Origin of the sequence: Candidatus Nitrosopumilus sp., from assembly GCF_029882185.1 — an archaeon.
GTDB lineage: Archaea > Thermoproteota > Nitrososphaeria > Nitrososphaerales > Nitrosopumilaceae > Nitrosopumilus.
Genome location: NZ_JAOULD010000013.1, coordinates 1 through 42518 on the forward strand (window position 1 = coordinate 1; position 42518 = coordinate 42518).

Sequence of the window (42518 nt, forward strand, 5' to 3'; positions counted from 1 at the left end):
GTGCCATCAGAATTAGAATATGCTGAAGGGTATAGAGCAAGAATGGATGTTCTTGAAAGTAAAATGAAACCAATGGAAGAAACCTCATCTGGGGAAAAGAAAGAAAACTATGAAGATCCGGATTAGTGATTTCAAATATTGCGAATCATAAGAAATAGTTAAATCAAAAAACTACATAGTAAAGACATAATCATGAATGCTTTTCAAAAGATTTTTGATTGGAAGACGTATATTTTTACAGCACTAGCAGTCATATCTTTTTCAAATTTTGTGGCAGTATTATTTGGACAGACAATTCCAGGAATCATTTTAACATTTTTTAAAATTGCTGGAGAATATGTAATTTTGGGAGCAGTGTTTATTTTTGCACTAGCATGGCTCTTAAAGGCAAAACCACATAATCGTCCAAAGAAATATGTAATAATCCCATTTGATGTGTTTGGAAAAAAGAGTACCATAGAAGGTATTAGAACAGAATTTACAACACATGATGTAGCATGGAGTTTTATGAAGCAATACAAAGAATCATACCCATTTTACAACTTTGCACTAGTTTCAGATCTTCCAAAGTCAGACAAACCAACAATCTTCAGATACATCTAATTCAGACTTTTATTCAAGATTACATAGAGAAAGGAAATGGAGTTTGCAGTTCTATCTGAATCGTTTAACAAGATGGAATCTACGACAAAAAGATTGGAATTAACACAAATCCTAGTAGAATTATTTAAAAAAACACCTCACGAAATAATTTCAAAAATAGTATATCTGATTCAGGGGAAGTTAAGACCAGACTTTGAAGGAATAGAATTAGGTGTTGCAGAAAAACTTGCAATAAGGGCCATTTCAAAATCATCAGGCATTCCAATAAAAAAAATTGAAGACGAGTATAGAAAGGGAGGAGACTTGGGGCATGCATCTTCAATAATTTTAGAACAAAAAACTCAAACTACATTTCTTGTAGAAGACATTACAGTAGAAAGGGTTTACGAAACACTATTCAAAATTGCAAAGTTGGGAGGTTCTAGATCTCAAGACATGAAAATGAAATACATTTCTAGTTTGTTAAACGATGCAACACCTCTAGAAGCAAGTTTCATTTTAAAAATTTTGCTGGGAACACTTAGACTAGGAATTGCAGAAAACACAGTAATGGATGCTTTAGCAGTAGCATTTTCAGGCAATAAAGAGAACAGGAAAAAACTACAACATGCATACAATGTTTCAAGTGATTTAGGCAAAGTTGCAGAAACAATTGCAACAAAAGGACTAGAAGGAATTGAAAAATTTGAAATTATTTTATTCAACCCAATTAGACCAATGCTAGCTGACAGAGTTAGAAGTGAAGAAGAAGCAATTGAAAAAATGGGGGATGAGTTTGCAGCAGAATACAAGCTAGATGGGGAAAGAGTTCAACTACATATTGAAGGAGACAGAGTAGAATTATTTTCTAGAAGTCTAGAAAGAATTGAAAGGTATTATCCAGACATAATAGAAAAAATTCCCAAGAACATTCAAGCAGACAACATTATTTTGGAAGCAGAAGCAGTAGCAATCAATGAGAACACAGGAGAATTTCTACCATTCCAAGAACTAATGCACAGACGAAGAAAATACAAAATAGAAAAAGCTGTAACAGAGTATCCAATCACAGTAAACTTTTTTGATATTTTATATTGTAATGGGAAAAGTTGTGTAGAATTAAGTTACAAAGAAAGAAGAGAAAAGCTTGAAAAACATGTCAAAGAAGACGAATTTGCAAAATATATCCCAATGAAGATAGTGAAAAACCAGAATGAAATAGAAGACTTCATGGAAAACAGCATCAATGCAGGTAGTGAAGGGTTGATGTTAAAGATGCTAGACAAACCATATCAAGCAGGATCTAGAGGGAGTCACTGGTTAAAACTAAAACGAGAATACAGAAACGAATTAGGAGACAGTTTAGATCTTGTAGTAATAGGAGGATTTTTTGGTAAAGGTAGAAGAACAGGAAATTATGGAACGTTGCTTTTAGCAACTTATGATGAAGATGAAGACACATTTCCAAGCATTTGTAAAGTCGGAACAGGATTTTCGGATGAATCTCTAGATCAACTGTATCAAATATTACATCCAAATGTTTCAATTAAAAAAAATCCTCGGATCATTAGTGAAATGGAAGCAGACGTATGGTTTGAACCAGAGTTGGTTATCGAGGTTGTTGCATCAGAAATTACACTTAGTCCAATTCACAAAGCAGCATTCAATACAATTCGAAAAGGCTCAGGTCTAGCTTTGAGATTTCCAAAATTTACAGGAAAGATCAGAGTTGAAAAAGCAGTTGAAGATGCATCGACTAATGAAGAAGTCATCACATTATACAAAGGGCAGAAAAAAGTAGCACATGATAAAAGTTTGATGTAATCCGTGCTCAAAAAATATTAAAAACCATAGAGGATTTAAATTACCTCGTAGTTTTTTCATTTATGTTATGTATAGCGGAGAGCTTGAAGTTCAAGCAAAAAGAAAGGCTATAGCAGTTTTACAAGACGAAATCAACAGAATTCTAAATGCATCCAGAGAGCTTGCAACACTTCCTGAATTGATGATGAAAAAAGACAAATCTGGAATCAAAAACACACTAGAACAAATTTCAACAATTGAAGAAGAAGTGGAGAACTTGAGAAGGAAAATCACACGTGAAGTTGCAGATGTTGGAGGATTGATCATGAACAGAGAAAATCTTCTAAATACAGCATATACTATGGATGAAATTGCAGGTTACATCACAGGCATTTCATTCAAACTATCAAATGTGAAAATCACTACCCTGAAAAGTGCAAAGCTGGACCAAGACATTACAAAATTGATCGAATTGGTTGTAGATGAAGTTTACAAACTAAATGAAATCATTCGTAGTCTTAATACTAACACTGCTAATGCAATCGAGTTAGCTCAAGAAACTCAAACAATTGAAAGAGAAATAGATATCAAATACAGAGCAGCCACAATTAAACTTCTCAATGAAGTAACAAACACAAAAGAACTGTTATTGATCAAAGATGTAATAGAAGGAATTGAAGAAATGTCAGACAAATGTCAAAGAGTGTCAGATTCTTTTATTCTATTAGCATTAAGCCTATAATCAACCAAATTCTCACACTTTTACTTTATTTTAGTTTCTAAAAATACCTCATCTTATTAGAGAATTCATATACAGAGAATTACATCCAATAATAATGAAATGTGAATTAATTGAAAATAGAATCATAGTATGGGATATTGAAAATTCACGAAAACTTTTCAGCCAAGGATATTATGGAAAACCAATTGGAATTCCAAAACCAAAAATTGAAGAAATAGATGCACCGCTAATTTTAGATCTTATAGAAGGACTGTATCTATTGGAAAATAAAAAAATCACAATTACAAAATCAAAACAAAAAATTTCAACAGAACAACTAGTTGAAATTTGTAAAAGCGAAGTTCATGAATTTGATAAAAAATATCTAGTATACAAAAATTTCAGAGACAAAGGGTACATCATAAATCCGGGAATCAAATTTGGATGTGATTTTGCAGTTTATGAGAAAGGGCCAGGAATTGATCATGCGCCATTTTTAATTCAAGTGTATACACGAAACGAATCAATTACTTCTACAGGGATTGTTTTGGCAGGAAGATTGGCATCATCAGTAAAAAAACAATTCATTCTGGCAATTCCAAAAGGCAAAGATAAAGTAGATTTCTTAGCGTTAGACTGGTGGAAAGCTTAGACAGACTTGATGTGGCCTGCTATTTTATCATAAATTTCAAAAAGTTCTTTTGTAATTCCAAAAGCAATATGATTGTCCCATTTACTTCTAATTCTAACTGCTTTTACAGTAGGTTCAACATAGATAGTGGCATCTTTAACAGATTGTTTTGCTATCATTTCATTTAGTTCCATATCAGCATTTAGTTTTGATGCCAGACTACCAGAGCCAACCCATTCAACCTTTGCCACAGATTTTGAGGCAAAGTGACCTTTTGTGGTAAGTTTAGTTTTTGCAACATAATTATTATAATTACGGCCAGTTTCTTTTTTTACAATGAATTGAGCTTGAAATCTATCTAAAGCGCCCCATGGTAGTGGATTTAGATCTTGCATGACTATCCCTTTTGAATTATTTGTACAACATCAATATTTGAATTCTTGATATCAATACATCCACGATTGGTTATCATTCTAGGTGTTTGAGCAAAATATCTACTATAGTAATCATCTTTTTCAACTTCATCAGTTCCAATTTCTTTGGATTCAGAATCAACTCCGATCTCTTTTAACATATCAGCAAATTTTTCAGGCCATGATTGATAGACAAATGTGTCTGACTCTGTATCATGCATTATTTATCATCAATCATACCCACAAATAAAGATATCAAGAAAAACTACAGAGATCAATCAAATTAAATATCACAGAAGTTTTGGTATGTTATCCAATGTTAAAATTTCAAAATAAAATTGCTCTAGTTACGGGAAGCGGCACTGGAATAGGTAAAGCCATTGCCACAAAATTCATTGAGGAGGGGGCCAGCGTAATTATTCTTGGAAGAAGAAAAGAACCACTAGAAGAAGCAGCAAAAGAACTAGAGGAAAAAATTCCCCAAAACAGCAATGCTTCAGTTAGAATTTTTGCAGGAGTAGATGTTGCAGATGAAGCAGCAATGAATAGTATGTTTGATACATTAAAAAATGAAAATACAACAATAGATTACATAATTAATAATGCAGGAGTTTCAGGTCCTGTCACATGTTTTTCAAATGCTTCACTAGAAGAATTCAAAAGTACGATAGGCATTCATCTTACAGGAACATTCTGGGGTTCTGTACAAGCATTAAAAGTCATGAAAACAGGGGGCAAAATTATTACTATCTCTACATTTTTCACAGAAGAAAAACCATTAGAACAAAGACCATATAGATTTAGAAGTCCATATACGGCATCACAAGGTGCAAAAAATAGATTAGCAGAGTTGATGTCTTGGGAATTAACAGATAAAGGAATCATTTCAATCGCAACAAATCCAGGACCAGTTCATTCAGATAGAATTTACAAAACAGTATATCCAAAAGCAGCAGCAGAGTTTATGAGAGTAAGTGGATTTGAAGACCTAATTCCAACTGAAGTAGATGAAGCAAATAAAGAATTACTTCCGTTATTAGGTGAAGATGAAAAGATCATTAAAGAAGGAATTGCCGCAGCTGTTGTAAAACTTGCAAATGGCAAAGATGTTTCAAAACTTACAGAGACATTTACTAATTTATTAAATAAAATACAAATCATTGCAGAGAAAGTTCAAAATAATACATCACATATGATTGCAAATAAAGAATTTCTATCACAAGGACAAGTGGCAGAAACTGTTCTCAATTTATGTGATGATGAAATTGCAAAAATAATTAACGGTAAAGTAATTCCAGGAGATAGAGTATTTTATCCAGTTAAACCACATATTGGTACTGCAACACCAGGAGTTCATCAACCAGACTTTACAGGAAAAGCAGTTGTTTTTACAATTGATGCGACGGACAAGACAGATGCAGAACGAGTAGAATTTTTGGCACAACATGTAGAGAAGAATGGAGGAAAAGTAGCTTGTTTCATTTCACAAACAACATCATCAGAACTCCAAGAATACATCAGTAGTAAATTCCATTCCCACATAGTAGATTTGAAAAACCCAGAAGAAGTTGCCAGATGGCTAAACACCGCAAAAACCAACATAGGAGATATTTTAGGTGTAATTCATGTTACTGGAAACCTTCCAAACATACCAAAATTAACAGAAGTGTCAAGGGCAGAATGGGAATCATTAACTGAGAAATTCATTTCGACACCAGCAACTGTTGCACAAAGAGCATTAGAGCAATTTGTCCCAGGAGGAAGTAAAGATCCTCGTCTTTACAAAGATGCAAAAGGAGCAATCATGATAATTGGTCCAGATTTACCCATAGGTAAGAAAGTTACAGGAACACAAAGAGCACAAGTAGAAGTTTTCAGAGGAGCACTAAGACCATTCACAACTACGGTCAATCAAGAACTAAGTGATGTTCTAAAATCAAAAATCAGAATGTTTACAATTTTCCCAGGAACAGTGGACGGCTCAGAACCAAACAATCAAAAAATTGTGGATGCATTTAATTTCCTAGTATCAGATAATGCATTATCATCAGCAGAAATTATCTTTTGTGTTGATGAATCAAGATAAGAATGAAAAAATTTTCTGAATTCAGAGCAGGTGATTCATTTTATTCTACATGTAGTATTTCAGATAAAGAGTTAGAAGAGTATCTAAAATTTTCAAGAGTAAAAAATGCATTTTTGGAAGAAAAACGAAAAGGGGAACAACATCTAGTTTCTGGAAGAGCAGCACTGTCAAGAATGGAAGGAGAATTTACAAGATTAAGTCAGATTTATGGGAATGATATTATTTTAATCGGAACAAATGGAGATCCTGAATGGGAAAATAGGAGTACACGGTTTCTTAAACCACTATACACAGATGAAGTATTAAAATTAAAATTTACAGTATCTGAAAAAGAAGACATTGATAAGGAGTATGGTAAAATTTTTGTTGATTATGAAGGAACAAATCAGAATGATGAAACTGTTTTGATTTCAAAGAAAAATATTTATAGAATCAAAAAAGATCCACCAAGATAAAATTCAAAGAAACACAATTGTCGGCCATTCCATCTGCATTCTATCTCCACGTAGTCACAATTAGAAGGGAATTCCAGATAAAGAGTCAAAGAATAATTTTGCAGATGCAATTAGAATTACAAGTGAAACAAGAATTTGAAGATAACGTTCCTTGATATCAAGTGATAGTCTTGCTCCAACCAAACCTCCAATAAAAGAACCAAACGCAAGTAACCCAGATTGAAGAAAGTCAGGATGACCTAACAAGCTGTGTACAACAACACCAGAGAGAGATGCAAACAAGAGAATCATTTGAGATGTAGGAGCAGCTTTTTTCATAGCCATTCCCATACCTGCCACCATTAAAGGAACAAAGATTATCCCACCACCTATGCCAAAAAATGAAGAAATAATTCCTGCAAAAAAGCTTGCACCAATAGCAAAAATCATTAATTGTTTAGATGTTTTTTTCTCTTTGCTTTCAATTTTTTTTCTCAAAAATATGTATGTAGCAGATGCAATCAATACAAATCCAAACAATATTTTAAAAACATCGGGGGCGACATTAGTAGAAAACAATGCACCCAAAATAGTTCCAGGAATGGACAACAATCCAAGTTTAAGACCTAAAGAATATTCTATCCGTCTTTGTTTTGAATAGGAAATTGTAGATGCAATTGAATTACTTAATGCAGCAAATAGACTGTTGCTTGCAGCAACAGTTGGAGGAAATCCTAGAAATGTCAAAACAGGAACAACAATTATCCCACCACCAAGACCAATCATGGAACCTAAAACTCCAGCAGCAAATCCCAAAGGAATTAACCACAGTTGATCAATCATGATAATATCAATCAGAGAATTGCATCATATAATTAAACTACTTTAAGACGACCAATGTCTGTAAAACAGAATTTTCCTTAGAAGTTATTTCCAAGATTATTTCATAGCCATTCAAATTATCAATTTTTGATTTGATGTTTCGTCCATCAGAATCAGAATAAAACTTCTGAGCAGATTCCAACCATGCAGTAATTGACGGATAATCTGCAGATTTTTCTTCCCAGCAATCACAAACAAGATTTTTAATCATAGTCTCAAATATTGCAGAAATTTCATCAGGATTAGAATTCAAGGTTTTGGTTTCAATATTAGCTACTGCCATAATGGGTGATTGTATGTCACCTCCAAGGTTGATATTGCCAAGAGGAATCCCTTCAGAATCCAATACCGCAGTAGTGGTGCAATATTCAACAGTGTGTGGAAGCCCATTTTCAAAAAATGTACAGTACTGACCAATGGTATGATCGGTGATGGGGGCAGGTGCAGATACAAAAATATTTTGTTTTGTCAAAGAATCTTGAATTTTTTCAATATCATAATATGTAAACCCAGAATCATAGATGGGTTTTGGTTCAGGGGGTGTGTCATATACAAGCAATGAAGATATAATTACAACTACAGACACGATAAAAATAGGAATTATGATTAACTTGTTCATAGTTTGTAAATTTTTTATTCAAAGATAAGGTTTTGCAACATTAAATTGAAATTATTGTCAACTTGGAATCTTTGGTAATATTATTTTGATCAATAAATCCAGAGGTTACTTCAAGAACATATAATGCTTCATTATCAGGGACGACGCTTTGACATGCAGTTATTTCTAATGCAGTTTTACAAGGAGGAACATTTTTTTCAATATGTACAATGTTTCCATTATGATCAAACCAAATCATATCTAAAGGGAATTGCATGTTTAACATCCAAAGAGAATACAGTCCGGGTTCATCAAATACAAATATCATTCCTTGATCATAAGGCAGTTGATCTTGGAACATCAATCCACGAACACGTCTTGGTTCAGAGTCTGCAATTTGTACTTCAAGTGCAATATCACCTATCAATATAGTACCTCTTGGAAATTCAACAGATTCTAATTTACTATCACTAGGAAGAGTAAGCATTCCAATGACTCCAATTATCACAGCAGCTATGGTTATTGGAATTAATGCCTGAGCACGTGTAGTCATAGACAGTCTATTCTAATCCTTTTAAAATATGTTAGAGTATGTAATATTTCACCATCATTCAAACGTCAATAGTAATACTGGAAGATTCTCACTATATCAGACAATTTAAGAACTCTAACGGTATAGATTTTGTGTTGGTCCATTATTTTATTAGTAAAATTAAGCACACAGCACAAAAACCAGCTTGTTGTATTAGTTGCCAAAAAACAGACCTTAAAGATGATGCAGTTTTAGCTACAACCGGACCATCTGAGAAATATGCAGACTATGTTCCATCAACTTTATGTCTATCTTGTGAAACTTTGATGATAATCACATCACATCCAGGTGCAGTAATAGGAGTGAATCACACAACAGGAAATCAGGTCACCGTACGAAACTGACAATACAAATTTTAGAAATTTCTACCAAATTATTTTATAGCACAGATCAGTTATATCGGTAAAACGTGTAATGAGATCATGAGTATGCATTGTGAATGCGGTATTTGTGGAAACAGAATTGAAAAAGAGTGCAATGCAGATGTTGTACTAATTTTCATGTACGTTCAGGATAGAAAATTTGTTGGTTAATGACGGGAATTATTTTAACAGTATTTTTATTTCCTATTTTGAACATATGTTAGATTAATCAGAATCAAGACTGCAATATCATAATCTTCTTTTCCATTTCCAAATCTTTGAGTAATAATTTTTACACGATGTTTTTTCCCTTTTTGAATATCTTGAGTTAATGTTGTAGGTTTACCATTATCAAAAAATTTTGCAACAATCATTTTTCGTGAAGTATAGAAATTTTTTACCCCATCAAACTCTTCTTCAGTTTCAATATTGACCTGAATTATGGTTTCTTTTCCAACTTTTTTCTCAACATTTTCAACTTTTACTATAGTGAAAACTCCTTTGTCATCTAGTTTTGAGAGTGAAAATTCAGTCATATCTTCTCATCATCTTCCCATCGGTGTCAATATTATCGCATTCAGGCATAGACATCGAAGTCTGATCCTGTTTTATTAAACAAACCAACAGATTCATAACAACTTTCAATTCTTCCTACTGATAATTATTTTGCTTTGAATTAAGAGACCAAGATTTAAAGAAACAAAATTAAATAAATTAGAATCAAATACTACAATATCATCTTCTAATATTATATTACTGAATTCTTAAAATCACTAATCGAAGACATTGTATTTTTCGTCTGATGCCCAATGTCATGAATAGTAGCGCCATTGTATTTTTTGTCAAGATACCGTCCTGCAATAATCATCGGTCCTCCAATAGCACAAGTAACTCCAGTGGGTTCAGGTATCCATAACATCAAAAATCCAATTTTCTGTAATTTTTTACCAGGGGCAGGAGCTTTTTGAAGAGAACCTAATGAACGAGCAGTATGCTTGTCATCCATATTAGTCACCTCTGCATACAAATTTGCTCTTCGTTTTGCAGAATCTGAGAATTTTTTTAATTTATCTAGACGTTCCTTTAAGGGGTCAACCATTCCAACCTTGATTTAGAAAAAAATAGTTAAGAAACAAAGATCAACTACGGTCACACTCAAGTCAACAAAGAGTAACTAAATTCTACTCAAAAAGACACTCAATTATACTAGATTTTATTTAGATACAAAGACCACATGAAATCTAAAAATTCCAAAAGGTTGGATTCAATCAAAGCAGCACACCAGTCAGAAAGAACACGTTCTAGTACAAGAATGGAAGATTATTTGGAAATAATTTCAGAATTAGTTGAATTGAAAGGATATGCCACAACATTAGATATTTCAAGATACATGCATGTCAGTGCGCCAAGTGTTACCAAAATGCTTCAGAGATTAGATGAGAATGGATTTCTAGAATATGAAAAATATCATGGGATTAATCTAACAGAAAAAGGAATAGAGATTGCAGAAGGAATAAGGCAAAAACACGGCATATTGTTGGAATTTTTTGAAATTTTAGGAGTAGGATATGATACAGCAAATCAGGATACCGAAGGACTTGAGCATCACCTAAATCCCAAGACAATCAAACAGTTAAGAAAATTCATCACATTTTTGAAAGCAAATCCAAAGATCATTGAAAATTTTAAAAATCTTTAAGGTAAATTTTGATATCGTTTTGTGATCTTGTAAAATCCATTAAAGCGCGTGCAACATCAGAACGTTTTGGTATTTTGATTTGTCCTTTTTTCCCAATTCTTACAGATGCAATAAATTTCTCATTTGTGTAAATATCAGCATGCATTGAACTGAAATTTCTATTGACAGTCAACAGTAATGCAGTTTTTGATTCTGAAAAGTTAAAGGGTAAATCATTAGAAATTAACGAGATCTCATCAGATGATTTTTGAACTACGTCAATATGGACTCGAAGCAATTTTTCAATTTCATTAATGTTTGAGCCACCTCTACCAATTATTGCAGGAATATATTGTTCATCAACCATGACTTTGACTCTATTATCAGATAAAATTTCAACTTCCACACGTGGATCATATCGTTTGAATGTTTCTTTGATTTTATCTTCAGCTAGTTTTTCAATTCCAACTTTATCTACCTTTTTTCCTACAGGAACAATGACATTTTCTTCACCAAATGTGTAAATTTCATGTTCCAAAACATTATCTTCAAAATTCCTAATTTCAATTACAGGTCTTGCTAAATCAGATTCAGTCATTCCAGTTGGGACTTTGACCTTTAATTTCAAATCATATACTTTTTGAATTCCACCGTCTTTTACAAAAACTACAGTATCCAAAACATTTGGGATAATTCCAAGTTCGATTTTTCCAATAAAACGTTGAATTGCATCTAATGGAGAATTTGCATGAATTACACCCACCATGCCAACTCCAGTCAATCTTAAATCAGCAAAAGTTCTAAAGTCTTCTTTTCTTCTTACTTCATCAAAAATTGTATAGTCAGGTCTTACAAGTAGTAAAATGTCTGCAGAGTTATCAAAACTTCCATCAAGTTTACTATATTGAGTAATCCCAGGATCAACTTGCAAATCACGTGGAGATTCAAATGTTTTTACAATTTTTCCTTTGTTATGATAAAAATTTGCAAGGCCAGAAGCAAGTGTACTTTTTCCAGACCCAGGAGCACCTGAAATCACAATACCTTCTGCACTATCAGAGAATCGTTTCATTAATTTTTCAGAAATAGTATAATCATCAAGAGATAATTTTACAATAGGATGAACGATTGTAATCTCAAAAGATTCTGAGAAAGGAGGATATGTTATTGCAATTCTATAATCGCCATGTTGGACTACCGAGGCACCATTTTTAGAAATCTCCAACGTACTAGAATCATGTACATTAACTACATCCAAAATCTGAGAGGAAATCATTTCCAAATAGTCTTTTGAAAGAATCTCATCATTTATCTTCGTCAACACAAATTCTCCAGGCTTGCCTTTTTTCCCCAATGGGTACTGATTTTCTTTAAGATGAATACTCATAGTGTCGAAATCAAAAAATTTTAAAAATTCCAAAGATTCATTTTTAACTTCTGGTTTTAAAAATACCGTTTCAACACCTTCTGCACGGGCAACTAAATGTTGGACATTGTCAGATGTGTACAATACAGCATCATTCTGTTTGGCCATATCTACAATCAAGGAATCAATCCTGCCACTACTGGCAAGTTTTATGTCATCAGAGGAAGGATGAGAACCACTAACAACAACACTTAATCCATGACTTCCAGATAAAGATTTGAGTTTGTGAATTCTTTCTAATCCAATGAACCCTTGTTCTTTATTTTTTGATGCTTGGGATTGAAGTTCATCAAAAACAGATTGAGGTATTAAAATTTCAGAATTTCTAATACTTCCAGATTCAATTTGTGCAATTAATTGACCATTAATTATTACACTAGTATCAAATACAATTTTTGGCAAGATCTTATCAGTTAGAATTATTATAATGCCCTAAATTACTTTGCTAAAACATCGGCAATTGCTTTTAAGATAAGTATGAAATCAGAAGGTTTTGAAATATAAGATGACGCACCATTAGTCAAACATTCCTGGATAATTTTTTGATCATGTCATTTGTAAAGAGATTGTGGAAAAATATTATGAAAAAATATGGGCGAAGTATTCCTAATCAAAGAGACACATTCTCAATTCCAAAAGAGGCATCTATTGGAAATCAAACACCACCACAATCTACTTAAAGAAAACATACTTTCAGAACTAAAATCACTCACACTCTTAACAAAATGGATATTTTGAGAATCAAAGCATGGAAGAAATCAAGGCTAAAAACAAAGAGTTTTATGATAATTGTACCAAATATTTTGAATTTTTACGTAAAAAAGGCACTACAGACTATGATTTTGAAGACGAATACTATTTCACCATGCCTGCAATTTCAAGTCATTAAGTAGCAGAAGATTTACGAACCACATCGAATTTTAGATAATATGAATTCAAGATTACAAGATTTTGCAGACAAGGCAGTCAAATATTCAGAAAAATTAGGAATTCAATATTGCGACGCCAGGGCAGAGCAACAAGAACAGAAATCAGTGTTAATAGAAAATAATGAAATAGAATACGTTAGAACAAATGATGATAGAGGAATAGGAATAAGAATTATCAAAGATGGAACTTGGAGATTTTTTTCAATTACTAACCCAGAGTCGTTTGAACAAATCAAAGAAAAGATAGAAAAATCAGTCAAAGATACATACAATAGTGCAAAAAACAATATTGATCTTTATCCGAATATTTCAAATAAAACAAAAATTGATTATCCAGTTTTAAAAAAGCCTACACTAGAAAACATAATTAATTTAGGACTAGAAAGTAGTAAAATTATTTTAGATACCACAAAGATTATCAAGTCTATTGTTAATCCACAATACACAATCAATTCAAAATATTTTGTAAACACAGAAGGAGCAGAAATTGAACAAAATTTTACAGATACGATAGTAGAGATGGTTGCAGTAGCTCGTGAATCAGGAATTACACAGTCAATTAACATAACAGAAGGAGGAAGAGGAGGTATAGAACAAATAACTAGCAAAAACAAAATCCAATGCAGTGCAAAAGAGATTTCAATAAAAGCGGCGCAATTGATAAATGCACAACTAGTAAAAGAAGAAAAAGCAACTCTAGTAATGAATCCAGATTTTGTTTCATTACTCACACATGAAATACTTGGACACCCATCAGAAGCAGACAGAGTTTTGGGAAAAGAGATGGCATGGGCAGGAGGAACATGGTGGAAAAACAAACTGGGAGACAGAATAGCATCAGAAAACCTGAATGTCTTTGAGGACCCAACTATCAAAGAAAGTTTGGGATGGTACTATTTTGATGACGAAGGGGTGGAAACTAAAAGAACGACCCTAGTGGAAAAAGGAATTTTAAAAAACCATATGCAAAATAGAGAAACATCAAAAATATTCAATTCCAACCCGACAGGTAATATGAGAGCTACAAATTATCGATTCATGCCTCTGATTCGCATGGCATGTACATGCATAGATAACGGGGATTGGGACGTAAATGAAATGATCAAAGGAGTCAATCACGGATATTTGATTTCAAATATGAAAATTCCTTCAATCGACATGAAGCGATACAATTGGAGCATATCATGCCAGTATGCACAAAAAATCGAGAATGGTGAAATCACAGACATGTTAAGAGACGTCATAGTTATGGGTACAGCGCCAGAATTTTTTGAATCAATTGATGCATGTGGTAATGATTTTACAATCAGGCCAATTACTAATTGTGGGAAAGGAGATCCAATGCAATCAATGATAATGGGTAATGGAGGTCCAACAATTAGAGGAACTGCAACAGTAAAGAGTGTCAATTAAAAATGAACCAAAAATTACAATCTATCAAACAAAATGTGATTGAATGTATAAAATGCGATCTATGTAAAACTAGAACAAATTCAGTTCCAGGTAAAGGGAATTTTAAGTCAAGTGTAATTTTTGTAGGTGAAGCACCTGGAAAAAATGAAGATAAAAACGGAGAGCCATTCATAGGAGTTGCAGGAAAAAAATTATCAGCAGCACTAGAATCTGCAGGGGTTTCAAGAGAAGATGTATACATTACAAACATTGTAAAATGCAGACCTCCAAAAAACAGAATTCCAACTTCAACAGAAAGAGAAACATGTCAAGATTATTTGAAACAAGAAATCTCCATCATAAAGCCCAAAATCATTTGTATTTTGGGGAATACAGCATTTAATTCACTCTTAGGAGGATCAGAGATTACAAAATTCAGAGGAAAAATTGTTCTAAAAGACAATCAATTGTATTTTTTAACTGTTCATCCAGCAGCTACAATTTACAATCAAGAATTAATCAAAGTGTTAAATAAAGATATTTTAAAATTATTTGATTTAATCACAGAGTTAAAAAATAACAAAGAAATTCAGATAGACATTGACTATACTACCTAGAGAATTTTATTCAAAAGACACAGTTTCTGTAGCAAAGAATCTTTTAGGAAAAAAAATTATCAGAAAAATTGGAAGTAATGAAATTTCAGGAATAATTATAGAAACTGAAGCATATAGACATAAAGATGATCCTGCAAGTCATGCATTCACAAAAATTACAAACAGGAACAAAGTGATGTTTGGAGAGGTTGGAATCGCATATGTGTATTTTACATATGGAATGTATTTTTGTTTCAATGTGGTAGCCAGAGCACCAAAAACAAAGGCAGGAGCAGTGCTTATTCGTGCAATTGAACCTGAAAAAGGGGTGAACATTATGCAAAAAAATAGAAAAAATGCAAATTTAAAAAATCTTACAAATGGTCCAGGAAAGCTAGCACAAGCTCTTGCAATAACTAAAGAAGATTATGGTGCAGATTTGACAAAAAAATCAAAGTTATACATTACCGAAGGAACAGTACCAAAGGAGATCACCACCTCACCAAGAATTGGAATTAGCAAAGCAGTTGACAATCTATGGAACTTTAAAATGAAAACCTAGTCTTTGTTGTTTTCATCCAAAGTCCAAGGAGCAAACTTTCCAAGAATTTTTGCCCAATCTAATCTTAAAAGTAATATTATCACAGACGTCATCATGATACCAAAAACAATTATGCCAATGTAAACAGGTGTTGCATCATCAACATTTTCAAGGAATGGTTCTACCAAAGATAACCCCAAATTATGTGAGATAAACACAATAGCGTAACTTAGAACAATTTTTCCAGTTAATGTTGCAATAAAGAATCTCCTAGGACTGTATTTGGCTAATCCAAGAGGCACGTAGACTAGATCATCAGGGATTGGAGTTGCAGCAGCAAAAAATGCTGCGCCTGCACCATATCTTTTGATCAATCTTTCAAAGGGGCGCATTCTCTTTCGAGTTTTTTCATTGATTATTTTTCGTCCACCGTAACTGACATAGAAAATTATTTGCTTTGCAACAGTCGCGGTAATTGCAGACACTAATGCCAAGATATGCAGATCATATTGATTGCCAACAGACATTGTTGCAAGAAGTAAAAATCCAGGCAGAGGCACAAAAGGGATCAAAGAACCAAAGAAATTGACTAGAGCTAAAAGTGAGTAACCGACATCAGGTGCAAAAGAGAACAAGTCAACAAAATCCACAAATCAGACTATTTTCAGGCTTTATTTAATTAAATCTAGAAGAGAGTCATACAATTCATTAAAATATCATCTGTTCAGAACATTATCAAATGTCAAAGAAAGATTTTGAAAAAATCTGTGATACAATAGCAGGAATAAGTCCATACATTCGATTTGTAGGCGTAATTGGAGAAAGTGGAGAGTTATTAGCATACAAAAGAAGACCAGATTTACTTCCACTTTTAAATGAAAAAGACACACAGTATCAATTCTCACATATTGCCATTAAGACAGATTTGGAAGGATTCTTTGATAAAAACTTGGGAGAAATTGAATTTGTTTGGGAAGAAAGGAAGAAAGTTCAAACCATTTCCTTTGCAATTAAAAAATCAAGAGTATGGATTTCAATTGATAAAAAAGTGATTAGATCTGAAATGCTAAGAATCATTGATTCATGTTTACCAATTGTGAAAAAATTCTCAAAATAAATTGAAATGTCCTTATTGTGAAATTGATTTGGATTCATTAAGCATGACAGACGGATTAAAACACATACTTGAGCATAAAAAGAAAATACAAAATTAACATATTTGAGTAAGTCTAACTAAAAGCATGGAAGAATCAGACGAGATTCAAAAATTAATCAATGAAACAAATTTTAAAAAAACAAATTCAAAGAATTATGAAAAAATGAATGCAAAAGAAATCAGTAAAGAATTAAGGACTATTATGAAATTTGAACAAGAAGCACATAAAAAAATCGAAGAGTTTGGAAAAACTCATGAAAATCAAGATCTGGTAGAATATGCTAAAATGATTTCTAGAAATACCACCGCAAGAGAAATTACAGAATTACAAGAGACATATTTAAAAAAAATTGATGAAGAATATCTAAAATAAGTTATGTTACTTCTTCATATAACCAACATCTAACATAGCCAGTTTTAGTTTTAAATTTAGGTGGGAGTTCTTTGCATTTTTCAATAGATAGTGGGCATCTTTCCAGAAATCTGCACTGTGTTGGAAGGTCAAGCAAACTTGGAGGGATCCCTTTAATGTATTTTGGAGTGTTGTCGCTTAATGTGGGAATAGATTCCAAAAGACCTTGAGTGTAAGGGTGTTTTGGGTTTTTGTAAATTTGTTCTGAAGATCCAAATTCAACCATTTGTCCTCCGTACATAATACCAATTTTATCAGCAATTTCAGATAAAACTGCCAAATCGTGCGTAATTAGCATTAAAGACATGCCATCTTTTTTTAGAGATTTTAACAAATTGATTATCTGAGCTTGGATTAAAACATCTAATGCAGTAGTAGGTTCATCGGCAATTACAAATTTTGGTTTTAAAAGCAAAGCCATTGCAATAACCACTCTTTGTTTCATTCCACCGCTTAATTCGTGAGGATATTTTTTTAAAACATGCTCTTCAAGAGAAACGGAATTCATTGCCTCCAAAATAATTTTCTTTGAATCACCATCAAATTTGTGCTGTTTGAGGATTTCCATGAATTGTTCATTTATTGTAAATACAGGATCCAAGGAATTCATAGCACCTTGAAATACCATAGAAATTTTCTTCCATCTTATTTCATCATTAAATTTAGATTCATCCATCTCCAAAATAGAATTGTCATCAAAGATAATTTTTCCACTAGTACTATCTGAAAGCATTCGAATTAAGGACAAGCCTAATGTACTTTTTCCACATGCACTTTCACCAGCAATTCCAATTGATTCTCCGGAATTTAACTCAAAATCAACATCATCTACAGCATAAACTGGTCCTTTTGATGATGAATATGTAGATGATAATCCATCGACTTTTAGAAGTGTCATAATATTCTTAGATCCAATCCTGAATTTTTATTTTGCACTAAGGGATATAAACAACATTATCGGAATGAAAAAGTCGATTCGAATGAAATTACCAATTTGTGGCTTTGATGCAAAAAACGCAATTCTTTGTCCTCAGTGTGAAAACAAGGTAGAATCAGGAAAATTAACCAAAGCAGATGTAGATGCATCAATGAATCTTGCAAATATTGCAAAATCAAATAAAGAAATTGAAAATTTTACATTATATTCATGCAAAGAATTTGATGGGAATTTTGTATTATCATTAGCAAAAAATGACATCATGATCATCAGACAAAGTCGTACATTATATCGAATATTACAGGAGCAATTCAAAGGGAAAATTTGGCTTGTGGAGGCAGATGAGACAGACAAGCGATTTATAGAAGATTTGTTCTTTCCAACTAAAATTTTATCAATAAATGAAGTATGGGCGCCAGGAGGAGTTCAAAAAACAAAGGCAGTAGTTTCAGGCAAATGGACTCCTAAATTTCCAATAGATACTGAAAAAGTCGTTCACATAGTCAAGAATGCCCGAAACCTTGACATTGAGATAGAATTCGAGGATAAAAGATAGAAATGGTTTTTGTAAAAACTCACGATATTTCAGAATTAAACCAAGATTTGATCGGCAAACAAGTTGTTTTGGGAGGATGGATTGAGGATTTAAGGAAATTGGGAAAAATGTCATTTATTACACTACGTGATGTATCAGGGATTTCACAAATTATTGTCAAAGGGGAGCTAAATGACAATCTAGGGGAAATTAATCGTCAAAGTGTTGTAAGTATCAAAGGAATTGTACAAGAAACCAAAGCCCGAGATTTTGCATTTGAGATAAAGGCAGAAGAGATTGAAGTTTTAGGAAAAGCTATTCATCCATTGCCAGTAGATCCAATAGGAAGAATAGAAAGTAATATCGATACAAGATTAAATCATCGCGCATTAGATATGAGAAATCAGAAGACAGCGTCAATTTTCAAATTACGTCATCATGTTTTACAATCATTACGAAAAACTCTGGTAGGAAAAAAATTCATAGAGATTACAACACCAAAAATAATAGGAAGTGCTAGTGAGGGAGGAGCAGATTTATTTTCATTAGATTACTTTGGAAAAACAGCATATCTTGCTCAAAGCCCACAATTATACAAAGAACAAATGACAATTGGATTAGAAAGAGTGTTTGAGATTTCAAATTTCTATAGAGCAGAAAATTCCCACACAGGAAGACATTTGACAGAATTTACTAGTATTGACATTGAAGCTGCGTTTATGGACTATGAAGATGTCATGAATGTTTTAGAATCACTTGTACTTGCAGTTTACAAAGATGTTTCAGAAAAATGTAAAACAGAACAAGAGGCAATTGAGCATGAAATTAAAGTTCCATCATCACCATTTGAGCGAATTACATATTCTCAGTGTATTGAAGAATTGAAAAAAAAAGGTGAAAAAGTAGAATTTGGTGATGATTTGCTTGACTCTCATCTTAGAATCATAGGAAGAAACCATCCAGGATTTTACTTTTTGACAGACTGGCCAATGAAATTAAAACCATTTTACATCAGAGAAAAAGATGAAGATGCAACACTTTCGCGTTCATTTGATTTACAGTACGGATTTTTAGAATTATCATCAGGAGGAACAAGACTTCACAATCCCGAGATGTTGAAAGAGAGATTGAAAGAGCAAGGTTTAGACCCAACACAATTTGCAGACCATCTTAAAACATTCGATTGGGGAATGCCACCACATTCAGGATGGGGAATGGGTTTAGACAGATTAATGACCACAATTATCGGAATAGACAATGTTCGAGAAGTTGTGTTATACCCAAGAGATCCGGATAGATTGAGTCCATAAACATCTCAAAATAACAATATCAAACAAATCCAGAGGATTTTTAAATTTCAACAACATGAATTGTGGAAATGAATCTAACATTTATCCCCACAGCCAAAATCATTTTTTTGGTTTGCCAACATTAATTGCCACAATTCTTGGTCAGTAAATCCTGCTTTTTTCTTTGCACAATCAAGGCAATAGCGTTCTTTAGGAAATAATGGATTTTCAATAAAATTCTCCTCTCCCAATACACATACTTTACAACCATCACCTGAACAAGTATACTGTTCTAAATGATTTTCACAATTACATGTCATTTTATCTGTTCTTTGTGGTATTGTTTACATATTTTTTATTTTCTAAATCATATTGATTATTTGAACTCAAGATAAATGATATAATTTCCAATACGCTTAAGTTCATTATTATTCAATAAAATTCATGATTGAACAAATCGATGCAAAAAAAGTCGTAGAAGTCATTGGAAACAATCTCATCGGAGTGTCTCACGATTCAAGCAGTTTTGCAAAATTGCCTGATTCATTTTGGGGATACTTTGCAAGAGGTCACGACAAAAAAGGAACATTTGGAGTAATTGTGACTTATTCTGAAGAAGGTAAAGATGTAGATGAAATAATCAAAATGTATGAAGAATGGGCTGTAAAAAACAAGACCAAAAGTTCAGGATAATTATTTTGTTTCTTTGAGTAATTTACGATATCCATGGCACTCTTTACAGATAGGCTTTCCTTTGTATTTTGGATTTCCATCAGAAATTTTTAGTGTGCCGGGTACTGCTTTACAAATACAACAAACAACCATAGCATTATATTGAAAAATCCAATTAATAAAAATTGATATTTTCTGAAAATAAATAAATTCAAAGAAAAGAATTCAGGATAGTGTACAAATGTGATTATTGTGGATCATATTTTGGGGATAGAATATGCTACTTTTGTGAAAAAAGTTGTTGCACAAATTGTATGACTGATGATAGAACACGTTGTAAGAACTGCTACATTCAAAAACGAAAATTAAGTCCAAGACAAATAATCAAGAAAAACAAATCTCTTTTGATTTTTGTAGTATTGTTGTGGCTGTATGCTGTGTTTCCAGGCCCATTCATTCCAGGACTAGATCCTAGCTTTTACATGATTTCCGTGGTTGCTGCAGTGTTAATTATGATTCCAGTTGGATTTGCAATGTTTTTTTGGTCACTGAATCCCCCTAAATCAGACATAAAAAAAAGAAAAGATTAGCAAAAAATCAAATTTATTACACTTTTTGATGATTAACAAAAAAATAGAATCAATTTTCATGAATCTAAATTATGAAGTGTTTTTGCGGATGGTCCAAAACCAGAAAAAATACATGAATACATTCAGAAAATATCTGATCCTAAATATTCTTGCCACTAGGTGGGAATTAAGATCAATCTTAAATATGATTTTGACTTAATAGTTATGACGAGAAACTGTTGTTCTGCGTAGTAGGATGATAAGTCTGGAAAACACATCATGTTAGGAAATACGTCCTTGAATCAAACGTGTTTTCCACGTATCTCGTTGTTTTATAATTCAATTAAAAATAACTTCTAGATACTAAACAGAAATTCATCTGAAATTAATTTAGAGCAGATGAGTTTGTGTGAAGTAATTTAATTTGTATTTGAGCAAGTTGCGTAGGATTAAGATGGCATTCTGCACACTCTAGACTACAATAATCACTTACTCTATTCTCAAATACTTTACCACAAAATAGACACTTTTTTTCCATTAGATAATTAGTACACTTTTCATTATTAAAATATTGAATTTTTATCATATTTGAGAAGGAATTTAGTATCTAAGAATAACTATTACAACCATCTTCCAATCAAAATATGGAGAAAGAGTCCGTTCTCTGGAAATTGTCTGCAACATCTACAAAGTATTTCCATATGACTTGACAATCTCTGCAAATAGAACATCCTGTTTTCTTATAAGCAAATCATCCATCCATTCAGAAATCATTGGGTCAGAGGTTATCTCGTGATGTTTGTTGAATTCTCTAAACTCGCAGTCTGGAAAAGAGAAATGATCCGAAGGGAGTCTAACTACATCACCTCATTTTGAGAGTTTTTTGATGTAATTGTATACCGTATGTCTGTAGACTCTAATTGATTGTACGATCTCTGTAGATCTTAGCTGATATGGCCTATTCCCCTTTGCAAATAATCGGTTAATCTCCTCTAGGATGTCATCGGGAGTTGCTCTTTTTTCAGAGGGTCAGACGGCGGCGAGCCATGTCTCATTCAAGCGTTGAAAAAATTTGGAAAAATACTGGAAATTATAAAAATAATGAAATGCTCACAAATCTACAAATTTAGTGTTTTAAAAATAAGAAAAAGATAGACTGGTTTAAGAAAACAAAGATGAAATCTTAAAATAAAAAACTTGTTGCCTATGCTGTTTTTTTGACTTGTTGTGCTGCTGGTCCTTTTTGACCTTCGCCTACTACAAACTCGACTTTATCGCCTTCGTTGATGAATCCGTCAACATCTGATTTGTGAACAAACAGATCGTCTCCACCTTCTCTTTCAATAAAACCAAAGCCTTTAGTACGGTTAAACCACTTTACGGTGCCTTGTTCCATTTGATTCTAAAACAACTAACTCACTATATTAACTAAGATATCAAAATGAAATTAAACTGAAGACTAGAAATCCTTTGGAATGTGATTATTTTCTTTAAGCCATTCAACTTGAGGCAAAGTAAATCTCCAAACAATATCACCACGTTCAGCATCTTTGAAATCCCAAGGAGCAATAATTACAATATCGTTATCTCTGATCCAAACTCTTCTCTTTAGTTTACCACGAATTCTTCCACGTCTAGTAATACCATCATCACATTTGATCATGACATTTTCTCCTCCAAGCATTTTCAATACACGCCCAAAGAGTTCTCCTTCTTCAGGCAATCTAATTTCCTTTAATGCACTTTCATTTTTTACTTGGCGCTTACCCATGATGTTTATCATCATGATGAGCATATAACTGATAGGGTTTTCAGGAAGAAAACCAACAAAACCATGCATAAGAGATTTTTAGTCAAGATATAGAAATTAAATGTGGAATTTCATTGTATAGAAGATTGTGCTCAATGCTGTATTGAAAGAGAGTACTATCCAAGTAAAAAATTTGGCAAAATAGGAGTGTTGATTCTTCCAGAGGAAAAAGATAGAATTGAACAACTTGCAATCAAAAACAAATTAGAAATCAAAATTTTGCCAAGAGTGGGAATTTCTGAAAGAAATGATTCTAGCCCAAGTAAAGTTTTGGCATATCAATTAATGGGTTCTGAAAAAAATGGTAATACATGTCCGTTTTTAGATACAACCAGTGGAAAAAAATCACCGCATGGTGGATATCCATGTAAAATTTACAACAAAAGACCATTAGCATGTACAGCATACCCTTTGATTGAATCAGAGCCAATAACACTGGATCAAAAATGTAAATTCTGCAAAGAGCATGGAAATGCACATGCCAATCTAAATTCAGAAATAGAATCTCTTTTAAAAATTAAAGAAAAAATGATTCCCGAATTTCCAGTAATTTGGAGGTACGCCACAAACATTGGCGAGATTGAAGATCAAGAAGTGATGGATTCAGGATGGATTTTAGAAAAATAACATAGTACAATAAAGGAAATAAAGTAAATTTAACCAAAAATACAAAAGGCATTAAGATTTTGTATAATCATGAGGGAGGATGTAGGATCCAACCTATATAAAGTAGATCAAAAAATCATAGAAATTCTAAACGACAATGCAAGAACACCCTCAAAAGAAATTGCAGCAGAATTAAAAAAATCAGGGCATGATGTGTCAAATAGAACAATCAGAAAAAGGATAGAAAGACTAGAGGAAAATGGAATCATCAAAGGATACAAAGATGTTCTAACAGATGTATCAGGGATAAATGAATATCAAGCAGTGTTGATGAAGATAAAACATTCAGAATCACTAGAATCGGTGAAAGAGTCTCAAAGAATTCATCACAAAATTAGATAAATATCTTCTAGTATCAGACATGGAAGGAGAATTGAAATATTTGTTTTGTTACAAGTAAACTCTGAAAAATCAAACATAACTCAAAAAAGGGTAGAAAATTTTCAGATGAATTAATAGATTACAGGATAAATGAAATAGACATTAAAGATGTGAATATTTTAAACATGTCCTTGTTTTTATTGTAATATAGAATATTCAGACTCTGCAACAGCAATTGATTTTTTCACTTCATCAATCGTGAATGGTTTTTAGATAAATACAGAAACTTCAGTACTCAAAATATTGTGAATACATGCAGTATTTTTTCATCAGCTGTGATAACAATGATTTACAAATCAATTTTTTCTTTGAGTAATTTTGTACCAACAACATCACCTTCAAGATCAGGCAATCCTATATCAAGAAGCATTATAGGTTTCTTTGTTTTTAGAAATAATTCACCAGATTCTTTAATTTTATTTTTAGATGTTTTTCCTTGACGAGTTTTACATTCACCTGCCAACATATACAATAAAGCAGATTTTAGTAATCCAGATTTTTTTAATGATTCAGATTGTTCTAAAAGTAAGGTGTGAGATGTAATAAATTGTTTATTTTTAAGATGGGTTAGTGTAACTTCACAACTTGTTTTAGTATTCAACAGGATCACTGAATTTTTTTCTATTATAAAATTTTAGAGCGACATATATAGAATCAGGGATTGATTACTGCACGTCCAAGAATTTTTCGTGCTTTAAGATCCTCAAGAGCATTATTTGCCTCAGATAAAGAATATCGTTTAGAAATCACAGGATTGATTGTACCTTTTCGTGCAAGATCAAGAAGATCCACCATGTCATTGTAATTTCCAGTATATGCACCTTGAATGATTATGGATTTCATTGGAATGGTAACTAGCGAAATTTCTAAAGAGCCTCCAAAAAGTCCTACCAATACAAGATTTCCTCTTTTTCTTAAAACAGCTAAACTAGTTTTTACTGTTGGAGGAGCATTGACAAAATCAACTACACTGTCAGCGCCCTTATCATTACATATTGAGAGAATCTTTTTGACAGTTTCAGGATCTTTAGAGTTGACAGTGAAATGAGCACCCATATTTTTTGCAGTTTCTAATTTTGCATCATCCAAATCAACACAAATAATCTTAGCATCGGTAATGGCACTAGCAATTTGAACTCCCATTAATCCAAGTCCACCAGCCCCAACAATCACCAAAAACTCTGGTGAATTTTGGTTCGCCTTTTTGATTGCAGTGTATGCAGTAAGTCCAGAGCAAGCAATCGAAGTAGCTGCGTCAGGATCAACACCGTCAAGTTTTGCTAAATATTTAGAATTAGGAATTAAAACATAATCAGAATAACCACCATCTTGGAAAACACCCATAGATCTTGGAGCATCACATAGATTCTCATTTCCAACGTTACATGCAGGACATTCTCCACATCCAATCCAAGGATAAACGAGAACAGCATCCCCAATTGAAACATTAGAAACACCGTCACCTATTTGTTCAACAGTGCCAACAATTTCATGTCCGGGAGTTACAGGATATTTTACGCCCCTATCAGTGACTTTCATAAATTGACCATCACCTAGATCGTATCCCCCTTCCCACAAGTGCAAATCACTATGACATACACCTACAGAGGATACTTTGACTAGAACTTGAGGGCCTTGAGGTTTAGGATTTTCGGTTTCAGATAATGCAAGCGGCTCATTAGGGCCGGTGATCCTAGCTGATTTCATAATGTGGTTTCTCATACTAACAATATAAGAGTTGACTGGATGTGAGAAAAAAATAGAGCCCTTAGATATTATTGAATAGGCAAAGAGTTATGATGTGAGCGAAACTCAAACTCCAAATAGCATTTCTCAGGAACCAGTAAACATTCTGTTTAGTCCATCGGCAGTTGTTAAAAAAGATGTTTGGGAGATTGATCTTATTCAGATTTTGAATTTATTGATTAAGATTCTTGAAAAAACAGGAAAAAAAGATCTAAAGGTAGCAGGAATGGCTGCATTATCATCATCATTAATCTACAGAATGAAAGTGGAAAGTATTTTTGCTTTACAAAAAGCTGCAATGGAGAAAAAGCCAATGCATCAGAGAACAGACATAGATATTGAATTAATTGATATTCCATACAGACATGAATCTACATATCCAGTCTCATTAGATGATTTGTTAGGATTATTACAAAATCTAATTGGGACAATTGCAAACCCACAATCTAGACGCAATAAATCATTGGAGATAGAACCTATCGAAGCACCAGATTTCCAAGAGTTTTTCATTTCACTTGAAAGCATAATTGGAAAGTATGAAGACTTGATAATGAAGAAAATAGCAGCAGTGGGATTTGGTGTATTGCAAGACATTATTGCAGATTTGGATCAGGTAGATTCCATCAGATGTTTCTTTGCAGCATTATTTTTAGCAAGAGACCAAAAAGTAGATCTAGAACAGGTTGACGATGACATTAAAATCATCCTTATGAAAGATGAGTTAGTGAATTGATCAAGGAGACAAAATAATTGGCAAAAATAGAGAATCCAGATGAAGCAACAGCAAGAATAGAAGCTGCATTGTATTCAGCAGGAAGGCCATTGAGAGTAGAAGACATAGTAAGAGCATCAGGTACAGAATCAAGAACAAAAACTCTAGAATTGCTTGAAAGGATTATGAAAAAAACAAAGTCGGCATTCAAAGCATTGGAAATCATAATGCTTCCAGATGGTTCCTATGTAATGCAGCTAAAACCAGAATATAGTGCTACTGTCAAAAGATATGCATCAAAACCAGTTTTACCAAATGCGACACTCAAAACATTATCTTACATAGCATACATGCAACCAATATCATCAAAACAACTTGTTGAAACAAGAGGATCCGGCGTCTATGCACATCTTAAAGAATTAAGACAGTTAGATTATATCAGTCATCAAAATGTGGGACGAATGAAAATATACACGACAACTGAAAAATTCCAAAAATATTTTGGAATTCAAGGAGACGTGGAAGATCTAAAACAGAGATTATTCTCCAAAGTAAGAAAAACTGCTAGTAGACAAACAGTTACTCCACAAATTGCTACAGAAGTAAACTGAGTAGATTTTTTACTTTATGGCTAATTTTTTGCGTTTTGTATAAATTAGAGTAATTCAGACATCATTTCGTGAAAAAATCCGTAGAGAACTTAGCAACCAGCAAGATCACTGGAGGAAGAAGAGTTCCATTAAGAATCAGAAGAAAATATGAAACTGATAGATATCCAAATGAACCAATTAACGGTGCTCAAATAACAGTTACAAGAGATGTTAGAGGTAAAAATAAAAAAACAGCTTTGAAAGCGATTGATTTTGTTAATCTAGCAACTGGAGATGCTAAAGTAAAGAAAACAAAAATCATTAAAGTATTAGACAATACAACAAACAATGATTACAAAAGACGAGGTATAATTACAAAAGGTGCAATTCTTGAAACACAAGAAGGAAAGTGTAGAGTAGTTTCAAAACCAGGACAAATCGGAATCGTCAACGCAATTTTACTAAAGGAATAAAATGAAAGATTACGAGCATGTCGTAATCTGGTTGGATTATTTCAACAAGAATTTAAAAAAATCTAAAGGCAGAAGATTAGGATTAGAAAAATGTGTATTTGATCCTTCATTAAAAGAACTAATGGATGCCACTAAAGACAGTGGTTTTGAAATCACAGAGTCAGATGACAAAGTAAGATTCCCCAAAAGACCGTTTGTGAGGTCGGGCTATGTTATTGTGCCAAAAGGATCCTCGAAGACAAAAATTCTTAACAAAATTTCAGAAAAGTTAGTGTATAAAAGATCAAAGCAGACAAAATAAAATCAAATCTAGCTCTTAGCTAAAGTAAAGTTGACAGAAGTCTATGATAAGAATATGGTAATTACTAATTCTAATTGCAGGAGGTAGGCGAAATAATGCACCTAGCCGGTAGTGGCAGGGTAATCATTCAACTATCAAAAGAATTAGTTGAAGGACAGATACTCTGTGACGAAAAGGGAACTAGAGTTGCAAAAGTAAATGAAATGATAGGTCCAGTAAATAGGCCGTTTGCATCAGCAACGCCATTGACAAACAATATCAAAAAATACATTGGCAAAAACGTTTTTGCATCTCAAGAATCTCCTGCTGACAAACCAAAAAAATTTAGGAGAAGAAAATGATGAACATATTAGAAAAACAAAACTGTCCTGAATGTAGATCTACATTAGTAGATGACATGCAGAATGGTGAAATAATCTGTTCTGGTTGCGGCGTTGTCGTCGATGATCAGATTACAGATTTTGGTCCAGAAACAATAAGCTCAAACTTTGAAGACAAGATGAAGCTTGCAAGAGCAACAGGACAAACAACCTATTCTCAACATGATTTGGGAATAACTACTGAGATTTCAATCAGTGCAAAAGACTTTAGCGGAAAAACAATCAACCGGGAAGTCGCAGGTCAAATGAACAATCTCAGAAAGTGGCAACAAAGAGTAAGAGTTTCCACACCAAGAGAAAGGAGATTAGCTAATGTTTTAGCAAAAATGGGCGAAACATGTGAAGGTCTTAATCTTTCAAAGAATGTTTTGGAAACTGCATCTATGATATACAGAAACTTGGATGGACATGTGGATGTAAAAGGAAAATCAGTAGTAAGCATAACAGCTGCTACAATTTACATGGCATGCAAACAATGTGATGTAGTAAGATCATTAGAAGAGATTTGCCGAGGAATTTGTCCAGCAAAAGATGTTAAATCAAAAACAAAACTTGCAGCTAGATACTATAGAACCATGGTAATGGAAATGGGACAGTTACATGCACCAGTTGTTACCATGGACAAATACATCTCAAAGATAGCAAACATGACACATACAGAGGTAAGAGTTGAAAGACTAGCCTTGGAAATTGCAGAAAAAACTAAAGACAGCAGTATTGCAGATGGAAAGGCTCCAAACGGAATTGCCGCAGCATATCTGTATGTGGCATCAGTTTTACTTGGACAGAACGTTCTACAAAGAGACGTTTCAAGTATTGCAGGAGTCACAGAAGTCACTATCAGGAATAGATGTAAAGAAATTCTGACATGCTACAAACTCAAAATTACTTTGAGACCATCTCTGGCCAACTAACCACACCCCCTCTTTTCATTTTATTATTTAGATTAGGATTAGCTAAATTTCGTCGGTATTATATAGAGAATCAGAATAATTCAGAACATGGCAGTCTTAGAAATCAAAGATCTTCACGTATCAAGAGAAGGTAAAGAGATTCTCAAAGGCGTCAATTTGAAAACAGGTCCTGGCGAAGTACACGCCATCATGGGACCAAATGGTTCAGGAAAAAGTACGCTAGCATACACATTACTTGCACATCCAAAATACGAAGTTACAAAAGGAGATATTTTGTTAGATGGCGAGAGCATTTTAGATTTAACAGCAGATGAAAGAGCAAAAAAAGGATTATTCCTAGGATTTCAATACCCAACTGAAGTTTCAGGGGTAGGATTTTCTCACTTTCTAAGAACAGCATATAATTCTCTGAGTAAAGCACTTGAAGGTGATAACAGAGAAGTATTCATCACAGTAAGAGAATTTCAGAAATATCTTAAAGAAAATTTGGAAAAAGTTGGATTGAAAGAAGAATTCCTTTCAAGATATCTCAACGAAGGTTTCTCAGGAGGAGAGAAAAAACGGGCAGAAGTATTACAAATGGCAGTTTTAAAACCAAAAATCTCTATCTTAGACGAACCAGATTCGGGACTAGATATTGATGCAGTTCAAGCAGTAGCTAAAGCAATCAGCAAGGTTGCAGATAAGGATGCAACAATAATCATAATTACCCACTATGCTAGAATTTTGAAATTCCTAGACAAGTTAGACTTTGTTCATGTATTTGCAAGAGGTAAAGTATTGAATACAGGTGATGCATCACTTGCAGACAAACTTGAAGCAGAAGGATATGAATGGGCTTTAGAACAATCAGCCTAATCAAATTTAACCAGAATAATCTTTCAGAAACTATTGATTTACAAAGTTACAGTAGAATTTTCTAAGGAATTTTTAGACATAGAAAAAAATCAAAATAAGAGTAAGAACAAAACCCGTCAAAGGAGAAGTAAACAAAGAGATAATTAGAAAAATTGCAAAACATTTCAAAATATCGACAAGTTTAGTTCAAATAAAATCAAGACACAGATCATCTGAAAAAATCATCGAAATTCTAGAATAGATAATCTAGTTTTTGTTTAAATAGGGTTTCAAAATTAAAAAGCACATGTCAGAAGAAAATAATCAATATTATTTTAATTTCTCATTTTTCAAAGTTGATCCTAAATGGAGATGGATGGCAGACCTTGCAAAAGAAGAATCTGCAAAAGAAGTCGAAAATGTAATTAATAATTCAGGAATCATGTATAGGACATATTCAAATTTAGGACTAAGAGACGATGCAGATTTTTTGATTTGGTTTGCTGCAAAATCAGTAGAAGAGATTCAAAAAGTAATTGAGAAAATATACAAGACAGTTTTTGGAAAATACATCATCCCATCAAGAACTTATTTGTCATGTACAAGACCATCCCTCTATGTCCAAGAACAAAAGGCTCACGGTTTTGTTACAGGTAGTGACCCAAAGAAACACGTTATAGTTTACCCATTTACAAAAACAAGAAAATGGTATCTACTGCCAAAAGAAAAACGCCAAGAAATAATGGATGAGCATATTGAAGTCAGTAAGAAATACCCACAAGTGGTTCTCAATACAACCTACTCCTTTGGAATTCATGATGAAGACTTTATGCTAGCATTTGAAGTAGACAACATCAAAGATTTTCAAGATCTAATAATGGATTTAAGAGAAACCCAGGTCTCATCATATGTTAAAAATGATATTCCAATGATAGTGTGCGTGAAAAAAGATATCGTCCCAATGATTTCCAGTTTAGGGTAGAATTTAAAAATAATTTTAAATGAAAATAGGTTTAGTCAATTTAAAATCCAAATATCATGGATGCAAATCTTGGATAAACATAAATGATGAAATTTAAAATAAAAAATAGTTTTGAAGTATAATAAATTAGGAAAAACAGACATTGAGATTTCAGAAATAGGATTCGGAGCATGGGCTATTGCTCTTGATTGGTGGGGTAAGAAGATTGATGAAGATGAAGCAAAAAGAATGCTCAAAAAAGCATACGATGTAGGAATTAACTTTTTTGAAACAGGTGACTTGTACGGTAAAGGATTAAGTGAAAAATTGATTGGTGAAGTATTCAAAGACATGAGAGATGAAATTGTTATTTCGACAAAGTACGGTTATGATTTTAGCAATGTTGAACAAATAGGACATAAAGAACTTCCACAAAGATTTGATGAAGATTACACTAGAATGGCATTAAGAAACAGTTTAGAAAGATTACAAACAGATCATCTTGACATGTATGGTGTACATAACCCAAAACTAAAAGATGTGAGAAACAATTCAATATTCAATCTTCTAGATAGTTTCATTGAAGATGGCTCCATTAAGACATACCAAATTGCTCTAGGACCTGCAATAGGATGGACTCAGGAAGGTTTAGAAGCAATGGACAAATCCAACATTAGTGCAGTTCAAACAGTTTACAATATTTTAGAACAAACTCCAGGAAATGAATTGATGCAAAAAGCAGTGGAAAAGGATGTGGGAATTCTAGTCAGAGTCCCAGAAGCATCAGGTATTCTTACAGGCAAAGTTAATGCAGATACAAAATTTGATGATAATGATCATAGATCAGTTAGAAAAAGAGAGTGGCTCAAATCAGCATTGGAAAAAGTTGAACAATTCAAACCAATTGCAGACAGGAATGGGTTAAGCATTACAGAATTTGCAATGAAATTCATGATGACAAAGAAAGGATTTGCAACAGTACTTCCAACTATGATCAGCGAAGAAGAAGTTGTCAGTTATGCGGAGATATCAGATGGAAAATACATTTCAGATTCAGATATGAAAGAAATTGACGAGTTGTACAAGACTTGGCCTTCTTACGAATTAAAAGCAACTCCTCAGGCAAATTAATTTCTAAATGGACAATCCAATAGATTTTGAAAAAACACTAGAAATCATTGAAAGAATGATGTTTGCCAAGATAGGCAAATACAAAAAATGGGAATCAATAATTAAAAAAATTAGAAATTATCAAAAGTGGAGTCCAGAAGAATTAGAGTATTATTCAAACATAACAAGAATTTACAAAGATTCAGGTATCACGCCCAGAAGCAAGATATACCACACAAAACTTTCAGAACTAGATGAAAAGCCACCATGTAAAGAATGTGGAGAGAGATCCCAATTTTATTGCAACATGAATGATCAATATTTTTGTACAATCCATGTCATAGGACATGATGAAAATGAATTCTAAGATGCAGAAATTGTTTTTTCTAAGCTGAAAGAATTTTCTACAAAATATTCTACACGTGTTTTTTTGAATTCGCGAGAACTAAAGAGGATTTGATATTCATCAACATGTATTTGATCCTGAATTGTTTTTGCCATTTCATGTGCCTCATCATGTGTTTTGCAATGAATCATTGAAAATACATTGTAAGGCCAATCAGCATATGTTGGTCTTTCATAGCAATGACTTACTTGTGGGAATGAACCAAGAGTTTCACCCACTTTGGAGATTCTATCTTCAGGAACCTTCCATACAATCATACCATTAGCAGTAAAACCAACCTGTCTATGTCTTAAGATAGCAGCAAATCTTCGCATGACACCTATGTCTTCATAGTATTTCATTTTTTCAAATAATTCATCCTCAGTAATTCCAAGATTATTTGCAGCGTTTACAAAAGGCTCATCAATTATTTCCATATCTTTTTGTAATTCTCGGACAAAGTTTTTGTCTTCTTCAGTTGGAGTAAATTTTACATTTTTGATTTCTTTTTTCTCTTCACTTGGTGCAACGTCATGTTTTTTCTCATCTACCATGTCAAGTTTAACACCGATTTTGAATAGTTGTAGAGTTGGAAGCATTCTTACTTTTTTGATTCCATTTAAAACATTGAATTTTTCAAGTTCTTCTTTCAAATCAGCGCCAGGAGGAACAGCCAAAGTAAACCAGAGATTGAATTGGTGATCTCGTTCATAATTATGACTAACCCCAGGGTGACGATTAATTTGATTTGCAACATATTCTAATTTATCGTCTTCAATCTCCATTGCCACAAGAGAGCTAGTATAACCCAGTTTTCTTGTATCAAAAATTGCACTTAGTTGTCTTAGAATACCATTTTCTTTAAGTTGGTTTAATCGTTGTTTGACGTCTTCAGGGGTAGTATCAAATTTTTTAGCGATAGCATCAAAAGGTCTTGTTACAAGTGGGAAAGTCCACTGAATCTCATTTAGAAGTTCTTTATCAGAATCATCCATAGAAGTCAATAATTCAAGAACTTGCTCATTCAATTAAAAATGTAGCTGGTAGTTTGTGCCTTGATTTTTAATACATAAATAGAAACCGAAGTCCTTTTGATCGATGATAGTTGATCTAAATCTACAGGGTAAAAAAATAATCATCGTTGGAGGGGGAAATGAAGCCCAAAAGAGAATCAATTCAGTAATCAAGCAAGGATGTCACATCACAGTAATCAGCGATTCAGTGAATTCACAAATCAACAAACTATCCAAAGCCAAAAAGATCACATTGCGAAAACAAAAAATTTCAGATACAAAATTTCTTTCAAAACTCAAACCAGATCTAGTAATCACAACAACAGATAACAAGAAAATCAATCAAAAAATTATCAATGATGCCAAAAAGAAAAGAATCATCGCATACAGTTCAGATAATCCTGATGAAAGTGACTTTTCTAATCCTGCAATAATTAATTTTGAAAACATGATTCAGATTGCAATTTTTACCGGCGGAAAAAGCCCTGCAATGTCAAAGAAAATCAAAGACAGATCAGAGGAATTATTCAAAAAAATCATCAGCAAAGAAGACATTGCTCAAATTAAGATCCAAAAAAAAGCAAGGGAAATGGCCAAAGAGATGATAGCCACTCAAGAGCAAAGAAGAGAATGTTTGCATAGTATCATAAATGATAATGAGATTGATCAGTTAATAAAAGACGGACAGGTGAAAAAAGCTGAAAAGCAAGCAATTACAATATTGAGGAATTGGAAATGAGTCAAAATATCATCAATGCACGGGTTACTTTTCGTAATTCACCAATTCACATTCTAGAACAATTTACGATAAAAGACATAGAAAAAGCATATGAAGAATTCAAAAATCAATCAGGATTGGATGAATGTGTAATCATTCAAACATGTAACAGAATAGAATTATTTGGAAAATCTAAAACATATGACTCAGATAAAATCAAAAAAACATGGGCAGCAATTACAGGATTAGAAAAAGAAGCATTTAATGAAAATATTGAATTTGTCGAAAATCAAGAAGCATTACATCATTTGTTGAAATTGACCTCAGGATTAGATTCAATGGTGTTAGGCGAAGAGCAAATTCTAGGACAAATAAAAAAATCCATCACATCTGCAAGAGAAGTGAAAGCATCAGGACAGCATCTTAACACATTGTTTGACAAAGCAATCAGAATAGGGACTAGGATTAGAAACTCAAGTGGAATCGGAGCAGGTGGAATTTCAGTGGGTTCCATGGCAGTAAAGCTTGCAGAAGAGAATATTGATGAATTAAAAACAAAAAAAGTATTGTTGATTGGAACTGGAGAAGTATCCACACTAGTTGCAAAGTCATTGCAAAGAAGAGGCTATACTTTTGATGTCACAAGCAGGACATTGGGAAGATCAGAAGCGTTTTGTGAGACAATGGGAGGGAATCCTATAAAATTTGAAGAGGTTATTTCAGGATTTGACCACTATGATGTAATATTTGTGGCAACAACTGCACCATATTTTCTTGTAACAAATGACAGAATTGCAGAAGCTATGAAAAACAAAAACAACGGAATGATGATTTTAGACTTGTCAAATCCCAGAACAGTGGATGAAAAAGTTGCAACAGTTGGAGGGGTCAAATTGATGAATTTAGATCAAATTGCAGAAATGGTAGAAAAGAACATGAATGCACGATTAAACAAGGTCAAAACCGTTGAAAATATAATTAATGAAGAAGTATCGGTATTAGAAGCCTCAATGAAAAGACTAGATGCAGAACCACTTGTAACAGACGTGTTCAAGAATATAGAGAACCTAAGAGAAAAAGAACTGCAAAAAGCACTTCAAATGCTCAATGAAAAAGATGAAAAGAAAATCAAAATCATTGAAGAACTCACAAAAGCAGTAGTAGAAAGCATCGTGTCAACTCCAATGAACAATATTAGAAAAGCATCAGAGCAAGGAAACCCTGATGTGGTAGAGTTGGCAGGCAAACTCTTTGACTATAAAAAACAAAAACAAGTAGACTAGGATTATATTTTACCTAGAGAGAATTTTATCATGTCATTTCCAACTAGACGTCTTCGTAGATTAAGGACATCTGATAAAATGAGAGAATTAGTTCAAGAAATAACTCTTTCTCCAAAAGATTTCATCTGTCCAGTATTTGTTCAAGAAGATTTGAGTGAAAGGGTCAAAGTTGAATCAATGTCAGAAATCGAAAGACTGCCATTAAAGGATGTGAATGAGGAGGTGAGTACAATAATAGATTTAGGAATACCTGCAATCATGCTTTTTGGAATTCCAACTAAAAAAGATGAAGTAGGAACTTCAGCTTTTGATGATAACGGAATTGTTCAAAAAGCAATTGTACAGATCAGGGAAAAATTTGGAGATAAAATAGTAATAATGGCAGATGTTTGTCTTTGTCAATTTACATCAACAGGTCATTGTGGAATTATTCAGGGAAATAAAATCGATAATGATATCAGTTTAGAAACACTTGCAAAAATTGCAGTAAGTCAAGCAAAGGCAGGTGTGGATACAGTATCACCATCAGCAATGATGGATGGTCAAGTTGCAGCAATACGAAAAGCACTTGACGATGAAGGATTTACAGATGTTTCAATAATGTCACACTCTGCAAAACATCGTTCAAACTTTTACTCACCATTTAGAGATGCTGCTGAATGTGCACCAAAATTTGGAGATAGAAAAACATACCAAGTTCCATTTACAAATGCCAGAGAAGCAATGATGGAAGTAGAAACAGACATTGATGAGGGAGTAGACATTGTAATGATTAAACCAGCATTATCATATTTGGATTTAATTGCAGAGACAAGAAGAAAATACAATGTTCCAGTTTCAGCTTATAGTGTTTCTGGAGAATATGCTCTAGTAAAAGCTGCATCCCAATTAGGATATGTAAATGAGAAAGACATCACATTAGAAATTCTACATTCAATTAAAAGAGCAGGAGCAGACATGATCGTAACATATTTTGCAAAATCAGCTTCAAGATTCCTTCAAGAATCATGAGAAACGACGAACGTTTTGAGATTCAGAGAGCATTTGATTTAATGCCACATGTAATAGGTGCAAGCTGGACTGCGGTTTGGTTTAGAATGAAAGGAATCAAAAAACCAACCAGAGAAGAATTCAGAGATAAAGCTATAGAATATTTGCAATTAGCCGAGCCCATCTTTGACTCTTACCCAAAAGAAGAAGAATTTGCAGAAATTATCAAATACATCGGATTTAGAAAGAATGAAGAATATGAGAAAATCAAAGCAGGAGAAAACAAAGAGATTGAAACACGCTACGACAGATACATAGATTATGGCTAAAATTGAAATTATTCTAACACAATCAAAGTGCCTGTCATCATAGTATGATCAGGGTCACAATACAATTTGTCTGGATTGTACGGCAGACCACAATAGAATGTAAAAACACCTGGAGTATCTGCAACAAAAGTTACAATATCTGTTCCTTCTCTTGGTTCAAGCATTTCGGAATTTACACCAAATTTTGGAATTGATAATGTGTGTGCATGCTTTCTTGGATTAGTAATCTCAAGAACCACAGTATCGCCTTGATTAACAATTATGATATTTGGTTCCCATCTGTGTGTTCCACAAATGCTATTGCTTCTTTTCCACCTTCATTTTCGACTTCGGCATAGAACTCTACTTCTTCCATACTGATTTGGAATGTTCTAGTTTGAGGATCTTCATTAACAGGAATTGTTTGAGAAGATTGAGAACTCATCATTCCTTGACCCATCATGTCTGGACTCATCATGTGACCACCCATCATATTTCCATTCATCATCATGTTGCTTCCCATCATCATGTTCATCATGTCTTGATTTGTCATCATGGAATCTATCATTCCTTGATGATTCATCATTTGATTCATCATCTGCTGTTGCATTTGAGGATCATTCATCATGGTGTTCATCATTGGCCCCATCATCTGATTCATGTGTTGAGGATTAGACATCATCATATCATGCATTTGTTGCATTGATTGAGGATCATTCATTATAGTATTCATCTACTGGTTCATGTATTGAGAATCATTCATCATTGGCATTGTAGAAGTTGTTGATTGTAAAGCAACATAACCTATTCCTATACCTGCAAAAAATATACCAACGGCTACTCCAATTAAAATTCCCTGGTTAACCAATAGAATGTATTTGAATTTTTAACATATTAGGTTGTTGAGCATAATCAAAAATGATTCTAAAAATCTAGAACGAATTTTATGTCTAAAAGATCTGAATTAGTCAACCTATCCCTTTTGCAATCCCATCTCGTCTTACTTCTGCAATTCCTTGAAATCCTTTGGAACTTTGTTTTTTAATTACGGCATGAATTGCGCCATGATAATATGAATAAGATTCTTTTAATTCTATTTTATACCCTAGTTCTGCTAAATAAGGAATTATACGATCATTAAATCGTTCTGCTTCTATGGTAATTTTGCCATCAACGGTACAATGAATTCTTGGTTTGTCCATGGCATCATTTGGGCTAAGGCCTGAATCAATCATAGATGATATGAATTGGGCAGTTACAGTAGGGATTCTATCACTGCCAGGTGTTCCAAGAGTCATCCAAGATTTGTTTTTGTGAAACAATATAATAGGAGCAACTGATGTCCAAGGACTTGAATTTGGACGCAAATAATGAGGGTAATTGATATTTTCATATTCAAAAGATGACATATAGCAATTATACAAAAACCCCAAACCGTCTGCTGCAGCTTTTGAACCATATACTAATTCAACAGATTGAGTAATTCCTGCAGAATTGCCTTCATCATCCATTACAGAAAGATGTGTAGTATCCTCATCATGGAATTTTACATTATTGTTGGATATCTGGATTCCATCAATGATTGATTCGGATAAATGTTTGAGAAAAGACTTGTCAAATAATAATTTGTCATCAATTTGTTTGTATGTAGCTACATCATATGGACGTTGAGTACGAAATGAAAGAGATCTCCTGAATGTTTCTACCTAGTGATAAAATTCCAACCTGTTGTTTTTGATGGTGTTAGTAGGAAGTTGATTTAGTAGCATCAAAATAAGCAGCAATATTCTGCCCACTGCGGGAGGAGGAAATGTTTTGACTGTCATGTTCCTGTGTTTTCCAACAAGGGGTTCACGTTCAATTATTTTTGGAATTAAAACTAGATCCTCTTCTCGCAGTAATCCATTATTTTTTTGCATGTCAGCATCTATCATTTTCGGAATTTTTCCATGATAAAATGATCTATATCTGTTTTCAGCAAGATATGTCAATAATTCTGCCAAATCATCTTGGACAAAAAGATCTTTTGTGTCGTAAGGTGTTGTTCCATCTTTGAGAAAATACTTTGCTCCAGATTGAGACTTTACTTTGTTAAAACTTTCTAGTTCACGTTGTTGCAAATCATGTTGAAGTGCTGTAATTCTGTATCCTTTTTTTGCAATCCTTATTGCAGGTTTTAGTATTTGAGCCCATTCAAGATTACCATATTTCTCATTCAAAAACCCCATAACTGCAACAGTGCTAGGAACTGTTGTGGACTTGTAGCCTATTGATCTATCCAATTTATTTTTGAATTTACTAGGTAAAGCTAAAGAAGGAGCCCTAGTAGAGCCATCTATGCAAATTGTCTTTCCATTAATGTGAATTATTCCCATGGATTGACCTCCTATTCCAGAAGATTGAGGCTCACATACGCCTAATGCCAGAGCAGTGGCACATGCAGCATCGATTGCATTTCCGCCTTTTTTGAGCATTTCAACGCCTGCATTTGTGGCATCAGGAAAGGCAGATGAAACCATCCCTTTTTTAGATTCTGAGAATTTATGATTACTAGTAGCCTGAAAAGATTTTTCAATTTTTTCTAATAGATTCAATTGATTATTTCAAATTTTTAACTTATAACAATATTTTCATCAAAAATTATCAAATTTAGATAAGAGTTTTGATAAGGTCAGGTAGAAATTTCCTTTCTAAATTGTTTTAGAAATTCCCTGAGCACTTTAGTTCGCTTTTTTGCCTCAATTCTACCGGATTTTGTATTCATTAGTGAATCTAGTTTTAGTAATTTTTGATAAAAATGATCCACAATCCATGTTTTGTCATCAGGAGATCTTGTTTTACAAAAAGGATCATTGAAATTGTAAAAAGGTCTTTTAAGAGAACCCCCTGTTGCAAAAACTCTTGCAATACCAATTGCACCAATAGCATCTAGTCGGTCAGCATCCTGGAGGATTTTTCCTTCAATTGTAAGAGGTTTTTTGTTTTGTGAAAAACTATGATCACGTATTGCTTCAGAAACAATAATTATTTCATTTTTAGAGAAATTGTATTTTTTTAAAATTTGTTCTGCTTTTTTTGCGCTATGAATTGAAGATAATTTAGAACGTTTGTCAGATTTTGAATACGAAACAATGTCATGTAATAGTACTGCACAGAGGACTAATTTTTCATTTGCTTTTTCTTTTTTACATATTTTTTGAGCATTTTTGTACACTCTCATCACATGTTCAAAATCATGTGCAGAATCATTATCCATGATTTTTTTTACTTTATATTTTATAGAATCAATATCTTTCATCTAAAATCTCCAAATTTTTGGTTTGACAAATTTTATTTTTCTTTGAGTTATTAAAAGAGTCCAATTGATAGATGCAAAAAGAATAATCAATGCTACGCCCGCACCATCAATCAATAAAATTCCAATTAGACGATCCTCAAACAATTCTAAGAAGGGGGTCAAAATAGCATTACCAGAATAAATCATGACAACATATGAGATAGTTCTGCCAAACCAAAATCCTACATAGATACCCAAACTTTTTGCACGCATTAGACCATATGCGATAAACAACATATTACTTGGAAGTGGAGTTGCTCCAAACAGAAAAGATGCAATCATATAACCATATTTTTTTCGGTTCAGATAATCACCAATCACATCAAGATTAGTTTTTTGTTCTTCTGCAACAAATCTTCTAAAGAGAACACTGATCTGCTTTAGAACAAATCTTCCAAGCGTAGCTCCTGTAGCTCCAACCATAGCAAGGATTACAACATTCAAAGTTGGATCAAGCAGATAAAATGAAGTCAAGATGATCCAGCTTGGGGGCATCAAAATTGGAGAGGCATTTACTCCAATTAGTACAAGGAAAACTCCAAAATATGAAAATTTTCCAAAAATTTCAAAAACATCTAACATCTTTCAAAAAATGTACTCTTTTTTTGCTTCTAAACCCTTGGATTTTAAAACAGTCATGAAAAAATTTTATTATGATCTAAAAAATTATAAAAATTACATCTTTTTTGAAACAATGATCATGTATTGTAAAAAATTGGATCAATCATGCAATATCCTTATAAGTAATTTATGCCTAATCTGACCATGTCAGAGATGGTTTGGAAATGTTTTAGATGCAATTTATCATTCAAAGACGATCAAGTTGCTAAAATGCACAAGGATATTTCAGACCATTCGATTACAAGAGTAAAGACAATTGTCGCATAATTTCTAAAATTTTATAATAATTGACAATTTTAATTAAAATTTAATGCAGAGGGTGGGATTTGAACCCACGAACTCCTGAGAGAAGGGATTTCCTATTTTATGGATCTTGAGTCCCTCTCGGTTGACCGGGCTTCGATACCTCTGCAATGAGAGGGGGTATGGACCAATATTTCTCGATTACTATTTTAACAAATCTACAATCTGATCCATTATTTTGATAATTTTTTAACAAAGCTTTTAATCGTGTGAAATGGTTTCAAAAATAATGTCAGAATTCATACCAATTTCCGAAGCAAAGAAAATGCGAAGTGGAGTTAATGTTGAAGCTGTTGTTAAAAGCAAAGGAGACGCTAGAACTGTGAATCTCAAAAGTGGTGGAACAGTAGATGTTTGCGATGCAATTATTTCTAACGGCGAAACTGATGAGGACCAAATGAAACTCACATTGTGGGGCGACGACATCAAAGCAGTGAACGTAGGCGACAAAGTTGTCATTACAAATGGATATACAAACGAGTTCAAAGGTGAAGTGTCCTTAACCAAAGGCAAATTTGGCAAAATGGATATCAATCCTCAATAATTTCTTTTATCATCTAAATTATTTTTCACATCTACTAAAATTATAATCACACTAATTATTGCAACTATAATACCTAAAACAAGTAAGAACCCAGAAATCAAGAGAGGGACAATCATATTCATTACAGGAGAGTCTGGATTTGAAAGAGCATCAGAATTTTCATTATATTCAGAAATCATCAAAATTACATTTACAGGATTAGGACCGGTGTTTTTAATTTCAAAATTAAGAGAATCAGACAGGGTAATTTCCAAGGCTTTAAATAAAATTGGTTCAAACATTACAAATTCACCATAATCATCTCCAAAAATATTTGAAATTTTAATCAACAAAGCATCGCCCGAATTATAATCAATTATCTGAACCCCCCAAAGCAAGGAAGCGTCATATGAGGATACATCATATGTCACATATGTTAACTCGCCAGGCATGATTTGAATTTCACTAGTAATCTGATCAAACATCCCTTCAAACAAAGACGCCATGGAAAGATCATTTGGATCAGTGATGTTTGAGGGTACTGTAGAAACAGCTATAGTAAGTGAAATTGCAACTAAAACTAAACCAACAGTTGCAATTATCAATCCACGTTTTTTCATTTTAAAACAATAACACAGTACTCAATTTAACATCATGGAAAAGTTTTGAGATAGGAATTAAAGATTATCGACGTCTAGACTTCTTTTTAGCTGCAGTCTTTTTCTGTGCGGGTTTCTTTTTAGCTGCAGTCTTTTTCTGTGCGGGTTTCTTTTTAGCTGCAGTCTTTTTCTGTGCTGGTTTCTTTTTAGCTGCAGTCTTTTTCTGTGCTGGTTTCTTTTTAGCTGCAGTCTTTTTCTGTGCTGGTTTCTTTTTAGCTGCAGTCTTTTTCTGTGCTGGTTTCTTTTTAGCTGCAGTCTTTT

At 33.2% G+C, this 42518-nt stretch carries 61 protein-coding genes, 1 tRNA gene and 1 pseudogene; 37 read left to right on the plus strand and 26 right to left on the minus strand.

Features of this window, described 5'->3' with window-relative positions; genetic code table 11:
* Nucleotides 1-192 precede the first annotated feature (192 nt).
* The 4 genes from OEW78_RS05230 to endA all read left to right on the plus strand — a co-directional run bounded on the left by OEW78_RS05230 (nt 193) and on the right by endA (nt 3758).
* On the plus strand, nt 193-603 hold the full coding sequence (locus OEW78_RS05230) for a hypothetical protein (RefSeq protein ID WP_300325129.1): 411 nt from the start codon (nt 193-195) through the stop codon (nt 601-603).
* Nucleotides 604-639: 36 nt separating this feature from the next.
* Entirely contained in the window at nt 640-2406 is a 1767-nt protein-coding gene (locus OEW78_RS05235) for an ATP-dependent DNA ligase (RefSeq protein WP_300325132.1), read from the plus strand.
* A gap of 67 nt (nt 2407-2473) precedes the next feature.
* Complete coding sequence (locus tag OEW78_RS05240) at nt 2474-3127, plus strand: DUF47 family protein (protein ID WP_300325135.1); 654 nt, start codon at nt 2474-2476, stop codon at nt 3125-3127.
* A gap of 94 nt (nt 3128-3221) precedes the next feature.
* Complete coding sequence (gene endA, locus OEW78_RS05245; RefSeq protein WP_300325138.1) at nt 3222-3758, plus strand: tRNA-intron lyase; 537 nt, start codon at nt 3222-3224, stop codon at nt 3756-3758.
* Here the strand turns inward: endA and OEW78_RS05250 are convergent.
* Nucleotides 3755-4132 (minus strand): hypothetical protein, encoded by a 378-nt coding sequence (locus tag OEW78_RS05250; protein WP_300325141.1) that lies wholly within the window; start codon nt 4130-4132, stop codon nt 3755-3757. The genes endA and OEW78_RS05250 overlap by 4 nt on opposite strands.
* Nucleotides 4133-4134: 2 nt before the next feature.
* Nucleotides 4135-4371 carry a hypothetical protein gene (locus tag OEW78_RS05255; protein ID WP_300325144.1) on the minus strand — a complete coding sequence of 79 codons (237 nt, stop codon included), beginning with the start codon at nt 4369-4371 and terminating at the stop codon, nt 4135-4137.
* A 95-nt stretch (nt 4372-4466) separates the two neighbouring features.
* On the opposite strand from OEW78_RS05255, the gene OEW78_RS05260 reads away from it, so the two are divergent.
* Both OEW78_RS05260 and OEW78_RS05265 read left to right on the plus strand, forming a co-directional pair.
* Nucleotides 4467-6236, plus strand: a complete 1770-nt coding sequence (locus OEW78_RS05260; RefSeq protein ID WP_300325146.1) for an SDR family NAD(P)-dependent oxidoreductase — start codon at nt 4467-4469, stop codon at nt 6234-6236.
* Nucleotides 6237-6238: 2 nt separating this feature from the next.
* A complete protein-coding gene (locus OEW78_RS05265) occupies nt 6239-6691 on the plus strand; it encodes a hypothetical protein (protein ID WP_300325149.1) in 453 nt (150 codons plus the stop codon).
* A 60-nt stretch (nt 6692-6751) separates the two neighbouring features.
* On the opposite strand, the gene OEW78_RS05270 is transcribed toward OEW78_RS05265, so the two are convergent.
* From OEW78_RS05270 to OEW78_RS05280, 3 genes are read right to left on the minus strand one after another with little or no spacing between them, the layout of a single operon-like run.
* Nucleotides 6752-7513: a sulfite exporter TauE/SafE family protein gene (locus tag OEW78_RS05270; protein ID WP_300325152.1), complete on the minus strand. Its 762-nt coding sequence runs from the start codon at nt 7511-7513 to the stop codon at nt 6752-6754.
* Between the two features lie 37 nt (nt 7514-7550).
* The gene (locus tag OEW78_RS05275; protein WP_300325155.1) at nt 7551-8171 is read right to left on the minus strand and encodes a hypothetical protein; all 621 of its coding nucleotides are present in this window, start codon (nt 8169-8171) and stop codon (nt 7551-7553) included.
* A 40-nt stretch (nt 8172-8211) separates the two neighbouring features.
* Nucleotides 8212-8703, minus strand: a complete 492-nt coding sequence (locus OEW78_RS05280; RefSeq protein ID WP_300325159.1) for a DUF192 domain-containing protein — start codon at nt 8701-8703, stop codon at nt 8212-8214.
* Nucleotides 8704-8834: 131 nt separating this feature from the next.
* On the opposite strand from OEW78_RS05280, the gene OEW78_RS05285 reads away from it, so the two are divergent.
* Nucleotides 8835-9086: a hypothetical protein gene (locus OEW78_RS05285; RefSeq protein ID WP_300325161.1), complete on the plus strand. Its 252-nt coding sequence runs from the start codon at nt 8835-8837 to the stop codon at nt 9084-9086.
* Between the two features lie 215 nt (nt 9087-9301).
* Here OEW78_RS05285 and OEW78_RS05290 read toward each other — a convergent pair whose 3' ends face one another.
* Together OEW78_RS05290 and OEW78_RS05295 are read right to left on the minus strand one after the other, a co-directional pair.
* Nucleotides 9302-9640, minus strand: a complete 339-nt coding sequence (locus OEW78_RS05290) for a hypothetical protein (RefSeq protein ID WP_300325163.1) — start codon at nt 9638-9640, stop codon at nt 9302-9304.
* 212 nt (nt 9641-9852) lie between these two features.
* Nucleotides 9853-10203 (minus strand): hypothetical protein, encoded by a 351-nt coding sequence (locus OEW78_RS05295; RefSeq protein WP_300325166.1) that lies wholly within the window; start codon nt 10201-10203, stop codon nt 9853-9855.
* A 135-nt stretch (nt 10204-10338) separates the two neighbouring features.
* On the opposite strand from OEW78_RS05295, the gene OEW78_RS05300 reads away from it, so the two are divergent.
* Nucleotides 10339-10803, plus strand: a complete 465-nt coding sequence (locus OEW78_RS05300; RefSeq protein WP_300325169.1) for an iron dependent repressor, metal binding and dimerization domain protein — start codon at nt 10339-10341, stop codon at nt 10801-10803.
* On the opposite strand, the gene OEW78_RS05305 is transcribed toward OEW78_RS05300, so the two are convergent.
* A complete protein-coding gene (locus OEW78_RS05305) occupies nt 10790-12610 on the minus strand; it encodes a PINc/VapC family ATPase (protein ID WP_300325173.1) in 1821 nt (606 codons plus the stop codon). The two genes, OEW78_RS05300 and OEW78_RS05305, sit on opposite strands and share 14 nt — an antisense overlap.
* Nucleotides 12611-12756: 146 nt before the next feature.
* On the opposite strand from OEW78_RS05305, the gene OEW78_RS05310 reads away from it, so the two are divergent.
* The 5 genes from OEW78_RS05310 to OEW78_RS05330 all read left to right on the plus strand — a co-directional run bounded on the left by OEW78_RS05310 (nt 12757) and on the right by OEW78_RS05330 (nt 15687).
* Nucleotides 12757-12888 carry a hypothetical protein gene (locus tag OEW78_RS05310; RefSeq protein ID WP_300325176.1) on the plus strand — a complete coding sequence of 44 codons (132 nt, stop codon included), beginning with the start codon at nt 12757-12759 and terminating at the stop codon, nt 12886-12888.
* Nucleotides 12889-12956: 68 nt separating this feature from the next.
* Nucleotides 12957-13097 carry a hypothetical protein gene (locus OEW78_RS05315; RefSeq protein WP_300325178.1) on the plus strand — a complete coding sequence of 47 codons (141 nt, stop codon included), beginning with the start codon at nt 12957-12959 and terminating at the stop codon, nt 13095-13097.
* A 40-nt stretch (nt 13098-13137) separates the two neighbouring features.
* Nucleotides 13138-14550, plus strand: a complete 1413-nt coding sequence (locus OEW78_RS05320; protein ID WP_300325182.1) for a TldD/PmbA family protein — start codon at nt 13138-13140, stop codon at nt 14548-14550.
* A gap of 2 nt (nt 14551-14552) precedes the next feature.
* Nucleotides 14553-15146, plus strand: a complete 594-nt coding sequence (locus tag OEW78_RS05325; RefSeq protein ID WP_300325185.1) for a uracil-DNA glycosylase — start codon at nt 14553-14555, stop codon at nt 15144-15146.
* A complete protein-coding gene (locus OEW78_RS05330; protein ID WP_300325188.1) occupies nt 15130-15687 on the plus strand; it encodes a DNA-3-methyladenine glycosylase in 558 nt (185 codons plus the stop codon). The genes OEW78_RS05325 and OEW78_RS05330 overlap by 17 nt, the downstream gene beginning before the upstream one ends.
* Here the strand turns inward: OEW78_RS05330 and OEW78_RS05335 are convergent.
* Nucleotides 15684-16316 (minus strand): VTT domain-containing protein, encoded by a 633-nt coding sequence (locus OEW78_RS05335; RefSeq protein ID WP_300325191.1) that lies wholly within the window; start codon nt 16314-16316, stop codon nt 15684-15686. The genes OEW78_RS05330 and OEW78_RS05335 overlap by 4 nt on opposite strands.
* 89 nt (nt 16317-16405) lie before the next feature.
* On the opposite strand from OEW78_RS05335, the gene OEW78_RS05340 reads away from it, so the two are divergent.
* Nucleotides 16406-16783 (plus strand): hypothetical protein, encoded by a 378-nt coding sequence (locus OEW78_RS05340; RefSeq protein WP_300325194.1) that lies wholly within the window; start codon nt 16406-16408, stop codon nt 16781-16783.
* Between the two features lie 124 nt (nt 16784-16907).
* Complete coding sequence (locus OEW78_RS05345; RefSeq protein ID WP_300325197.1) at nt 16908-17195, plus strand: hypothetical protein; 288 nt, start codon at nt 16908-16910, stop codon at nt 17193-17195.
* Nucleotide 17196: 1 nt separating this feature from the next.
* Here the strand turns inward: OEW78_RS05345 and OEW78_RS05350 are convergent, their stop codons facing one another.
* Nucleotides 17197-18132, minus strand: a complete 936-nt coding sequence (locus OEW78_RS05350) for an ABC transporter ATP-binding protein (RefSeq protein ID WP_300325200.1) — start codon at nt 18130-18132, stop codon at nt 17197-17199.
* Nucleotides 18133-18214: 82 nt separating this feature from the next.
* Between OEW78_RS05350 and OEW78_RS05355 the strand changes: the two genes are divergently transcribed.
* Both OEW78_RS05355 and aspS read left to right on the plus strand, forming a co-directional pair.
* Nucleotides 18215-18727: a transcription elongation factor NusA gene (locus OEW78_RS05355; RefSeq protein ID WP_300325203.1), complete on the plus strand. Its 513-nt coding sequence runs from the start codon at nt 18215-18217 to the stop codon at nt 18725-18727.
* 2 nt (nt 18728-18729) lie between these two features.
* Complete coding sequence (gene aspS / locus OEW78_RS05360; protein ID WP_300325206.1) at nt 18730-20016, plus strand: aspartate--tRNA(Asn) ligase; 1287 nt, start codon at nt 18730-18732, stop codon at nt 20014-20016.
* Nucleotides 20017-20090: 74 nt separating this feature from the next.
* Here aspS and OEW78_RS05365 read toward each other — a convergent pair whose 3' ends face one another.
* A complete protein-coding gene (locus OEW78_RS05365; protein WP_300325209.1) occupies nt 20091-20315 on the minus strand; it encodes a hypothetical protein in 225 nt (74 codons plus the stop codon).
* A gap of 124 nt (nt 20316-20439) precedes the next feature.
* Here OEW78_RS05365 and OEW78_RS05370 point away from each other — a divergent pair, with 124 nt between their 5' ends.
* Entirely contained in the window at nt 20440-20688 is a 249-nt protein-coding gene (locus OEW78_RS05370; protein ID WP_300325211.1) for a hypothetical protein, read from the plus strand.
* Here the strand turns inward: OEW78_RS05370 and OEW78_RS05375 are convergent, their stop codons facing one another.
* Complete coding sequence (locus tag OEW78_RS05375) at nt 20689-20820, minus strand: hypothetical protein (RefSeq protein ID WP_300325215.1); 132 nt, start codon at nt 20818-20820, stop codon at nt 20689-20691. It lies immediately after the preceding gene.
* A gap of 161 nt (nt 20821-20981) precedes the next feature.
* Here OEW78_RS05375 and OEW78_RS05380 point away from each other — a divergent pair, with 161 nt between their 5' ends.
* On the plus strand, nt 20982-21257 hold the full coding sequence (locus OEW78_RS05380) for a hypothetical protein (RefSeq protein ID WP_300325218.1): 276 nt from the start codon (nt 20982-20984) through the stop codon (nt 21255-21257).
* Between the two features lie 364 nt (nt 21258-21621).
* Here OEW78_RS05380 and OEW78_RS05385 read toward each other — a convergent pair whose 3' ends face one another.
* The 3 genes from OEW78_RS05385 to OEW78_RS05395 form a co-directional block, all read right to left on the minus strand.
* Nucleotides 21622-21774: a hypothetical protein gene (locus tag OEW78_RS05385; RefSeq protein WP_300325221.1), complete on the minus strand. Its 153-nt coding sequence runs from the start codon at nt 21772-21774 to the stop codon at nt 21622-21624.
* A 666-nt stretch (nt 21775-22440) separates the two neighbouring features.
* Nucleotides 22441-22632, minus strand: a complete 192-nt coding sequence (locus OEW78_RS05390) for a cold-shock protein (protein ID WP_014964711.1) — start codon at nt 22630-22632, stop codon at nt 22441-22443.
* 63 nt (nt 22633-22695) lie between these two features.
* Nucleotides 22696-23007, minus strand: coding sequence for a translation initiation factor eIF-1A (locus OEW78_RS05395; protein ID WP_300325301.1), 312 nt, complete (start codon nt 23005-23007; stop codon nt 22696-22698).
* 102 nt (nt 23008-23109) lie between these two features.
* Between OEW78_RS05395 and OEW78_RS05400 the strand changes: the two genes are divergently transcribed.
* Together OEW78_RS05400 and OEW78_RS05405 are read left to right on the plus strand one after the other, a co-directional pair.
* A complete protein-coding gene (locus tag OEW78_RS05400; protein WP_300325225.1) occupies nt 23110-23673 on the plus strand; it encodes a YkgJ family cysteine cluster protein in 564 nt (187 codons plus the stop codon).
* A 69-nt stretch (nt 23674-23742) separates the two neighbouring features.
* Nucleotides 23743-24054, plus strand: coding sequence for an AsnC family transcriptional regulator (locus OEW78_RS05405; protein WP_300325228.1), 312 nt, complete (start codon nt 23743-23745; stop codon nt 24052-24054).
* Between the two features lie 328 nt (nt 24055-24382).
* On the opposite strand, the gene OEW78_RS05410 is transcribed toward OEW78_RS05405, so the two are convergent.
* Together OEW78_RS05410 and OEW78_RS05415 are read right to left on the minus strand one after the other, a co-directional pair.
* Nucleotides 24383-24694, minus strand: coding sequence for a hypothetical protein (locus tag OEW78_RS05410; protein WP_300325231.1), 312 nt, complete (start codon nt 24692-24694; stop codon nt 24383-24385).
* Between the two features lie 53 nt (nt 24695-24747).
* Nucleotides 24748-25800: an alcohol dehydrogenase gene (locus OEW78_RS05415; RefSeq protein ID WP_300325234.1), complete on the minus strand. Its 1053-nt coding sequence runs from the start codon at nt 25798-25800 to the stop codon at nt 24748-24750.
* A gap of 94 nt (nt 25801-25894) precedes the next feature.
* Between OEW78_RS05415 and OEW78_RS05420 the strand changes: the two genes are divergently transcribed.
* From OEW78_RS05420 to OEW78_RS05470, 11 genes are all read left to right on the plus strand, one after another.
* Nucleotides 25895-26572 carry a chromosome segregation protein ScpA gene (locus OEW78_RS05420; RefSeq protein WP_300325237.1) on the plus strand — a complete coding sequence of 226 codons (678 nt, stop codon included), beginning with the start codon at nt 25895-25897 and terminating at the stop codon, nt 26570-26572.
* A gap of 17 nt (nt 26573-26589) precedes the next feature.
* A complete protein-coding gene (locus OEW78_RS05425) occupies nt 26590-27162 on the plus strand; it encodes an SMC-Scp complex subunit ScpB (RefSeq protein WP_300325240.1) in 573 nt (190 codons plus the stop codon).
* A 68-nt stretch (nt 27163-27230) separates the two neighbouring features.
* A complete protein-coding gene (locus tag OEW78_RS05430; protein ID WP_300325243.1) occupies nt 27231-27614 on the plus strand; it encodes a 30S ribosomal protein S8e in 384 nt (127 codons plus the stop codon).
* 1 nt (nt 27615) lies between these two features.
* Nucleotides 27616-27915: a signal recognition particle subunit SRP19/SEC65 family protein gene (locus OEW78_RS05435; protein WP_300325246.1), complete on the plus strand. Its 300-nt coding sequence runs from the start codon at nt 27616-27618 to the stop codon at nt 27913-27915.
* A 74-nt stretch (nt 27916-27989) separates the two neighbouring features.
* Complete coding sequence (locus OEW78_RS05440; RefSeq protein WP_300325249.1) at nt 27990-28256, plus strand: Gar1/Naf1 family protein; 267 nt, start codon at nt 27990-27992, stop codon at nt 28254-28256.
* On the plus strand, nt 28256-29209 hold the full coding sequence (locus OEW78_RS05445) for a TFIIB-type zinc ribbon-containing protein (protein ID WP_366523037.1): 954 nt from the start codon (nt 28256-28258) through the stop codon (nt 29207-29209). Before OEW78_RS05440 ends, OEW78_RS05445 begins: the two co-directional genes overlap by 1 nt.
* An 87-nt stretch (nt 29210-29296) precedes the next feature.
* The gene (gene sufC, locus OEW78_RS05450) at nt 29297-30067 is read left to right on the plus strand and encodes a Fe-S cluster assembly ATPase SufC (protein ID WP_300325255.1); all 771 of its coding nucleotides are present in this window, start codon (nt 29297-29299) and stop codon (nt 30065-30067) included.
* Between the two features lie 142 nt (nt 30068-30209).
* Nucleotides 30210-30308: a hypothetical protein gene (locus tag OEW78_RS05455; protein ID WP_300325304.1), complete on the plus strand. Its 99-nt coding sequence runs from the start codon at nt 30210-30212 to the stop codon at nt 30306-30308.
* Between the two features lie 45 nt (nt 30309-30353).
* Nucleotides 30354-31028, plus strand: coding sequence for a chlorite dismutase family protein (locus OEW78_RS05460; protein WP_300325258.1), 675 nt, complete (start codon nt 30354-30356; stop codon nt 31026-31028).
* A gap of 111 nt (nt 31029-31139) precedes the next feature.
* Nucleotides 31140-32138: an aldo/keto reductase gene (locus OEW78_RS05465; RefSeq protein WP_300325261.1), complete on the plus strand. Its 999-nt coding sequence runs from the start codon at nt 31140-31142 to the stop codon at nt 32136-32138.
* Nucleotides 32139-32145: 7 nt separating this feature from the next.
* The gene (locus OEW78_RS05470) at nt 32146-32484 is read left to right on the plus strand and encodes a hypothetical protein (RefSeq protein ID WP_300325265.1); all 339 of its coding nucleotides are present in this window, start codon (nt 32146-32148) and stop codon (nt 32482-32484) included.
* Here the strand turns inward: OEW78_RS05470 and OEW78_RS05475 are convergent.
* Nucleotides 32481-33497, minus strand: a complete 1017-nt coding sequence (locus OEW78_RS05475) for an Lrp/AsnC family transcriptional regulator (protein ID WP_300325307.1) — start codon at nt 33495-33497, stop codon at nt 32481-32483. The two genes, OEW78_RS05470 and OEW78_RS05475, sit on opposite strands and share 4 nt — an antisense overlap.
* Nucleotides 33498-33600: 103 nt before the next feature.
* Between OEW78_RS05475 and OEW78_RS05480 the strand changes: the two genes are divergently transcribed.
* Genes OEW78_RS05480 through OEW78_RS05495 form a run of 4 tightly spaced genes read left to right on the plus strand, consistent with a single transcriptional unit; the run spans nt 33601 to nt 36835 of the window.
* Complete coding sequence (locus OEW78_RS05480) at nt 33601-34254, plus strand: bifunctional precorrin-2 dehydrogenase/sirohydrochlorin ferrochelatase (RefSeq protein WP_300325268.1); 654 nt, start codon at nt 33601-33603, stop codon at nt 34252-34254.
* Nucleotides 34251-35516, plus strand: coding sequence for a glutamyl-tRNA reductase (gene hemA / locus OEW78_RS05485; protein ID WP_300325271.1), 1266 nt, complete (start codon nt 34251-34253; stop codon nt 35514-35516). Before OEW78_RS05480 ends, hemA begins: the two co-directional genes overlap by 4 nt.
* Before the next feature lie 30 nt (nt 35517-35546).
* A complete protein-coding gene (gene hemB / locus OEW78_RS05490; protein ID WP_300325274.1) occupies nt 35547-36527 on the plus strand; it encodes a porphobilinogen synthase in 981 nt (326 codons plus the stop codon).
* Nucleotides 36524-36835: a hypothetical protein gene (locus OEW78_RS05495; protein ID WP_300325276.1), complete on the plus strand. Its 312-nt coding sequence runs from the start codon at nt 36524-36526 to the stop codon at nt 36833-36835. Before hemB ends, OEW78_RS05495 begins: the two co-directional genes overlap by 4 nt.
* Before the next feature lie 8 nt (nt 36836-36843).
* Here OEW78_RS05495 and OEW78_RS05500 read toward each other — a convergent pair whose 3' ends face one another.
* From OEW78_RS05500 to OEW78_RS05525, 6 genes and pseudogenes are all read right to left on the minus strand, one after another.
* Nucleotides 36844-37074, minus strand: a complete 231-nt coding sequence (locus OEW78_RS05500) for a hypothetical protein (RefSeq protein WP_300325279.1) — start codon at nt 37072-37074, stop codon at nt 36844-36846.
* A 20-nt stretch (nt 37075-37094) separates the two neighbouring features.
* On the minus strand, nt 37095-37535 hold the full coding sequence (locus OEW78_RS05505) for a hypothetical protein (protein ID WP_300325284.1): 441 nt from the start codon (nt 37533-37535) through the stop codon (nt 37095-37097).
* Between the two features lie 247 nt (nt 37536-37782).
* Nucleotides 37783-39333, minus strand: a pseudogene (locus tag OEW78_RS05510) (gamma-glutamyltransferase).
* A gap of 152 nt (nt 39334-39485) precedes the next feature.
* Nucleotides 39486-40112, minus strand: a complete 627-nt coding sequence (locus OEW78_RS05515) for an HD domain-containing protein (protein WP_300325286.1) — start codon at nt 40110-40112, stop codon at nt 39486-39488.
* Complete coding sequence (locus tag OEW78_RS05520) at nt 40113-40733, minus strand: hypothetical protein (protein WP_300325289.1); 621 nt, start codon at nt 40731-40733, stop codon at nt 40113-40115.
* A 350-nt stretch (nt 40734-41083) separates the two neighbouring features.
* A tRNA-Leu gene (locus OEW78_RS05525) sits at nt 41084-41184 on the minus strand.
* Between the two features lie 120 nt (nt 41185-41304).
* On the opposite strand from OEW78_RS05525, the gene OEW78_RS05530 reads away from it, so the two are divergent.
* Nucleotides 41305-41619: a DNA-binding protein gene (locus tag OEW78_RS05530; RefSeq protein ID WP_300325292.1), complete on the plus strand. Its 315-nt coding sequence runs from the start codon at nt 41305-41307 to the stop codon at nt 41617-41619.
* Here the strand turns inward: OEW78_RS05530 and OEW78_RS05535 are convergent.
* A complete protein-coding gene (locus OEW78_RS05535) occupies nt 41613-42218 on the minus strand; it encodes a hypothetical protein (RefSeq protein ID WP_300325295.1) in 606 nt (201 codons plus the stop codon). The genes OEW78_RS05530 and OEW78_RS05535 overlap by 7 nt on opposite strands.
* Nucleotides 42219-42282: 64 nt before the next feature.
* Nucleotides 42283-42518: hypothetical protein (locus tag OEW78_RS05540; protein WP_300325298.1), on the minus strand; the 236-nt coding region annotated here is incomplete at its 5' end.

What these genes read in the sequence shown, in the direction of transcription:
- OEW78_RS05315 (WP_300325178.1), top strand. Translation starts at nt 12,957, where the DNA reads ATGGAAGAAATCAAGGCTAAAAACAAAGAGTTTTATGATAATTGTACC.
- OEW78_RS05405 (WP_300325228.1), top strand. Translation starts at nt 23,743, where the DNA reads ATGAGGGAGGATGTAGGATCCAACCTATATAAAGTAGATCAAAAAATC.
- OEW78_RS05495 (WP_300325276.1), top strand. Translation starts at nt 36,524, where the DNA reads ATGAGAAACGACGAACGTTTTGAGATTCAGAGAGCATTTGATTTAATG.
- OEW78_RS05520 (WP_300325289.1), bottom strand. Translation starts at nt 40,733, where the DNA reads ATGTTAGATGTTTTTGAAATTTTTGGAAAATTTTCATATTTTGGAGTT.
- OEW78_RS05310 (WP_300325176.1), top strand. Translation starts at nt 12,757, where the DNA reads ATGTCATTTGTAAAGAGATTGTGGAAAAATATTATGAAAAAATATGGG.
- OEW78_RS05230 (WP_300325129.1), top strand. Translation starts at nt 193, where the DNA reads ATGAATGCTTTTCAAAAGATTTTTGATTGGAAGACGTATATTTTTACA.
- OEW78_RS05365 (WP_300325209.1), bottom strand. Translation starts at nt 20,315, where the DNA reads ATGACATGTAATTGTGAAAATCATTTAGAACAGTATACTTGTTCAGGT.
- OEW78_RS05300 (WP_300325169.1), top strand. Translation starts at nt 10,339, where the DNA reads ATGAAATCTAAAAATTCCAAAAGGTTGGATTCAATCAAAGCAGCACAC.
- OEW78_RS05375 (WP_300325215.1), bottom strand. Translation starts at nt 20,820, where the DNA reads ATGGTTGTTTGTTGTATTTGTAAAGCAGTACCCGGCACACTAAAAATT.
- OEW78_RS05445 (WP_366523037.1), top strand. Translation starts at nt 28,256, where the DNA reads ATGAACATATTAGAAAAACAAAACTGTCCTGAATGTAGATCTACATTA.
- sufC (WP_300325255.1), top strand. Translation starts at nt 29,297, where the DNA reads ATGGCAGTCTTAGAAATCAAAGATCTTCACGTATCAAGAGAAGGTAAA.
- OEW78_RS05265 (WP_300325149.1), top strand. Translation starts at nt 6,239, where the DNA reads ATGAAAAAATTTTCTGAATTCAGAGCAGGTGATTCATTTTATTCTACA.
- OEW78_RS05505 (WP_300325284.1), bottom strand. Translation starts at nt 37,535, where the DNA reads ATGAATGATCCTCAATCAATGCAACAAATGCATGATATGATGATGTCT.
- OEW78_RS05320 (WP_300325182.1), top strand. Translation starts at nt 13,138, where the DNA reads ATGAATTCAAGATTACAAGATTTTGCAGACAAGGCAGTCAAATATTCA.
- OEW78_RS05395 (WP_300325301.1), bottom strand. Translation starts at nt 23,007, where the DNA reads ATGGGTAAGCGCCAAGTAAAAAATGAAAGTGCATTAAAGGAAATTAGA.
- OEW78_RS05240 (WP_300325135.1), top strand. Translation starts at nt 2,474, where the DNA reads ATGTATAGCGGAGAGCTTGAAGTTCAAGCAAAAAGAAAGGCTATAGCA.
- OEW78_RS05235 (WP_300325132.1), top strand. Translation starts at nt 640, where the DNA reads ATGGAGTTTGCAGTTCTATCTGAATCGTTTAACAAGATGGAATCTACG.
- OEW78_RS05270 (WP_300325152.1), bottom strand. Translation starts at nt 7,513, where the DNA reads ATGATTGATCAACTGTGGTTAATTCCTTTGGGATTTGCTGCTGGAGTT.
- OEW78_RS05535 (WP_300325295.1), bottom strand. Translation starts at nt 42,218, where the DNA reads ATGAAAAAACGTGGATTGATAATTGCAACTGTTGGTTTAGTTTTAGTT.
- OEW78_RS05250 (WP_300325141.1), bottom strand. Translation starts at nt 4,132, where the DNA reads ATGCAAGATCTAAATCCACTACCATGGGGCGCTTTAGATAGATTTCAA.
- OEW78_RS05275 (WP_300325155.1), bottom strand. Translation starts at nt 8,171, where the DNA reads ATGAACAAGTTAATCATAATTCCTATTTTTATCGTGTCTGTAGTTGTA.
- aspS (WP_300325206.1), top strand. Translation starts at nt 18,730, where the DNA reads ATGGTTTTTGTAAAAACTCACGATATTTCAGAATTAAACCAAGATTTG.
- OEW78_RS05480 (WP_300325268.1), top strand. Translation starts at nt 33,601, where the DNA reads ATGATAGTTGATCTAAATCTACAGGGTAAAAAAATAATCATCGTTGGA.
- OEW78_RS05340 (WP_300325194.1), top strand. Translation starts at nt 16,406, where the DNA reads ATGTCAAAGAAAGATTTTGAAAAAATCTGTGATACAATAGCAGGAATA.
- hemB (WP_300325274.1), top strand. Translation starts at nt 35,547, where the DNA reads ATGTCATTTCCAACTAGACGTCTTCGTAGATTAAGGACATCTGATAAA.
- OEW78_RS05345 (WP_300325197.1), top strand. Translation starts at nt 16,908, where the DNA reads ATGGAAGAATCAGACGAGATTCAAAAATTAATCAATGAAACAAATTTT.
- OEW78_RS05350 (WP_300325200.1), bottom strand. Translation starts at nt 18,132, where the DNA reads ATGACACTTCTAAAAGTCGATGGATTATCATCTACATATTCATCATCA.
- OEW78_RS05470 (WP_300325265.1), top strand. Translation starts at nt 32,146, where the DNA reads ATGGACAATCCAATAGATTTTGAAAAAACACTAGAAATCATTGAAAGA.
- OEW78_RS05530 (WP_300325292.1), top strand. Translation starts at nt 41,305, where the DNA reads ATGTCAGAATTCATACCAATTTCCGAAGCAAAGAAAATGCGAAGTGGA.
- OEW78_RS05295 (WP_300325166.1), bottom strand. Translation starts at nt 10,203, where the DNA reads ATGGTTGACCCCTTAAAGGAACGTCTAGATAAATTAAAAAAATTCTCA.
- hemA (WP_300325271.1), top strand. Translation starts at nt 34,251, where the DNA reads ATGAGTCAAAATATCATCAATGCACGGGTTACTTTTCGTAATTCACCA.
- endA (WP_300325138.1), top strand. Translation starts at nt 3,222, where the DNA reads ATGAAATGTGAATTAATTGAAAATAGAATCATAGTATGGGATATTGAA.
- OEW78_RS05415 (WP_300325234.1), bottom strand. Translation starts at nt 25,800, where the DNA reads ATGAAATCAGCTAGGATCACCGGCCCTAATGAGCCGCTTGCATTATCT.
- OEW78_RS05325 (WP_300325185.1), top strand. Translation starts at nt 14,553, where the DNA reads ATGAACCAAAAATTACAATCTATCAAACAAAATGTGATTGAATGTATA.
- OEW78_RS05385 (WP_300325221.1), bottom strand. Translation starts at nt 21,774, where the DNA reads ATGGAAAAAAAGTGTCTATTTTGTGGTAAAGTATTTGAGAATAGAGTA.
- OEW78_RS05290 (WP_300325163.1), bottom strand. Translation starts at nt 9,640, where the DNA reads ATGACTGAATTTTCACTCTCAAAACTAGATGACAAAGGAGTTTTCACT.
- OEW78_RS05380 (WP_300325218.1), top strand. Translation starts at nt 20,982, where the DNA reads ATGACTGATGATAGAACACGTTGTAAGAACTGCTACATTCAAAAACGA.
- OEW78_RS05475 (WP_300325307.1), bottom strand. Translation starts at nt 33,497, where the DNA reads ATGGATGATTCTGATAAAGAACTTCTAAATGAGATTCAGTGGACTTTC.
- OEW78_RS05460 (WP_300325258.1), top strand. Translation starts at nt 30,354, where the DNA reads ATGTCAGAAGAAAATAATCAATATTATTTTAATTTCTCATTTTTCAAA.
- OEW78_RS05260 (WP_300325146.1), top strand. Translation starts at nt 4,467, where the DNA reads ATGTTAAAATTTCAAAATAAAATTGCTCTAGTTACGGGAAGCGGCACT.
- OEW78_RS05390 (WP_014964711.1), bottom strand. Translation starts at nt 22,632, where the DNA reads ATGGAACAAGGCACCGTAAAGTGGTTTAACCGTACTAAAGGCTTTGGT.
- OEW78_RS05255 (WP_300325144.1), bottom strand. Translation starts at nt 4,371, where the DNA reads ATGCATGATACAGAGTCAGACACATTTGTCTATCAATCATGGCCTGAA.
- OEW78_RS05370 (WP_300325211.1), top strand. Translation starts at nt 20,440, where the DNA reads ATGATTGAACAAATCGATGCAAAAAAAGTCGTAGAAGTCATTGGAAAC.
- OEW78_RS05355 (WP_300325203.1), top strand. Translation starts at nt 18,215, where the DNA reads ATGAAATTACCAATTTGTGGCTTTGATGCAAAAAACGCAATTCTTTGT.
- OEW78_RS05280 (WP_300325159.1), bottom strand. Translation starts at nt 8,703, where the DNA reads ATGACTACACGTGCTCAGGCATTAATTCCAATAACCATAGCTGCTGTG.
- OEW78_RS05435 (WP_300325246.1), top strand. Translation starts at nt 27,616, where the DNA reads ATGAAAGATTACGAGCATGTCGTAATCTGGTTGGATTATTTCAACAAG.
- OEW78_RS05515 (WP_300325286.1), bottom strand. Translation starts at nt 40,112, where the DNA reads ATGAAAGATATTGATTCTATAAAATATAAAGTAAAAAAAATCATGGAT.